A 57,671-nucleotide genomic window follows, 5' to 3' on the forward strand; every position below is an offset into this window, starting at 1 on the left:
GCCCAAATCATCGCGTCCATCGGCAATTTACGCCGTCTTAACGTCGCAACGCCCTGAGAGTCTAGGCAAGATTGAATTAACTCAGGTTCTAACACATCTGCTAAGCAGGTGAATTCGGTTAGGCGGGTAATATGAGTACGGGCGAGTGCTTCTGAGAGTTGCATAAAAAAATCCGATGACATGAGGTCATCGGATTTTGATCTTTTCAGCGAGATCGTCAAGCGATCTGTCTTAACTGATCGGCATTAGACATTGTCTGGCTTTTTTATTTCGATCTGCTGAATTTATTACCAAATTTTCACACGTTCATCTGGTGTTAAATACATTTTATCGCCTTCTTTCATATCGAAGGCCTTATAAAAGGCTTCCACGTTACGTGGCGTACCCATGGCACGATAATGGCTCGGTGAATGCGGATCTGTCAGCAAACGACGGCTCAGCTCTTCATCACGGTAATTACGGCGCCATACTTGCGACCAACCCACAAAGAAGCGTTGCTCGCCCGTTAAACCATCAAGCACAGGCGCTGGTTTGCCGTTAAGGCTCATCAAATACGAACGTGCCGCTACGGTTAAACCACCTAAGTCGCCGATGTTTTCCCCTAAGGTCAAATCACCGTTAACAAACTTGCCGGGCATTGCCTCATAACCTGAGTATTGGGCAGACAACTGCTTACCGCGTTTTTGGAACTCTTCTCTGTCTTTATCTGACCACCAATCACGCAGGTTGCCATCACCATCGTATTTAGCGCCTTGGTCATCAAAACCATGGCTAATTTCATGGCCGATCACTGCACCGATACCACCGTAGTTAACGGCATCATCGGCATCCATATTAAAGAATGGCGGTTGCAGAATCGCTGCAGGGAACACAATTTCGTTTTTCACTGGGCTGTAGTAAGCATTCACCGTTTGTGGTGTCATGCCCCATTCGGTACGATCGATTGGCTTGCCGAGCTTGTTGATCATGTCTTGATATTCAAACTGAGCGTAACGCATGTAGTTACCCACTAACTCGTCAGCCTTGATATCTAAACCTGAGTAATCTTTCCATTTATCTGGATAGCCAATTTTGTAGGTAAATTTAGCCAGTTTTTCTTGGGCGGCGACTTTGGTTTCTGGTGTCATCCACTCAAGTTCATTAATGCTGACTTCAAAACCTTTGATCAAGTTTTTGATCATGGTTTCCATGCGCGCTTTAGCTTCTGGCTTGAAGTATTGCTTAACATACTCTTCACCCACTAACTCACCAATCACTTGGTCGGCGCCATCAACTGCTTTTTTCCAGCGTGGCTGCTGCTCTTCGATACCCATTAAGGTTTTGCTCTTAAAGGCAAAGTTCAAATCAACAAAGTTTTTACTCAGTAACTCGGCGTAGCTATCCACTAAGTGGAACGCAAGATAATCCTGCCAAGCCAATACTGGGAATGTCTCGAAACTGGCGCCGAGTTTTTCAAAATAAGAGGGCTGACGCACGATCACTTCAGTCACTTTATCGCCTAAGCCCGCACTCGCAGCAAAGGCATTAAAATCGAATTGACCGGTTAACTTTTGCAGTTCAGCACGATCTAACTTGTTGTATGCCTTGTTGGCATCACGGGATTCGACTCGGCTCCACTGACTTTTAGCGATCATCATTTCGATGTCGGCGACGTTTTTAGCCGCGCGTTTAGCATCCTTGTAACCCGCCTCGGTCAGTATGTCTGTCACATACTTGGCCATGGCTTGGCGATTAGCGGTAAACTTAGGATCATCTTTTAGGTAATAATCGCGGTCAGGCAACGTAAGGCCCGACTGGCTTAAATACACCGCATACTGAGTTGAGTTTTTAGCGTCATTATTGACGTAAAAACCAAAAGGAATACCAGAACCCGTCGTCAGTAATTTACCCATCACAGCGGGTAAGTCAGCGTGCGTTTTTGCGGCAGCGATATCGGCCAGCAATGGCTTAAGCGGAGTAACACCTAATGTTTCAAGCAAATCGGTATTCATAAAGCTAGCATTGAAATCACCGATTTTCTGTTCATTAGAGCCTGCAGCAGGATTCTTTTTAGCGGCCGCTTCGTCGATAATTTTCTTCAATGCATCTTGGCTTTGGTCGTACAACACAGAAAACGCGCCATAGTTAGATTTGTCAGCTGGAATAGGCGTATTTGCCAACCATTTTCCATTAACGCTGTAATAGAAATCATCTTGATGGCGAACTGAGGCATCAAAGTTTTGCAATTCAATGCCAGACACCGCGACGGCTTCAGTTTTAGGCTCAGTACTACAAGCCGCTAAACCTAAACTCAAGGCGATACTCAGTGCCAGTGTGCTTATCTTCTTCATTGTTTTCCCCAGCTTCCGTTGAGAGTTATTATTTTTCCCGCAAAACCTTAGCATCTTGACACGCCTCACAGTAGTAAGATTTTGTAAAAGGATATGACACTTTAGCGACACTCTTAGCTATTTCGGCAAGGTAACTTCCATAGGGATGACGCTTATAGTTTTTCCATCGACCAAAAAGTAAGGGCACAACCTCAGTCATGCCCTTAAGTTCTTTACACAAATCTCAAACTAGAAGTTTTTACCCACAAATAAATAGAAGGACTTATCGCCAAGATCTGTGATCCCAAAACCAAGTGCTGCGGGTCCCATGGAAGTATCTGTACCGATATAAAGACTCGATGCATAAATCAGATCGGTCAGGGTGACGTCAGTGCGCTCGTCCCAGACATTTCCCGCCTCTAAGCTCCAACCTAGGTATAGAGGGTAATCTGTCATACCTAGCGCATCACGCCCGAGATCATATTGATAAATAAAGGCCCCAAACACTTTATGTGCGCCCATAATTGAGTCTTTATGGTAACCAGACAGGTTTAAGAATCCTCCCAGCTCAGATAAATGCAGCGTATTGACACCATCATTATTGTTAGTAGCAATTGATGCCTTACCAACAAAAGCGTGGTTACCGACACTCAAGGCACCTTTCCAGTCGGCCTCTATTTGCACGCTAAATTGGTTTTGATTATCGTCGATACTGTCATTGAAATCTTCATTGCGCACGTAAACGTTTAAGGTTACGCGATTACCTGATGTTGGAAAGCTAATGCTATCTAAGCTATCGTAACCGAACCTAAAGTAAGCACCATAGGAACTAAAATCTAAGTCCTGCGTTAGCCAAACATCATTGACTATCGACCCCTTCTCTGCGACTAAGCCTAACTCAATCATCCCTTGTAAGGTGTAGTTATAACCTATGCCTAATTCAATCGTATGGGTTTTCTTGTCGAAGGTTAAGATACGACTGTTATTATCGTATAAGTCCCAATCACGGGTATCGTATTGATAACGGGCACGGCTAAAGAACTGTTGGTCCCTGTCTAAAGGCTGATAGAACTCAGTTGCAAACAACTTTTCAATGCCGAGCTTCACCTCATTGCGCCACTCACCACCATTAAAGGTCAAATCGGTCATGGTATAAGCCATGTCAAAACTGATGGCAGATTCTGAATTAAAGTCATCCTCCCAATTAAAGCCCAGTTGGAAATAATTCGGCCCCCAAGACTTAGCCTTAGTGGTGACAGTGAGTATGCGGCCATCCTCACCTTCTACAAATTCAGCATCGACACGCTCAAATTTATTGAGGGAGTAAATACGCTTTAACGCCTCATTAAGCTCGTCTTTAGATACAGCTTGCCCAGGTTTAATATCCAAGGTTTCCGTCAAGAGATTCAAACTCACCTTAGATTGGTTTTCAAATACGATTTCATTAATGGGATGACGTACATCCGCCATTAATAATTTACCTTTGGCTTTTTTAGCCTCGACGTAGGCGGCATATTCCTCAGGGCTCACGCTCATACTGCTCAACTTATAAAGCTGACCATTAGCGGCTTCTTTTCCAAGGGTTAATGCCAGCGGCATAATAGTGAAATCAGTGGTGCTGAGGGCGTCAATCGCGGGTCGGATCAATACATCTTTATCTGTCAGTAATTGTTTTTGTTTTTCAGTGCTGGCATTGGTCAAAAAATTAGAGAGCTGATCGAGCACTGCGATAGTACTGTCTAATTTATCTTTTTTGACCAGAGGCGAGCCAATATCGACGGCGATAATAATATCGGCTCCCATGGCCTTAACCACATCGACGGGCATGTTATTAGCAATACCACCATCGACCAATAACTTGCCTTCAATTTGTGCTGGCTGAAGTGCACCAGGTACAGTTGCAGACGCTTGCATGGCTTTAACCATACTGCCATGACTAATCACCACAGGTAAGCTAGTTTCTAAGTCGGTTGCAACCGCTCGGTAGGGAATGGCTAAATCATCAAAATGACCAAATTGCTGTACCAGATCTGTCGACTGACGTAAAAGTTGTGACATAGTCTGACCACGTAGCAGACCACTTGGCGCCCTCACTTGGCCTTCGTTATAGCCAATGTTTAACGGAATATTGTAACGGTCGCGTAACTGTTTATCCCTGTAACTCAAAATATTGCGCGGTATGGTGTCCGAGTAGCCACTGTCCCAGTTGACCCCCATCATGATAGTTTCCACTTCACTCGCACTGTAACCCAGTGAATACATGCCAGCGACATAGGCACCTATGCTGGTGCCCGCGATATAATCGACTGGGATGTTATGTTCTTCTAATATTTTGAGCACGCCGACGTGAGCAGCGCCTTTAGCACCACCACCACTGAGTACGACACCAATTTTAAGGCGCTCTGCAGCCAAAGACGGGGTAACACACAAACACAAAATAATAGAAGCGAGTAGTTGACGCATCATGTGAGGCTACTTTTTATGGGATAAAAATCCGAGTTATATTAACAAACTTATCGATTTAACCGTCAGTCATATTTTATCTGGACCGACTAGTGATAAGTTTGTGTACTCTTTATACAAACAGATGAAGTTTAATTGAATAAACTGCTAAACAAAATATCCATCATCACTGAAGACGATAACGTTTACATCTCAAGCTCACTGGCTTATATCGTGCAGACGATTGCCCATCAGCTGTACAAATATTAAGTATTCGCGAGCCAATAATAGACTATGTTTCTAGCTTAATGATCAATAGAGACGATTTTGTTATCTGTCTCTAAATAGCGCTCAAAATCATCAACGCACATAGGTTTAGCAAAATAATACCCTTGAATAATATAACAGCCACGGCTAAAGACTTGCTCTAACTGCTCAACCGTCTCAATCCCTTCAGCAACCACATTTAATTTAAGGTTACGGGCTAATTCAATAATACTGCTCACAATCGCCTGATCTGCGGTATTAGTGGCGATATCAATCAAAAAGGAGCGATCAATTTTTAGAGTATTGACCTCAAAATTACGCAAATAAGCCAGTGAAGAATACCCAGTACCAAAGTCATCGATGGCAACCTCGATCCCCAAAGATTTCAATCGAGTCAGATGGTCTTTAGCGACATGCAACTCCTTCATCAATACGCCTTCGGTGATTTCTAATCCTAAAGATGCAGTTGGCATTTGGGTTTCTTGTAAAATTCTTTGGATATCTTCAATAAAATCTGGCTGCCTAAAATGCACCGCCGAAATATTAACCGACAACTTAAAGCCCGAGCCATAGCGCTTAGTCCAATTGGCTCCCTGCACACAGGCTTGTCTTAATACCCAGCGGTCAATATCAACAATTAAACCGCAGGCCTCGGCGACTTTGATGAAAATATCGGGGCGAATAAAGCCGTCCAGCGGATGTTTCCAGCGAATTAATGCTTCCATTCCTATGAGCTTATCATTACGCAAAATATCAATTTGCGGCTGGTAATAAAGCTCGAACTCTTGCCGCTCTATCGCTTTGCGTAAATCGGCCTCTAGCCGTAAATGATAGAGGGCTTGAGCATTACGCTCCGAGGAATAATATTGAAAATTCCCTCGCCCTTCTTCTTTGGCATGGTACATAGCAAGATCGGCATTCTTGATAAAAGCTTCTGGCTGCACCGCATCGTCGGGCCAAATGCTGATGCCTATGCTGGTCGAAATATAAAATTCCCGACCATACAACTTAAAAGGCGCGACAATTTGCTCCAACAGGCGCTCGGCGACATGGTTAATATCGTCAATGCTGTTTGCATTGCGGAGTAAAATCACAAATTCATCGCCACCAAAACGACAGAGTAAATGCTCGCTGGAAATACAAGATTGCAACCTGCTTGATGCTTCGACCAGCAGTGCATCGCCCATGCTATGACCATAGGAGTCATTAACATGCTTAAATCTATCGAGATCTAAAAACAGTAGCGCCAGTTTCTCACCTGTTTGCTGCGCAGCTTGAATCGACTGTAATAGACGGCTAGAAAATAAGGAGCGATTTGGCAACCCAGTAAGCACATCGTAATTAGCCAAACGGCGTAAATCGGCTTCAGTACGTTTACGCTCCGTGATATCCGAGAATACCACCACATAGTGGGTTACTTTCCCGTTAATGCTTTGCATCACAGACACGTTTAGCCACACAGGACAAAGTTGCTGATTGGCGCGGATTAACTCCCGCTCTCCGGTCCAAGACTGACTATCACGGAGAAGTTGCTTAATCTCCGATGCTAATCCGTCATTCATCTGTACGAATTGTGCAAATGGTTGCCCGACTAAGTCGTCAGAATCTATACCAATAATTTGTTGCGCAGCGTAATTCGCAACGCGAATACCGCCTTCGACATCTAAAATCAACACACCTTCAGAGGTATTGCCAAACGCTTTCGCCAATAAATTAATTTCATCTTCTAGCTGGCGTTGCACAGTAATATCGCTATAAATACCCGCGACCCGTTCAATTTCATTTGAGTGCTTATTGCGAGCAACTGGCCGCCCTCTAACCCTCAGCCATCCCCAATTACCGTCCTTACGCTGATAGCGATATTCGGCCTCGAATCGGTCAATCTCACCCGCCATCATGTTATCCCACTGAGCGAGAGCTTTCTCCCTATCCTGCGGATGCACAGGCAAATCCTCTAAGCTCACCACAATCTCATTGGCATGCGTACCAAGCACCGAACCGCGATTATCAAGGTGAAATGCCTGAGTATTTTTATGCCACTCCCAGAGATCTGAGTCACTGCCGCGCAAAGACTGCCTTAACCTGTCTTCACTCTCCGTTAATGCCAGATTCATCTGCTTAAATGTATTGATCTGTCGTTGTCGGTACCAAGCAAGACTTAAAGCAATAATTGAAAATAACAGCAGCAAAATACCTTTAAAACCTTGGGATAACCACCAATGCTGCTCAACATAAAAAGGATAAGAAAACGGCTTATCTGACCATATCCCATTAACTTGACTCAAAATATCTAAAACATAGCCACCCGCAGCTAATCCTGCGAGGTTGATCTGAGATTCCCCCTGCAACAAGACATAATGGCTATCTTCATCCTGATAACGTAATCGGTATTTAAATTGGATTGGCGAATCATCGAGATAATCTAAGTTAGTGATTTGAAAACTCACCATATTCGCATCGGGTTTGATGGTCATCAGGTTACGCGGCAACAAGGATACTTCTGTCGTGTTGTTATAGTACACAGAGACAGATTCAAGCATCACATGGTCATCGGTTATACGATTGACCAGCCTATTGACATCGAGTCGCATCACACCTTCAGGTGTTCCTAAGTAAAAGCCTGTTTTTGGCGAATAAAAATAAGCGCCCTCGTTCATTTCATCGGAAATCAAACCATCGAGTTGATTAAACATAGCGATATTGCCTGTTTGAATATCCTGACGAATCAAAGAATCAGCACAACCCACAAGATTTGACTTAGGGGTCTTTTGAATAAAAAACACTGAACTACAATTTAATTGCCATTCGGAAGTCAGTGAAACTAACGATTCCGCCTGCTGATGATATTCAAACAAACCTTTTTCATAGGAACCAAACCAGATAATTCCCGGGGACATTTCTTCAATATGGCTAATCGTTGGTTGTGCCGCAAAAGCATTAAATAAGTGCCGTTGATCATGAAACTCGTTTTGACTGTCTATGTAACCAAAGACTTTTTTACCGCCAACCCAAAGACGACCGTCAGAGGTACGATAAATTGTACGGATCACTGGCCGCTTGGGGCCATCAAATTCGTTCGATGACTTATCAATATCAAATGGCTGGGGCTCATAGAGTCCCATTTCCCAAAAATAGAGTCCCGTGGTAGTCGCAATCCAGACGCGTCCTTTCAGTTTGGGATCCCGATAAGTTTTATATATGAGCTTATTTTTAAAGTCATCCTGACCGTGAGTCCATTTAGAAAAACTGCTGCCTTGCAAGGTCTCTTTATCAATAACAAAAAGACCACTGGTTGTTGAGATCAGTAAATAATGGTCCTCAAACTCACTAATATCATAAATACTTTCGTGGGGATTAAACCCCTCAATCGGAATGTTAACCGCTTTTTTACTGCCCTTAGCAACAAAATCTAAACTAGAAGAACCGAGCCAAACCCCTTCATCACTGGCATGTACAGACCAAGTCATGGCATCGCTCAGCTGATAGGGTTCATCTGCCGCATAAGTATCAAGAATGAAATCAGGCGGTGACGCTAACAATGCCAATCCATCACCAGAGCCTCCAACCCACATCAAGCCTGCATCATCAAACAACATGGCTTTCAGCGTTTCCATGTTGGCCTCAGCCTTCAACTCTTGCTGATAATTCTCAATCAACCGCGTCTTAGGCGACCATTTTAACAAGCCAATACGACTGGCAAACCACAAATACCCTTTAGCATCTTCAATGATCGCTGTGCTCCAATCGGGTAATTCTGGCACAGGTGTAATTTGATGAGCGATTTGATCTAATTGATAAACACCACGCCCTGTCGCAATCCAGATCCTATGTTGAGTATCCTCCAACATATCGAGAATACTGCCCATAGATTCGGTCCAAGGGTATTGGAACAGCCGTTCGCCCTTGTTATCGAGAAGTTCTAGCTGCAACTGCCCCGCAACCAACATGTGTCCATTGGGCATAAGTAATAACTTGCGCCAAGGAAGGTCGCGATTAACAGCTAATTGGGTGATAAGGCGCAGTTCAGACTTTGAAGGGGAAAACTCATAGATCTGACCATTATCAATTAATAATCGCCATGTTTTGCTATTCTTGCGGGCTGCCGATATCAGCGCACCACCTGGAAACTGTGGGAATAGATAGGGAGAACCAAACGCGGTAAATTGATTTTGTACTATATCGTAAAGGTAAATCGCGGCATTGGTACTGACCAATAACTTGTCTCGGTCGATGTTCACCACTGTCGTTAAAAAGTCATCCGCAAGCCGTGATTCCGTGCCAATTTTATCAATGCGCCGCACCTTAGAATTACTGACCCGATACAAGCCCTGCTCAGTCGCTGCCCATACAAAACCATAGTCATCTAAGGCTAAACCTCGGATGCTGGTGACAGCTAAACCGTCTCTATCGGTAAAAACACGCTGCACGAAGCCGCCCGCCCAAGCCGAATGGACGCTAATCAGTGAAAGGATGAAACATGTCAGAATTGTTCTAATTATTTTTGTTTGCATGTGACAACTTACTTCATACATATACCCAAACCACCTCAAAATGCAAAATTCAGCGGGAATTTAACGCACTTTAGGCAAGACGGCTATTTGCAGGCCTAGTGGGCTAAGTCAAAAATAGCCTACACCGCATAAAGTGCGTTAAAACCCGCCGGGACGGAGCACCCAGGGCACTCCACTTCCGTGTTGCATCAATTCAAAAGGTGGCTACATTTTTTCATTGATGCGCCTTGAATTGAAGCACCCTGGGCGCTCTGAAACTCGTATTTTGAGGTCGCTTGGGTATAACTGTACTGTAGCAGCTCAATCCCTTCAATTCATCCGCTTGTTTACATAAAAGTTACAAAAAAATACAGGCAATAAAAAAGCGCTCAAGTGAGCGCTTTTTTAATCGACAGCTAAATTACTTTTTCTTTGCCTTTGGGTTTGGCAAATCAGTAATAGAACCTTCGTACATTTCAGCCGCTAAGCCTACTGATTCGTGCAGTGTTGGGTGAGCGTGAATGGTTAATGCTAAATCTTCAGCATCACAACCCATTTCAATCGCTAGACCGATTTCGCCCAACAACTCGCCGCCGTTAACACCCACAATAGCGCCACCGATCACGCGGTGAGTGTCTTTGTCGAAAATCAGCTTAGTCATGCCCTCAGAGCAATCAGACGCAATCGCACGACCACTTGCAGCCCATGGGAAAGTTGCGGTTTCGTAAGCAATACCTTGCTCTTTCGCTTCTTTCTCAGTCAAACCAACCCAAGCGACTTCAGGGTCAGTGTAAGCAATTGATGGGATGACTTTTGGATCGAAGTAGTGCTTCATGCCAGCGATAACTTCAGCCGCTACATGGCCTTCGTGCACGCCTTTGTGAGCCAACATTGGTTGACCAACGATGTCGCCGATAGCATAGATGTGCGGTACGTTAGTACGCAGTTGCTTATCAACCTTGATAAAGCCACGCTCATCAACGTTAACACCTGCTTTTTCAGCATCTAACGACTTGCCATTAGGTGCACGGCCAATAGCCACTAATACGGCATCGTAACGAACGGCTTCCGTTGGCGCGCTCTTACCTTCCATAGAAACATAGATACCGTCTTCACGGGCTTCGACCGCTGTGACTTTAGTTTCAAGGATCAGGTTGAATTTCTTCTTGATTTGCTTAGTAAATACGCGAACTACATCTTTATCAGCCGCTGGGATCACTTGGTCGAACATCTCAACCACGTCGATTTGGCTGCCTAAAGAAGCGTACACAGTACCCATTTCTAGACCGATAATACCGCCGCCCATCACTAACAACTTGCCTGGAACTTCTTTCAGTTCTAATGCGTCAGTCGAATCCCAAATACGTGGATCTTCATGCGGAATAAATGGCAGTTTGATTGGGCGAGAACCCGCTGCAATGATCGCTTGCTCGAAAGTCACTTTAGTCACAGTGCCATCTTCAGCAGTCACTTCTAGCGTGTTAGGGCCTGTGAATTTACCAAAACCGTTAACCACGTTAACTTTACGCATTTTGGACATGCCGCCCAATCCGCCAGTTAATTGGCCAATGACTTTTTCTTTAAAGCCACGTAACTTATCTAAATCGATAGTTGGCTCGCCGAAGACCACACCGTGAGCGGCAACCGCTTTGGCTTCTTCGATAACTTTAGCAACGTGCAGTAAGGCTTTAGATGGGATACAACCCACGTTAAGACACACGCCACCTAAAGTGCTAAAACGTTCAACTATGATGGTTTCCAGACCTAAGTCAGCAGCACGGAAAGCCGCAGAATAACCTGCAGGACCTGCACCTAATACCACTACCTGAGTTTTGATTTCGTTACTCATGTTTTCCTCTAATTCTCATTCAATCCGTTGGAGGAGCTATCCTGCCAACCGAAAATGCGCCAGCGCGTAAGGTGGGCGCATTTTAACCTGTGTTTGATACTGATCACAATAAACAAAAGGCTGCTCAAGATGAGCAGCCTTATATGCTTACAGAACCAAAGTACGAATATCGGACAGAATTCCTGACAGCGTCACACTAAAACGTGCAGCCATGGCACCATCGATCACGCGGTGATCGTATGACAGTGACAGCGGCAACATCAATTTAGGCTCGAACTCTTTACCATTCCACTTAGGCTTAATTTCAGATTTAGACACACCTAAAATCGCCACGTCTGGGTAGTTCACGATAGGCGTAAACGCCGTACCGCCAATACCACCTAAACTTGAAATGGTGAAACAGCTACCTTGCATATCAGCAGATTTCAGCTTGCCATCACGGGCACGGATAGAGATATCAGCCAGTTCACGAGATAACTCGATAATGCCTTTCTTATCCACGTCACGCACGACTGGCACAACCAAACCGTTTGGCGTATCAACCGCCACACCGATGTGGAAATACTTCTTCTGGATCAGTGATTCGCCATCAGAGCTTAAGCTCGAGTTGAACACAGGGAACTGTTGCAACGTTTTAGCCACAGCTTTCAGCATAAACACTAAAGGCGTGATCTTGTAATCGGCTTTTTTCTTCGCCGCTACATCGTTTTGCTGCTTGCGGAACTCTTCCATTTCAGTGATATCAGCTTCATCGAACTGAGTCACGTGAGGGATAGTCACCCAGTTGCGGTGTAAGTTAGGGCCAGAAATCTTCTGGATACGGCTTAATGGAATCTCTTCCACTTCACCAAACTTACTGAAATCAACTTTAGGTGCTGCAATCACTTGCAGACCGCCGCCATTACCTGAACCAACAGAAGTTGCCGCAGTCGCTTTCGGACGCGACAGTTCATATTTAACATACGCCTGTACGTCTTCTTTCATGATGCGACCTTTACGGCCAGAACCTGTCACTTGGGTCAAGTCGACACCAAATTCACGGGCTAAACGACGTACCGCAGGAGACGCATGTACCGCACCGGTAGACACAGGTGTACCTGCGCTTGGGTGGTGTGGTACTGGAGGACGGCTTGCTGGTGTTGGGGCTGCAACGGGCGCCGCGCTCACTGGAGCAGGAGCCGCCGCTTGTGCAGCAGGTGCTGGAGCACTTGCTGTTGCAACAGAAGTCGTCTCAATCGTCGCAATGACGCTACCTTGAGAAACCTTGTCACCCACTTTAACAGTCAAAGACAGCAGTTTACCGGCGAATGGCGCAGGCACTTCCATGGTGGCTTTGTCAGTTTCAAGCGTAATCAAACCTTGGTCGGCAGTGATTTCATCACCGACAGAGACGAGCACTTCGATCACATCGACATTGCTGGCATCGCCAATATCCGGCACTTGAATTTCTTTTACCGCAACCACACTTGCCGCTGGTGCAGCAGGTGCTGCGGCCACTGGCGCTACCGTAGCGGCAGGAGCAGCTTGGGCCACAGTTGCAGCTGCCGCGCTAACGCTTGGAGCCACAGCAGGTGCAGCACCGCCCACTTCAAGCATGATGACTAAAGAGCCTTGCGACACTTTATCGCCAACTGCAACTTTAACGTCTTTAACCACACCCGCGAAAGGTGATGGCACGTCCATCGTCGCTTTGTCTGTTTCTAGGGTAATTAAACCGCTATCAACTTCAATCGTGTCACCGACAGCAACCAATACTTCGATAACCGATACATCAGTGTCGCCACCGATATCTGGCACAGTGACTTCAACCACTTTGGTTGCGCCCGTCGCAGGAGCAGCAGCCACAGGGGCAGGAGCCGCTTGAACTGGTGCAGATGCTGGTGCCGCCTGAGCGGGTGCTGCAACTGGAGCCGGAGCGGCAACTGCCGCGCCCGCCGCTTGCATCATAGCAATCAATGTACCTTCAGATACTTTATCGCCCACAGCCACTTTCAATTCGGCTAAAACACCGGCGAAAGGCGCTGGAATATCCATAGTCGCCTTGTCGCTTTCGACGGTAAGAATCGATTCTTCTGCAGCTAAGGTATCACCCACAGCCACACAAATTTCGATCACTTGCACTTCATCGCCGCCGATATCAGGAACAAAAACTTCTTTTAATTCAGCCATTTTTATTGCCTCTTACGCGTACTGTGGATTGATCTTGTCAGCGTCGATACCATATTCTTTAATGGCTTTTGCTAACACATCGACAGGCAGCTCTTTGCGATCAACCAGTGATTTCAGCGCCGCAATAATGATGAACTTAGCATCCACTTCGAAGTGGTGACGCAGATTCTCGCGGCTGTCTGAACGACCGAAACCGTCAGTACCTAATACTTTGTAATCGGTAGGAATATAAGCACGTAACTGTTCGCCGTAAATCTTCATATAGTCAGTCGCGACGATTGCAGGTGCATCACTTGAAATCACTTGGCTGATATACGATTGTTTTGGCGTTTCGGTTGGGTGCAGCATGTTCCAACGCTCAGCGGCTTGACCATCGCGGGTCAATTCGTTAAAGCTGGTCACACTGAATACGTCGGCAGTAATACCAAAGTCTTTCGCCAGTGCTTGCGCCGCTTTACGAGTTTGTTCAAGGATAGTGCCACAGCTCATTAACTGAACTTTGCCTTTACCTGAACCCGCAACCGTTTCTAACTTGTAGATACCTTTTACTATGCCCACTTCCGCGCCTTCTGGCATGGCTGGTTGCTCATAGTTTTCGTTCATTGTGGTCAAGTAATAGAAGATATCTTCTTGATTTTCGCCGTACATACGACGGATACCATCTTGTACCACAACGGCGATTTCGTAGCCGTAGGTTGGATCGTAAGTAATACAGTTAGGGATAGTGTTCGCCAATACGTGGCTATGACCATCTTGATGCTGTAAACCTTCGCCGTTAAGCGTTGTACGACCTGAAGTGCCACCGACTAAGAAACCACGAGCACGCATATCACCCGCAGCCCAAGCCATGTCGCCAATACGTTGGAAACCGAACATTGAGTAGTAGATGTAGAACGGGATCATAGGTGTATCGTTGACTGAGTAGCTCGTCGCTGCTGATACCCATGAAGACATAGCGCCGAGTTCGTTAATCCCTTCTTGCAATACTTGACCGGTTTTGTCTTCACGGTAGTAAGCAACTTGGTCAGAATCCTGCGGAATATATTTTTGGCCTTCGTGAGCATAAATACCCACTTGACGGAACAAACCTTCCATACCGAAAGTACGAGCTTCGTCAGGAATAATTGGCACAATATTTTTGCCAATTTTCTTGTCTTTCAGCAGAGCTGTCAGAACACGAACGAATGCCATAGTCGATGAAATTTCACGGCCGTTAGAGCCCTGTAAAATCGAATCGAAAATCTTCAGTGACGGCACTTCCATCTCTTCGGTGAACTTTTGACGACGTTGTGGCACGCTACCATGCAGCGCTTCACGACGGCTCATCATGTACTTCACTTCTTCAGAATCTGGACCTGGGTGATAGAAAGGCAGATCTTCTAACTGGTCATCTGGGATCGGAATATTGAAACGATCGCGGAAGTAACGGATAGACTCGATACCCATTTTCTTCACGTTGTGAGCGATGTTTTTACCTTCACCCGCATCACCTAAGCCGTAACCTTTTACAGTCTTAGCTAAAATCACCGTTGGGCGACCTTTGGTTTTTTGTGCGTGATCTAAGGCAGCGTACACTTTCACAGGATCATGACCGCCACGGTTTAAGCGCCAAATGTCATCATCTGACATGTTAGCCACCATTTCGGCCGTTTCAGGGTACTTACCAAAGAAGTGTTCGCGTGTATAAGCGCCACCTTTGGCTTTACAGTTTTGGTATTCACCGTCAACGGTTTCTTCCATTAACTGCAGTAACTTACCGCTAGTGTCACGGGCCAATAATGGATCCCAGTAACGACCCCAAATCACTTTAACCACTTCCCAGCCTGCGCCGCGGAATTCGCCTTCAAGTTCTTGGATAATCTTACCGTTACCACGCACAGGGCCATCAAGACGCTGTAAGTTACAGTTAACGATGAAGACTAAGTTATCTAATTCTTCACGGGCCGCTAAACCAATCGCACCTAAGGCTTCTGGCTCGTCACACTCACCGTCACCTAAGAAACAGTAAACGGTTTGTGCTGAACAATCTTTCAGACCACGGTCAGTCAGATATTTCAGGAAACGCGCCTGATAAATAGCTTGGATAGGACCTAAGCCCATAGAAACCGTTGGGAATTGCCAGTAATCCGGCATCAGTTTTGGATGTGGGTATGAAGACAGACCCTTGCCATCCACTTCTTGACGGAAATTAGCCAGTTGGTCTTCGCTTAAACGACCTTCTAAGAATGAACGCGCATAAATACCAGGGGCGATATGGCCTTGGAAATACACTAAATCGCCACCGTCTTTTTCATTGGGTGCGCGGAAGAAGTGGTTAAAACATACGTCATAAATAGTCGCGCTTGAGGCGAAGCTTGAAATATGGCCGCCTAATTCTAAATCTTTCTTAGAACCACGAAGCACCATAGCTAAAGCGTTCCAACGGATGATGGCGCGAATGCGACGTTCCATCTCTTGGTTGCCAGGCATGTGCGGCTCTTGACCCGCAGGGATAGTGTTCAGGTAAGCCGTTGTGGCGTTATAAGGCAAGTGAGTGCCATTACGACGCGCTTTATCGATCAGCTTTTCTAGTAAAAAATGCGCGCGCTCTGGGCCTTCCTGTTCCAACACGGCTTGCAGGGCATCAACCCATTCCTGAGTCTCTAACGGATCTACGTCTTGTAGCATATCTTCAGACATGACACTGTCCTTCTCTATATACATGATAATGAATGGTGTTTGCGGCATATTCCGATTTAGCTGGCAGCTAAATCACAGAACTTAAGCGCCACTCTTTAAACGGCGCAAGCTTCGCTGCAACCGGCTATCTTCTTCCCGCACAGATAACATCACCTCTTCGATGTAACTTAAGTGTTCATTCGAGGCTTCTCTGGCGGCGTCGGGATCACGACGAACGATGGCAGCGAGCAAGGCCCGTCTGTGATCGTTAGCCATAGTAGAAGCTTCTTCGCGGCGGCTTAAAAGCTCCAGGTTTTGCGCCACATTTTGATGCAGCACAGGGGTTAAACTAAGAACGAGGTGTAACATAGCCACGTTATGTGACGCTTCCGCCACAGCACGATAAAAACGCACAATCGCAGCAGCTTTTTGTTCGATATCGGTGGCGGCTTCCACCTCGAGGATCATACGCTTGATATTTTGCATATCGGCGTCGGTACCACGCAGGGCCGCAAAATAGGCCATCATGCCTTCGGTGGCATGGCGGAACTCCAGTAAGTCGTACTGACTCTCTGGATCTGAATTCATCAGTTCAACAATAGGATCGGCAAGGGTCTGCCAGAGTTGTTCTTTGACATAAGTACCACCGCCTTGGCGGCGCATTAACAGTCCTTTTGCCTCAAGCTTTTGAATAGCTTCACGCAAAGAAGGTCGAGACACTTCAAACTGGATCGCCAGTTCGCGTTCAGGCGGTAACTTCTGACCGGGCTGTAAACTCCCCTCTAAGATCATTTGCTCTAATTGCGCCATGATCACGTCAGAAATTTTTGGCTGATTAATTTTACTATAGGCCATCAGGCGCTCAGCTCCGTTGTAAATTGGTCTTACCAATTTTTTTGAGTGAGCGCACTTTATCAAATCAGCGTTTTGATGTCCAGATTGAAGATCACTCCTTAAAAGCGATCTCGATCAAAAGCACTCACGAAGAGAGAGCATAGCGGAAAAAAATGTTTATGGGGTCAGACCATTTGACAAAAGCACGGGCTTCGCCCTACTAGGCGCTGCAAAAAGCGCAGCGGATAGATTCTAGGCTCTAGATTCTAGGCTCTAGATTCTAGACTAGAAGGAGCACTACGACGCCCTAGCAGCGAAGCGTTCTCGATTCTAACAGCGAAGCATCCTTCTTTTAGCTCACCAATCCGAAAATGGTCAGTAATGAAAGTATTGCAACAATAAGTGTAAAGTTACGTTTACTGAGCACTAATAATGCTAAGGTTGATTGTACACATATAGGTGCACTTGCGACCTCAGGTAAAGGTTGTGCCGCTAATGCCGTTTCAGCAACCACAGTGCGAGCGCTCACATTTAAGGTCAATCCATTACGGCGCCACGCCGCTAAACCTTCACTAAATTGACCACTTAAGGCATAACCAAAGGCGAAAATCCGGCTCGGTAACCAATCCAGTATCGTAATCACTTCGTTGACTAAGGGTAGCTCTAGAGATTTACGGGCATTCTCTTCGGCATAAAAACGTACCGTGCAATACAGTACCGCACCGACTGGACCTAAAAAAATGAAAAACAGCGCCACGGCACCATAATAACGATAGTTAATCCAAGCAACACTTTGCCCCACTTTGGCACCTAGGTCTTTCTCGGATACAGCATCTAAACACTCGCTACAATCGAGTTCAGCGGCATAATGGTAACAAGCTTGGACATCTGAGCGACAAGCCGCTTGCATATATTTTTTGAAAATATCACGCTGTTTCTGATGGTTAAAACAAACCACTGCCACAACAATCCATAGAGCTAAACTTAATAAGCCCCAAAACATTCCCGCCACTAACCAAGATAAAACATATACCAACAAGGCTGGTAGCACTAACGCCAACGCCATCATCACGCTTGTCAGTGATGCTTTATCACCAAAAAATGTTGCCTGATAGGATTGCAGTAAACGATCAAATTGCCATGATGAAGGAAGAAATTTAAGTCGCTCCACTAAAATGGCGACCAAGAGTGAAAATAATGCCATGGGTGTACCTCTATAATTTGTCCATAAATAGTCTAGGTTTATATGGAATACGTCTAAAATCCAAAAAGTTAAGTGATTAACTAAGAGCACAACGCCTAAATATATTCCTTTAACTTGCCTAAATATCCTTCCCAATTAAAACTTTGCCCAGGGTCCGTTTTCCGCATTGGCGCAATATCACAATGACCCACAATCCGTTCAATACTCAGCAATGGATATTCTACCAGTAGGGCTTGTGTTAACTCGATGAGTGACTGATATTGCTCAGGAGTGTAAGGCTCAGTATCTGTGCCTTCCAGTTCAATACCAATGGAAAAATCATTACAATTCTCTCTCTCACCATAACGAGACACCCCAGCATGCCAAGCCCTGTCATTACAGCTTACATATTGGACACGCTCGCCATTGCGGCGGATCAAAAAGTGCGCCGACACTTGTAAGCCCTTGAGCGGTGCAAAGCTGGAATCGGCATTAGTATCTAAACACCCTTGAAATAATTGATCAATGTAAGGTAATCCAAAGCAGCCTGCGGGCAGACTAATATTGTGGATCACTAACAAACTCACTTCATTCAAGGGACGTTGATTAAAATGTGGCGACTCACAACGCCTCGCACTATCACACCAACCCGAATCAAACCGCATGATGAGCTTATCCTCTATGCCACATATACAGGCTTACTCTAACAGTATTCCTCCAAGCAAAGAAGAAACCCTGCGCACGGAACTGACTGAGCTATCTTTTAACATTGAGATCATGGAGCAAACCATCCACTCTCAATTCAAATAAGGCAGCAGCTTACTCCTTTTGCTCAATCTTCCAACCTGTTCCGTGGGACCTAAGGCCGTGGTAATCTTAACCTAAAATGCAAGTAGGCCGTAATGCAAGGACCCCGCTCATGTTAGAAAACGATATTCGCCAGTCAGTAAAATCCGCCCTCAGTGAAGACTTAGGTGGCACCGAAATCAACGATCAAACCAAGGCCATTGCTTATGGTGATATCACAGCAATGTTGATCCCTGCAGATAAGTACGCTGAAGCCACCCTTATTACCCGTGAAGAAGGCGTTTTTTGTGGAAAAGCATGGGCAGAGCAGGTTTTTAATCAACTCGGTGGGGAAGTCGCACTGCACTGGCATGTGGATGATGGCGATCTGGTATTACCTAACCAGTTACTGTGTGAACTCTCAGGCACAGCACGCACGATTCTCACCGGCGAACGCACGGCAATGAATTTTATCCAAACCCTGTCTGGCGTTGCAACCTTAACTAAGCATTATGTCGATAAACTGGTGGGCACTCACACTCGCCTATTAGATACTCGCAAAACCATTCCAGGCCTGCGCACGGCACAAAAATATGCCGTCACCTGCGGCGGCGGCAAAAACCATCGCATTGGCTTATATGATGCATTTTTGATTAAAGAAAACCACATTATGGCCTGTGGTGGCATTCGCCAAGCCGTAGATACCGCCCGCAGCTTGTACCCGAACAAACCCGTTGAAGTCGAAGTGGAATCACTCGAAGAACTCGCCTTAGCACTCGACTCTGGCACAGATATCATCATGTTAGATAACTTCGATATCACTAAAATGGTCGAAGCGGTTGAAATGAACAATCAATATAAAGCGAAAGGCGCAGGCGCTAAGCTTGAAGTCTCCGGCAATGTCACCTTAGACACCTTAGCCGAATTCGCTAAAACCGGTGTCGACTATATCTCAGTTGGTGCACTCACTAAGCATGTTCGCGCCCTAGACTTATCGCTTAGATTGAAAGCTTAAAACACTTGCTCACTAGAGGGTGAAACGTTCGCTGAAAGCACCTCAGAACGTTTCACTTTCAACCTATTCTAGAGCCGATACATATCTTCTGAGTTCCAGAGGCTAGACCCTAAGTTATGCCTGTCACTATACATCCGCACCATCACCATCACCATCACCATCACCATCACCATCACCATCAAGCCTCCAACTCATCACACCAACATGCCAGCAATTTGACTAGGTCAGTTTAGGTGCCAGCCAAACTACCAATGTCAAAAAATTGTTATAACCTAACATACCACCAAGCCAGCTTCTTATACAAAAACGATACTTTATTAGTACTTTATACTTAATTTTTGTTTCCTTTATCTTAACTTTGTACTAACTTTTACACAGGCGAGATGGCCGTTTGGTCAACCTCACCTAAGGTCAGCACTGGAATGTCTGTCAAAAAACTCTAATTTGCGTTTTTGAGGAGCACATTTTGAGGGACATTAGCCTAAGGTGCGGTTACCGAAATGATTTATTCAAACAGACATTAGCTCAGTAAAGTGGCTTTGGATAAATCAGCATGAGTCATTACACATGGGTCATTCAAGATCATCGGTGTACTGTTAATGTTACATAGATCATATAAATGATTTTATTGACATAAATGAGTAATAAAGTTTGATGAGATAAAACAATTTATAGAGTAAAACAGCTTTTAGGTTTAACACTCTATTCAACCAAAGTAAGTCACTAAATAGTTAGCTGGAGAGAAAAATGAAGGCCATGAATTTAAACAAAGCATTAAATAAAAAAGCTCAGGGTTTTACTCTGATCGAACTAATGATCGTTGTAGCCATTATCGGTATTTTGGCAGCAGTAGCTTTACCAGCATACCGTGATTATGTTGCAGCGGCACATGGTGGAGCAGCAATGAAAGTTACAAGTGCATACACCTCAAAAGCATTAACATGTGTTCAAACAGGCGTTGCCTGTGATTCTATAGCTCAAGATGTTACCAATGTTACAAAGTTAACAATATCAGCTGGTGGTCCATTTGCAGAAAGCACTGGTGGAACCTTAGCGTATGATGAAGGCTCGTGTATTATTAGTGCAAAGATCGAAAATGATGGTCAAATTGCTTATACAGCCAAAGCGACTAACGCAACAGGCTCAGTAACTGATGCACAATGTAAAGATGGAGCTGGCATCAAGTAAAGTAAAGTAAAGTAAAGTAAAGTAAAGTAAAGTAAACAGTTTGCTATTATTTATTAAATCAGCCAAAGAAAAATATAGTTCTCTTTGGCTGGTTTAAATTCTTTAGTCTTTCTCGGATTTTTTATGCCTACAACTGGCCTTCACTTAGGGCTGTCGACCCTTTTTATCCGCAAAGGTCTGCTAAATGAAGAGCAGATGGCTAACGCTATCACTAAATCTCGGCAAAACAAACACGGCCTTGTAAGCACCTTAGTTCAAAGTAAGCTAATCTCTGCCCGTGCAATAGCTGAGCTTTGCTACGAAGAATATGGCACTCCACTGCTTGACCTTAATGAGTTTGATCTTGCCTCCATTCCTGAAGATTTTCTCAATAAAAAACTCATTGAAAAACACCGTTGTTTACCCTTGTTTAAACGCGGTAATCGCCTCTATATCGGCACATCCGACCCAACCAATATTGCAGCCCTCGAAGATTTCCAGTTTAGTGCAGGCCTGCACGCCGAAGCGATTCTAGTTGAGGAAGATAAGCTCGCTAAAGCGCTAGAGAAAATTCTCGAAGAAGATATCAGCGGTCTCGATTTAGGCGGCATGGACGAAGCAGCGCTGGCAGCGATAGAAATTACTGATACCGACAGACGTAGCGAAGAGTCTACTGGTGAGAGTAGTGACGATGCGCCTATTGTCATCTATATCAATAAAATTTTAACCGATGCGATTCGCAAAGGCGCGTCGGATTTACACTTCGAACCCTATGAAAAGCGCTACCGCATTCGTTTCCGTATAGATGGTATTCTGCACGAAGTCTCTGAACCGCCGATTAGTCTGGCTGGTCGTCTTTCTGCACGCCTAAAAGTGATGTCGAAACTCGATATCGCCGAACGGCGCGTGCCACAGGATGGTCGAATTAAGATGAAACTGTCCCGCACTAAGTCTATCGACTTTCGGGTTAGTACCTTGCCGACGCTCTGGGGTGAAAAGATTGTAATGCGGATTTTAGACTCATCCTCCGCACAATTAGGCATTGAAAAGCTCGGCTACGAGCCAGACCAAGAAAAGCTCTACCTTGAGATGCTAGCAAAACCACAAGGGATGATTCTAGTGACTGGTCCAACCGGTTCAGGTAAAACAGTCTCCCTCTATACAGGGTTAAATATTCTCAACACCGAAGAGCGTAATATTTCCACCGCTGAAGATCCGGTGGAGATTAACCTTGAAGGCGTGAACCAAGTTCACATTAATTTAAAGGCAGGGCTAACCTTCGCGTCCGCTTTACGTTCATTTCTACGTCAAGATCCTGATGTGGTGATGGTGGGGGAAATTCGCGATCTTGAAACTGCTGAGATTGCCATTAAAGCGGCACAAACGGGCCACTTAGTCTTATCGACCTTACACACTAACTCGGCTGCCGAAACCTTAACCCGTTTAATAAACATGGGTGTACCTGGCTACAATATCGCTAGTTCAGTAAACCTGATTATTGCCCAGCGCTTAGCGCGTCGCCTCTGCCCCGAATGTAAGCAAGCGGAAGTTATCCCCGAGCATGAATTACTGCGCCTTGGTTTTGCCCAAACACAAATTACTCAAGGCTTTACCACCTTTAAACCTCTTGGCTGCGAGCATTGCTCTGCAGGCTACAAGGGACGGGTTGGCATTTATGAAGTGATGAAAATGTCTGACGAAATAGCCCGCACTATCATGGAAGGGGGGAACTCTTTACAAATCGCCTCCCAAGCTAAAGCCCAAGGAATGCGAGATTTACGGCAATCAGGCTTATTGAAAGTGATCCACGGGGTCACTAGTATTGCAGAAGTCAATCGCGTAACCAGTTTTGGCTAAATCCAATCTTTATGTCTAAAGTTACGTCTAAAATTCAGGCAATAGTGCATTATTACTCGTATATTTGAATCTTAGAGTCCAAACTATTTCGCAAGCATAGCGTTCAGTTAACTAGAAATCTAGAACGATTTATTTACAGGGATAATTTATGGCTACGGCAACGACTACAAGAAAGTCTCGTACCAAGAAAACCGAGCAAAAGAGCCAACCAAAAATTTATACCTTTGAATGGAAAGGCCTAAATCGCGACGGTAAGAAAACTGCGGGAGAGCTAAGAGGTGCAACTGCCGCCGAAATCCGTAGTCAGTTAAAATCCCAAGGAGTGACCCCTAAGAGCGTTCGTAAGCAGTCCTCTGCGCTATTTAAGTTAGGCGATCCGAAAATCACTCCTATGGATATTGCCATGATGACTCGCCAAATCGCGACTATGCTAGCGGCGGGCGTACCTTTAGTGACCACTATTGAGCTACTCGGCCGTGGTCACGAAAAAGCTAAGATGAGGGAACTATTAGGAAATATCCTCAGCGAAATTCAATCGGGCATTCCTTTATCTGATGCAATGCGTCCCCATAGACGCTACTTCGATGAACTTTATGTTGACTTAGTTGCAGCTGGTGAACATTCAGGTTCACTAGACTTGGTTTTTGATCGCGTAGCGACCTACAGAGAAAAATCAGAAGCACTGAAATCAAAAATTAAGAAGGCTATGTTCTACCCTGCTGCAGTTGTCATAGTCGCAATCTTAGTCACCTCATTATTATTATTGTTTGTGGTGCCTCAATTTGAGGAGATTTTTAAGGGGTTCGGCGCTGAACTGCCCGCCTTTACCCAACTGGTGCTGCATATTTCCCGCGGCTTACAATCCTCTTGGTATATCTTTTTAGCCGCCATTATCGGCGGAGTATTTTTGTTTGTTCGGGCGCACCGAAACTCACAAATAGTAAGAGATAGAGTCGATGAAGCTGTACTTAAAATCCCAGCCATTGGGCCGATTTTACATAAAGGTGCCATGGCACGATTCGCCCGCACTTTAGCAACTACTTTCGCCGCGGGCGTGCCGTTAATTGATGGTCTAGAATCCGCCGCTGGCGCATCGGGTAATGCGGTATACCGCAAAGCCATTTTAAAAATCCGTCAAGAAGTGATGGCAGGGATGCAGATGAATGTGGCTATGCAAACCACAGGGCTTTTCCCCGACATGTTAGTGCAAATGGTGATGATAGGCGAAGAATCCGGCTCACTAGATAACATGCTCAATAAAGTATCAACTATCTACGAAATGCAAGTAGATGATGCGGTTGATGGCTTATCAAGCCTGATAGAACCGATTATGATGGTGGTCATCGGTACTGTAGTTGGTGGTCTAATTGTTGCTATGTACTTGCCTATCTTCCAAATGGGTAAAATTGTTAGCGGCTAGTATTATATCTAACCCTCAAATATAAATAAGAACATTAAATGTCAGAATTCATCTCCCTTTTGGGCCAGCACCCTTATATCTTTATTGCTCTAAGCTTTATTTTTGCCGCTACCATTGGTAGTTTTTTAAACGTGGTGATCCACAGATTTCCTGTGATGATGAAACGGGAGTGGCAGCAAGAATGTAATCAGTATTTGCAGGAATACCACGAAGACATAGTCAAAAAAATCGGTATAGAACAACTCAATAAACCTATTGATGACTTCCCTGAAAAGTATAATCTTGTTGTGCCGGGCTCAGCCTGCCCTAAATGTAAAACGTCGATTAAACCTTGGCATAATTTGCCGGTATTAGGCTGGTTAATGCTCAAAGGTAAATGCGCCGCCTGTCACGTCCCTATTTCTGCCCGCTACCCTATTATTGAATTCATCACAGGGCTACTTATCGCGACTTTAGCTTGGCATTTTGGTCCAAGCTGGCAGTTTGTTTTTGCGAGCATACTCACCTTTGTGCTTGTAGCACTGACAGGTATCGATCTTGATGAGATGTTGCTCCCCGACCAAATGACGTTACCGTTACTTTGGCTAGGCTTGATAATCAACCTAAATCATACCTTTGCGAGCCCAACCGATGCCATTATCGGTGCGGCGGCTGGCTATTTGAGTCTATGGTCCATATTCTGGTTGTTTAAAATTCTCACTGGCAAGGAAGGCATGGGCTATGGCGACTTTAAATTACTCGCCGTGTTCGGTGCTTGGCTTGGCTGGCAAATGCTGCCGCTGGTGATTTTACTTTCGTCCCTCGTTGGCGCAGTCGTTGGCATCACTATGATTGTTAGTAAACGCCTGAAACAAGGAAATCCAATCCCATTTGGCCCCTATATTGCCGCATCTGGCTGGATAGCCTTGCTATTTGGGCAACAGATTGTCGATTGGTATCTATCAACACTGTAAGAGCTAGCAAACTAAGCACTGAGCTATCCGGAGTATGTTATGTCAAAGTTTGTTGTTGGTCTTACTGGCGGTATCGGCAGCGGTAAAACGACTGTTGCCAATTTATTCGCCGCAGAAGGCATTACCTTAGTCGACGCCGATATCGTTGCCCGCGACGTTGTCGCTCAGGGTTCAAAAGGGCTTGAGGTCATCGTTAGCCATTTTGGCATTGAGATGTTAACGCCAGAAGGTGAACTCGATCGCGCCAAACTGCGGCAACGGATATTTAGCCACCCTGAAGAACGTGAATGGTTAAACCAACTATTACACCCCATGATCCGCCAAGAAATGCTAGCGCAGGTAGAAAAAGCAACCTCAGCCTATGTAATTATGGTCGTACCCTTGCTATTTGAGAACGGGTTAGATAGGTTAGTCAATCGGACTTTAGTGGTGGATATTTCGCCTGAGTTGCAAATCAGCCGCACCATAAAAAGGGACAATGTTGATGCATCTCAAGTAAATAACATCATTAACAGCCAATTGAGCCGCAGCGAAAAACTCGCCCGAGCCGACGACATTATTGATAATCAGGGAGAGATATCAACCTTAAAACGAGAGGTGCTAGCATTGCACCAACGCTATTTACAACTATCTGGTACTCATAACGCCCATGACTGAATTAGTTTACGAACAGCCCCTAAACGAGAAAATTCGCAGCTACTTGCGGCTCGAATACCTCGATAAACAGCTGCAAAGTAACCTAAGCAATGACCACCAACATAGATGTTTTTATCCGCTGTTTTCCCTCTGTGAATTGTCTGAACGCTGCGATTATCGCAATGAAGTATTAAAAGATATTGAGCGGCACTTGCTGCAACTGAACAAATGGCAAGAATTAGATCACGTCGACCACCAGCAAATCAATATCTATATCAACGCCCTCACCCAAGCCCGCGAACCGTTACAAAAGCCTGAACGCTTCGGCAGCCAATTAAAACAAGACAAATTTATTTCCGCACTACGACAACGCTTCGGCATGCCAGGTGCTTGCTGTAACTTCGACCTACCGCAACTGCATTATTGGCTATCTAAACCTTGGGAAGAAAAACAGCACGATTATCGCTCTTGGATAACGCATTTCGAACCTTTGCTCACCCCCATCACACTATTACTCCAACTCACCCGCAGTACAGCCCATTACGACAATGCCGTTGCCCATGCTGGCTTTTATCAAGGTGACAGTGCCCAAGCACTTGCTTTGGTAAGGGTTAAAGTCGATGCTTCCCACGGGTGTTATCCTACGATTAGCGGCCATAAAAACCGTTTCGCTATCCATTTTGTGCAGTTTGAACAACAACGCCACTCCGACCGTTCAATTGATTTCTTACTGGCTACCTGTGCATGAAGCCTTTACACTAATGGCCTGAAAGACATTAGTATTAGCGGCCGCTTTATCGCCGTTAACCAAGAGAACAATTATGCCATTGACCGTTAACTGCCCTATTTGCAAAGCCCCTGTCGAGTGGGTGCCACAATCTGCATTTAAACCTTTTTGCAGCGAGCGCTGTAAGTTGATCGACCTCGGTGATTGGGCGTCAGAAAAACACGTCATCCCAGTCAAAGCCGAGTTTGATCCAGAAGCATTTGATGAATTTGATCTCGATGAAGGCGATTTTTTTAAAGAGTAATTTGGGGTTTACACACGAATCACTCAGCTCAAGCCTTTAATGCACTTACTTTTTCCTACTCATTAATCGATAAATATTATGACTAAACGAATCCATGTTGCCGTCGGCATTATTACTAACTCGGCCGGTGAAATTCTGTTGGCAAAACGCCCAGATCATTTACATCAAGGTGGAAAATGGGAATTTCCTGGTGGTAAGGTTGAGACAGGCGAAACTGTCACTCAGGCATTGATCCGTGAACTCAAAGAGGAAGTCGCGCTCAATGTCACTGATAGTCAGCCATTTATGGCGTTGAGTTTCGACTATCCCGATAAACAAGTGCTACTCGATATCCATTCAGTCACAGAATTTAACGGCACAGCCCAAGGCCTTGAAGGTCAGCTTATCGCTTGGGTCACTAAAACCGACTTAACCAATTACGACTTCCCCGAAGCTAATAAGCCTATTCTTGAAAAAATTCTGGCTCAGTAATCAAGTAATTTACCTTATCCTCTCAATGTGTTCTGTCCCCGAATCACGATTCGGGGATGAAATTTTTCAATGCCTTAACTCCACAAACTAAGCAATTCTGTGATCGTTAAGCTTACATACCCAAACCACCTGAAGATGCAGGATTCAGCGGGAATTTAACGCACTTTAGGCAAGGCGGCTATTTGCAGACCTAGCGGGCTAAGTTAAAAATAACCAACACAGCATAAAGTGCGTTAAAACACGCCGAGACGGAGCGCCTAGGGCACTCCACTTCCGTGTTGCATCAATTCAAAAGGTGGCCGACATTCTGTCATTGATGCGCCTTGAATTGAAGCACCCTAGGCGCTCTGAAACTCTTATCTTCAGGTAGCTTGGGTATAGATATTAGCAATGCGTGATCTTGCTTGCAGCAAATCAATTAATCGCTTTAATCGCATCCAGAATAATGTTTGAATCGAATTTCATTCTTTCTCTTCGATTTCGAGGGCGCATCATGCACAATAACGTTAAGGCATTCCTAGCCACTACCGCCTTATTTTTTAGTTGTCAGGTACTAGCCAATGGTGGCTGTGGATTTGAAGAACAACAACAGGGTTTAATTGCGACCTGCAGTGAGGAGAAACAAGAAGTGATTTTAACTGGCATAGTAGAAGCACAAAATTTAGTCACAGATCTCAATGAGTTTGCTGAAGGGTATAAAACCTATCAAGTCGATACCACTGCAATCACCCCACTTAAAAGCATCACTAAACCTACAGAAATTGTAGTGATCATTGGTACTTGGTGCCCAGATTGTCACCGGGAAACACCGCGCTTTATCCGTATTATGGAAGAAGTCGCTAATCCCAATATTAAAGTGACCTATATTGGTGTCGACCGAACGAAAAAAGATCCCGAAGGCTTAGCCGCAAAATACGACTTTACCCGCATTCCAACCTTTATTGTACTGCAGCAAGGTAAAGAAGTTGGCCGCATCGTAGAGCGTCCAACGGTTTCCTTAGAAAAAGATCTCGCCGATTTATTGAAATAATCGCCACAGTACAAACAATAAAGGCCGCATCGCGGCCTTTGGTTTTTATCATGTTTTAATAAAATATTAGCTGACTTCGTCAATAATCCGCTGAGCTAACATCACTAAAACACCTTCACGTAACGCGCCGCCAGATAAGGCTAAATGCTCGATCCCCAGCAACTCAAACAAGGCCAATAAAATAGCGACACCCGCAGCAAAAGTCGGTGCTCGCTCACTGCAAAGCCCTGCAATCCCCATTAAGCTAATATCTTCTTGAGCGAGGATCTCAGCCTTCAACTGAGTAAGCACATCGAGTGTGATAGTTTCAGATAACCCTCGGTGAAGTAGCACTTCTACCACGGACTGTACAGCGCCGGAGGCACCAACGACACAATGCCAACCTAGATCACGTAGGGTTTGCCTATGCTCAGCTAATGTGGTTAGCACTTGCTGCTTAGCATCATCGAAATCTAACTGCTGCAGCGGCAAACTGCTGAAAAATTGGCGATTATAAGTCACGCTACCAAAGGGCAAACTGGTTTTGAACAGCACTTGATGCCCATCGCCAATGATAAACTCTGTACTCGCCCCACCGATATCAATAACCAAGCGACGGCCTTGACCACAAGTGGTCGCCACCATACCTTGATAGATAAGCTCTGCTTCACGCATACCAGAGATAATTTCGATCGGATGACCTAAGAGTGGCAATGCACGCTGATTAAACTCATCAGCATTGCTAATACTGCGAAGAGTTGCAGTTGCAATCACAGCAACATGGTTTGCTTCAATCTTATGTTGCACCAACATCTGGGCAAACATACTCAAACAGTCGAGGCCGCGCTGCATGACATCGGGGCTTAATTTGCCATCGTTGCCTATGCCTTCGGCGAGCCTCACCTTGCGTTTATATTTCGCAATAATATGCGGCTGACCACCACGCGTTTTGGCGATCAGCATATTAAAACTATTTGAGCCTAATGTTATAGCGGCATAAGCGGGTGTTGGCATTTACGAATGTCTACGTGTCCTATCATGACGAGGAGGGCGAGCACCACTGCGTTGAGCACCTGGGCGGCTTGCCCCTGAACGATCACGCAAGTTTCGAGTGCCGCTAGGGTGTTTACGGTGGATCTTCGCTGGCGTAGGAATATCGGCCAGTAAAGCTTCACTGTCGTAGTTACTTACTGGAATCGAATGATTGATATAGCTTTCGATTGCAGGCAAGTTCAATGCGTACTCTTCACAGGCAAAGCTTATCGACATGCCTTTGTTACCCGCACGACCCGTACGACCGATTCGGTGAACATAGTCTTCGCAATCATCAGGTAAATCATAGTTATACACGTGTGAAACGTCAGAAATATGTAGACCACGAGCCGCAACATCAGTAGCAACCAATATATCTAGCTGGCCACTGGTAAATTGCTCAAGGATACGAATACGCTTTTTCTGTGGCACATCACCCGTTAATAAACCCACACGATGTCCGTCACCTTCAAGCCAAGACCAAAGCGTTTCACAACTGTGCTTAGTGTTGGAGAAAACGATGGCTTTTTCTGGCCAATCTTCTTCAATCAAGGTCAACAGCAAACGCATCTTCTCTTCTTGGGAAGGATAGAAGATTTCTTCTTTGATGTTTTTGGAGGTTTTTTCTTCGGGGGCGATTTCGACTTTAACGGGCTCATTCATATGATCATAAGCCAGCTCTTGTACTTTCATGGACAAGGTTGCCGAAAATAGCATATTAAGACGTTGATTTGCCTCAGGCATACGTCTAAATAAGAAGCGGATATCTTTAATAAAACCAAGATCAAACATACGATCGGCTTCATCAAGTACCACAGCCTGAATTGAATTCAAGCCAATAATACCTTGGCGAACGTAGTCGATGATTCGACCCGTTGTACCAATCAAGATATCAACACCTTGATCTAATACTTTACGCTGCACATCGTAACTTTCACCGCCATAAACAATACCCACCTTTAAGTGTGTGTGCTTAGCGAGTAAAATCGCATCTTTGGCAATCTGAATCGCCAGTTCGCGGGTCGGGGCCATAATGATGGCGCGGGGCTGATTAATCAGTCGACCTTCAGGTATGGGAGTCGATAATAAATGATTAAACGTGGCGACCAAAAAGGCCATTGTCTTACCAGTGCCCGTTTGTGCTTGGCCTGCGATATCTTTTGATTGGAGTAATACAGGCAGTGATAACGCCTGGATCGGCGTACAAAATTCGAAGCCGTTCTCGGCAAGGGCCTGTTTAACCTCAGGATGTAGAGGTAGGTCGGCAAACCTTTGGGTAGATAGATGTGTTTCGCTCATAGCGCAAGCTTACCTGTTGAGGTTGCAATAAGATACTCGATCGTTTGAAATAGCCACATTGTAAAAAGGTAACTTGAAAAGCTATTTTTCAGCCCCAATATACATGGTAAGCCATTAACAAACCAGCAATGGCACCCAAACTGGAGAACATCATGAGCGATAAAATTATATACCTGAGTGACGACAGCTTCGAAAACGACGTATTAAAGTCTGATTTGCCAGTATTGGTAGACTTCTGGGCCGAGTGGTGTGGTCCTTGTAAAATGATCGCTCCAATTTTAGACGATGTGTCTGAAGAATATGCAGGTCGCTTGACTATCGCTAAATTAAACGTTGACCAAAACAATGTTTCTCCAGCGAAATATGGCGTTCGTGGCATCCCAACTTTACTGCTATTCAAGAACGGCGAATTAGCCGCGACTAAAGTTGGCGCACTCTCAAAAACGCAATTGAAAGAGTTTATCGACGCTCAAATCTAATTTGACGTCGTAATGAGTGACCTCCGGCACAAGCTATAAATTAATTGTGCCGGAATTTCCCTAAATTTCTGGACGCCCCGCTTTGTTAGTGCTACTTTAATAACCAGATTCTTTCTAATAACCTCTTCTCGCTCGTCAATCACTATCCTGAATTACATCCTTACTGATTGATCGCGGTAAGCTTTGTCGCGTAACACAAGACCCCCAAAATGAACTTAACTGAATTAAAAGACACGCCGATTTCTGACCTAGTCTCGCTAGCTGAAAATATGAAGCTCGAAAATATGGCCCGCGCTCGCAAGCAGGACATTATTTTCTCAATCCTTAAAGCCCACGCAAAAAGTGGAGAAGACATTTTCGGTGGTGGGGTATTAGAAATACTCCAAGACGGTTTCGGCTTCTTACGCAGCTCAGACGGTTCTTATTTAGCTGGTCCAGATGACATCTATGTCTCACCAAGCCAAATTCGCCGCTTCAACATGCGAACGGGTGATACCATTTTTGGTAAAATTCGCCCACCAAAAGAAGGCGAGCGTTATTTTGCTCTATTGAAAGTCAACGAAGTTAACTTCGATAAACCAGAAAACTCCCGTAATAAAATCCTCTTTGAAAACTTAACCCCACTCCACGCAGAAGAACGTATGCGTATGGAGCGCGGCAACGGCTCAACTGAAGATATTACCGCGCGTATTCTGGATTTATGCTCACCGATTGGTAAAGGTCAACGTGGTTTGATCGTTGCACCACCAAAAGCCGGTAAAACGCTATTACTTCAGGGTATTGCTCAAAGCATCAGCTACAACAACCCAGAAGTGGTGTTGATGGTATTGCTGATCGACGAACGCCCAGAAGAAGTAACAGAGATGCAGCGCCTCGTTAAAGGCGAAGTTATCGCATCAACCTTCGATGAGCCAGCCAGCCGTCACGTTCAAGTTGCCGAAATGGTGATTGAAAAAGCCAAACGTTTGGTTGAGCACAAGAAAGACGTCGTTATCTTACTCGATTCGATTACCCGTTTAGCCCGTGCTTATAACACTGTTATCCCATCATCGGGCAAAGTGTTAACTGGTGGTGTAGATGCCAACGCCCTGCACCGTCCAAAACGCTTCTTCGGTGCGGCACGTAACATCGAACACGGCGGCAGCTTGACCATTATCGCCACAGCCTTGGTAGATACCGGTTCTAAGATGGACGAAGTGATCTACGAAGAATTTAAAGGTACAGGTAACCAAGAGCTACATTTGTCACGTAAAGCGGCAGAAAAGCGTGTGTTCCCAGCCATTGACTTCAACCGCAGCGGTACCCGTCGTGAAGAAAAACTCACGACTCAAGAAGAACTGCAAAAAATGTGGATCCTGCGTAAGATCCTCAATCCTATGGATGAAGTCAGCGCAATGGAATTCTTAATCGATAAATTGGCGATGACCAAGACTAACGAAGAGTTCTTTACCGCCATGAAACGCACTAAGTCTTAAGCCATACAAGATTGCATGAATAATAAGGCCGCTCACTGAGCGGCCTTTTGTTTATGTATTAAAAAAAGCCGCGGGTGCGGCTAATCTTGATTCAAGTGACTTAATCAAGCACAGGTAAGTAACTGAGCACTAACTGATCTCGACTTAGCTGCCTATCAATGATCTCACCTACTGTGCCATTGTTTAACTTGATGGCAAGCGTGGGCTCCCCGGCTTGCGTCTTAAAGGTTTCCATCTCTTTAATTCGGTTAATCAGCGCGAGTGCTAAGGTGTTTTCTGCGGTTGCAGCGTACACTCGGCCATTTACCGTCACTTCTGCTTGAGTAGCCAATGCTGGGCCAGCTAAACGAATACCCACGTATTCACGCCATACCCTAGCTTTTTGCTCGCCTTGATAGTCACTGTCCACGGATGCAAGCACCACTTGACGTAATATCATCTGCAGTAAATTACTCTTACCTTTTGGCTGTCCGTTAACAGTATCGAATTGGAAGTAACGTGATACCGAACGGTCGTAATTAGGTAATGGCTCAATACTTTGTTGCGCAAAATCAGTGTAATAAGGCAGATAGCTATCGAGCTTACCACTCACATTACAGCTTTCGGTAAAGAGCGGCGTATTACCACGAGTAAGGCCAGGACCTTCGCCCATGGTCATCTTACACAGCATGTCTTGGAACACTGAACCCACATTAGGTAAATCAACCAATGCTTTATAACCAAGACTCGATGTACTACGTGGGGTGGTACGTGATACTAAGGCTCTCACGGCTAACAATTTATCTGGCCACACCCCCAAGACGTCGCGCTCATTCACATAGGGATGGTTAGGTGAGGATGCAGGCGTTTTAATACCGTTGAGTAAGCGACCCGAAAAGCTGACATCCGCCGTTAATAAATCCTGAAATTTAGGATTAATTTGCGATTTAATGATCAGCTCTTTCAAGGCTTCAGGAGAATCAGAGAACTGACTTATCACCTCACCTGGCTCAAACTTCGCCTTCATATCGCCGCTTTTAAAACGATATTGTTCAAGCACTTTGCCAAAATTGTACTGCTGTCTTAAGGCCACGCTGCCATCGGCTTGCTTGTATGTCACATCGAGGGTCGCATCATTTTCTCCCACCAGCTTAAGGAAGAAATCTGCCGACTGATTCATCGCCCGCTGATTCGCGCAATACCAAGCCTCGCTACCTGCCGCCGCCAATCGTTCGCATTCACCAGCGAAAAAGTTTTCAGATAGACCAAATAATTGCTCTAAAAAGCTTACATCTTCAATGAATTGACGTATTTCATCAAACTGAGCTTTACGATTAATGGCGTAACTTAGGCTATGATCTTCAAATAAAGATTGACGATTATGGCGTAGGTTCATGGCCTCGTAGCTATCAAAATACTTCTCGATATAGAACTGATTAATATCATCTAAGTTTTTACCTGCATCACCACGATTACAGTTACTGTTAAGGGACACATGTTCATCAGTGCAGTAAGAATACTGACGTAGACTATTATTTTGCTCAATGTTATAGAGCACACCAAATCGAGTATCTCCATTAACAACCCCTTTGGCGAGTTCGTCACGGCGTTTGACATCTTCCGCTTTGAGCGATACAAATTCGTTGGCCTTCGTTTCTACTTCACGGGCATAGCCAAAACGTAACGCAGCTAAGTCATAGGGTTCAAACGTGGTTGCAAACCGATTCACGTTGTAATCCATTTGGCTCGAAAACTCGGCATTAACAGTAATGTCTGGGTAACCTGCATCGCTAAAGGCGGCTTTTAACTCCGTCAGTTGTGCTTGGTTAAAGGTATTGTCGTGGTCGCGACTCCCTGCAAAGTTATGTCTTAAACCAAAGGTATGTCCTAACTCATGGGTTAAGGTGCCAGCAAATGCTTGTGCAGCTAGGGCTGTCGTTAAGGAGTCTTGTAAACTTATGGGCAGATCTTCAAATGCCGCTAACTTACCGCCCACTTTGCCATCAACCCACATTTCAGCTTTTTTCCAGTCAATTTCATGACCTTTGATGCCGCGAGGTAATTCACGATCACTACCACCCGTAGCAAACACGGTATCCACATGCATCATTGAGTTTTCAGACCAAAACGCTTGTGTTTTTTCATCAAAATCCGCTAAAGCATCGAAACTATTATCCTTGGGCGTTAATAACATCGATTTGGGTGCAGCGATAAGTTGCTGAGTGGGTTGCTCAAATGCAGCCGCCTCAACTGGCGCGGTGTCTAGGCTGACATCTGGCTTGTCCAAACGAGCGACATATGGCTCGCCCGTTAACGACGTCACTGAATTCGCGTCCAATTTGCCTCTGTTATAATCTAAACGCACTTGGCGATAGTAACGTACTGCGCCTTGTTTTAGATTCGAGCTGTATTGATTGACTCGCGCACTCACAATTTCACCTGTTAGCGGGTTTGCCGCTGATGGACCATAACCCGCCAAACCATTATCCAAAGGCTCATCGAATAAAGTGATGTTGCTATAACGTAGGTCGCCATGGCGTTTATCGTTGGCTTGCTCAAGTTTTATCTGTGGAAAACCGGTTTTATACAGCTTGTTTTGAATGTTAATTGCCGTAACAGACTCAATGGCAGCATCCCAAAAGGGTTTATTTTTCGCATCGTAGAAATTATTACTCAGGTAATAAGTAAGTTCTGATTTGGCCGGATTAAAGCGATTCAAGTAGGTACGCACATACCCGTCAACGCCCTCTGAGTCAGTCGCATCACGATAGGTATGGGAGGAGGTAAAGAAGCCAAATGCACCCTTTTCATTTTCGGCATAGGGAATCGCTTGATAGTCTTTACTGGCTAACTGATCCACCGCCACAATCGAAATAAACTCGGTGGTCGTAAAGGATAGGTTGTCGAGGTTGCCACCGTAAAATTGGTTAAAGCAACTTGGTGAAGCTTGATAGGTATGCTCAATTTCAAAGTTAACCACGCCCTTAGCTAAATCCATCTCATAGCCTTTTTGGCCTTGAGTATTCACTAGACGCGGGGCTTCTGTTTCAGTAACGCATTCTCCAAAGGTGAAAATGTCATTAATGCCCAGCTCGGCAATTTTGGCTTTGGCAAAATCGGGGACAAAGTAGCGCTTATCCTGCCATGTTAAATTAGCATCTGTATTAACTTGCTCAACGTTAACGCACTCACGCCATTTATCTTCGGTACATTTAAAGTCGATATATTCGCCAGGAATGGTTAACACTGGCGCTTGGTTATACTCATTAGGATAACGACTGTCATGACCTAGTCCGATATTATCTCGGTCAATTTGACGTACTTGGATACCATTCTCAGTTTTATGCAAGGTCACCAACTTAGGATCACCTTGGGTAAAACCTCGCACCTCGGCAGCATAACGCGGAGCCTTACCCACGCTGCGAATGTAGAGATATTGCCGCTCAGTTGCTTTATCGATGTCGGCAGTGGTGACTTGCTTTTCATCTTTCGGGAGTTCTTTATAAGGCTCATCGCCGGCACCACACCCCACAAGGGTCAGTGCGCTGGTGATCGCCAGACATACCATGGACTTCTTCATAGATTCCTCTTAACTACTGTTTTTATAGATATTTAGTAATTGACAAATAAAAGGTTGAACTCTTTTTGTCATAAATCTCAAATCCCTGAGATGTCCCCACTTCTGGGTTATAGAAACGACCACTATTGTTGTGACCAACAGCCAACACCCAATCAGACTTAAACGACCAACCGAGTTCTTGGGCAAAGGTAAATTGATCATCGAGTCGACGACCGTAATAGTTTTTGGAAATCCGATAACGACCACTCATATCCAAATACCAATTGGCCGTTATTTGCCAATAAGCATCGAGTAATCCATCGAGTTGCTGTTCAACTAACACGCGCTCACCAGCGGTTTTGTATTGGTAAGCGTTGTAGCGATAGCGCGGTGAAAAATAAAAACTTAGGTTATCTAGCGGGCTCCAAAATAAGTACGCGGCAATGCGCGGCGCATATTGCAACCTATCTAGTTTTGATTCACGTTCTGCGGGTAAATACACACCTAAACTGCCTTTCAATGAGACGGTATCGGTTAAGGCATACAGTGGCGTGCGGTACTCCAGCAAAGGATCATAAAAACTGGACTCTTTGCCATGTAGTGTTTGCTTTTCACCCCCAAGGGTAAACAACACATTGCCCCAATTTGCCTTGTAATCGATACGGCTATCGATGTTGTAGGCTTGATAGGCGTAATAACTTTCCGAGTCATAAATGTTTCGCGTAAAACCCACATTAACGTAGCCAGACCATTTTGCTGCTTGTGCATCCGTTGCTAGCTCAAATTCATTGACGGCCAATGCTTGGCCGACAAAGGAGAAACTGGCCAGCATCACCTGCACGCAGAAAAGCACAGACCATTTATTTCGTCGACGAGGAATCGACGAATAATATTGATTACTCGTTGGTTGCATAATAAAACCTTGATTTATATTTTTAATGAAAAATCTTGATAGTGAGCATGCGCTCTATTTAACGCTAGGATGTACTTGCTTGAATTGATTTCATCCAATTAAGTAAAACTGAATAATAGTTTTCTATATTAGTAATATAACTACGTATAAATATGGTTAAGACGAAATAAATAAAACCCAAAAAAACGAAAAAAGACGCTCCCCAAAATATGCTTTCAAAATCCGTTTGGGCAAACCCAGCCCAAAGGGGAGCGCTATATTCACCAACTATTACTATTGACTGATGGCTAACAGGTTCACAGTGAAATGCCAACACCGAAGCCATTGATAAATAATTATTTTTAATAACACAAGAATCAGACAACGCGGCAATATTCACAGGTAAACTCACCCATAATATTCCAAATATCAGCCACTCACCCACAGCGAAAAGAAAACGCTTTGGTATTTTTGGATATTTTTTTGTGGCTAATTTCGTTAACATTGCTCGTCAATACGTCATGCTATAAATAATCTCCACTGCGACATCACAGCCAAAGATACAAAAAGATACATTTGTTGCATCATACGCACGAACAAAAAATATTTACAACTCACACAAGAGCTAACTCATATTAAATTAAAATAAATATGAGTTAGATCAGAAAAATCCAGCAAAATTAAACATAAAAAACACAATGAGAAACAACTAAGCCCACCCAACAAAACAATTTAGAAAACTTTATTTATAAATAAATAACAACATGCAGTGCGCTTATTTACATATACCACCATAATGCAATTGCTTAAGGGTGTTGTGGGAGAATATGACGAGCCGCCAACTGCATTTGCAGCTCCTTACAACGTTGGCGTAACATTTCGCGAAGCAGTAACACCACGGGAGTGACATGTTCACGTCCTGGGCACACTAAGTACAAATCGACGGGCTCCCCCTGATACTCAGGCAACAAACGTACTAATCGCCCTGAGATTAAGTCATCGGCCAGATCTAGACTCGACTTAAATACCAACCCTTTGCCAGCCACAGCCCAACGGCGGGCAATCTCGGCATCATTAGCACTACGATTGCCCGTGACACGCACTTTGAATTCTTGACCATCACGCCTAAATAGCCATTGATCGTGGGTGCGATCATCCAACTTATAAAACAAGCAATTATGCTCGACTAGTTGTTCTAATGAATCAAGCGCACCAAACTTAGCGAGATATTCAGGTGAGGCGCACAAGACACGATCAACACTGCAGATAGGGAAAGCCACTTGGTTAGAATCCTGCGGTTTTCCATAGCGCACGGCGACATCAATTTTATCGTGATAAAAACTGCTGATATTGTCGCCAAGGTGCAAGCGAACTTGCAGTTGAGGGAAATCGAGCAAAAACTCGTCGAGCCAAGGCACAAAAAGATTACGGCCAAAGTCTGAAGAAACCGACAGGCTTAAGGTGCCGGATATTTTACCTTTATCACTGGCGATAGCTTGTTCGCCAAGCGCTAAATCGCTTAGCGCACGTCGGCAATGAATAAGATAACGTTCACCTTGCACAGTCAAACGTAAGCTGCGTGTCGTGCGGATAAATAAGCTAGTATCGAGCTGTTTTTCAAGCCGTTTTATTGCCGCGCTGGCAGAAGCGGCGGAGATATCCATCTCGGCTGCTGCGGCAGATATATTGCCGCAATCAGCGACTCGCACGAACAAAGCTAAATCATTAATTAGCATGATTATCAAAAATCCTTTGAAAAAATTACAAACTTTATCCTGTTTATCTCTTGGCTAATATTCCACACAATGGCTACACGATACAAGTACACTCAAATAAGTCGACTCCAGCAAGTACACCCAGAGGAATAAACATGAAAGCCATTGGTTACCAGACAGCAAGTGCAATCACAGCGCCAAATGCATTAGAAAACATCACGCTAGCCGAGCCAACTGCGACAGGTTTTGACCTTTTAGTGGAAATCAAAGCCATTTCTGTCAATCCGGTTGATACAAAAATCCGTGCATCTAGCTCTGCACCTGCAGGCGAATACAAAATTATCGGCTGGGATGCGGTCGGTGTCGTCAAAGCCATTGGTGAGAAAGTCAGTCTTTTCAACGTTGGCGATGAAGTGTGGTATGCGGGTGATATCAGTCGCAGCGGAAGTTATGCAGAATATCAATTGGTTGATGAGCGAATTGTCGGCCATAAACCTAAAAGTTTAACCTATACCCAAGCCGCGGCATTACCTTTAACGGGGATTACGGCATGGGAGATTTTATTCGACCGTTTAGCTTTACCCCAAGATGGTTCGGCAACTGACGCCCGTATTTTAATTATCGGTGCGGCCGGCGGAGTGGGTTCAATCATCACTCAGCTTGCAGTAAAACTCACAGGTGCAGAAGTCATAGGCACTGCATCTCGTCCTGAATCCGCCGCATGGGTGCACAAACTTGGTGCCGATGCTGTTATCGACCACACCAAGCCACTTTCACAGGAACTTGCCAATATTGGCATTACTGATGTGACCCATGTGATTAGCTTAACCCAAACCGATCAGCATTTTGATGAAATAGTACAAGTGCTTAAGCCACAAGGAAAACTAGCATTAATCGATGATCCTAAAGGGCCATTAGATGTGATGAAACTTAAGCGTAAAAGCTTATCCTTACACTGGGAACTGATGTTTACCCGCAGCCTTTATCAGACCGAGGATATGATTGCACAACATCACTTACTCAACCGCTTAAGCGCCCTTATCGATACAGGCGAGTTACAGAGTACGTTCGGTGAGCACTACGGCACCATTAATGCCCAAAACTTAATCAAAGCTCACGCTCTGATAGAGTCTGGCAAAGCAATAGGTAAAATTGTTTTAGAAGGTTTTAACCAATGAAAATAACAGTATTTGCCCAAATCATAGCGAATCAAGGCCAAAGCGATACGCTATTTAAGATACTCAAGCAACTCGTGACAGACACTCATACCGAGGCTGGCTGCATCGAATATAAACTGCATCACTCATTAGATGATGAAAATATCTTCTGGATGTACGAAATTTGGCAATCCCAAGCCGCACTGGATGAACATATGGCGAGTACGCACTTTCAAGCATTCGTCGCTCAAACCGCAGACATAATCAATCGAGCTGACATTCACAAAAGCTACGCCTGCTAATCAACAAAAAAGCGCCAAACACGTTGGCGCTTTTCATCATTTATCACTTATCGAATCAAAGTCATGGCCATCTTGCGGCGTAAATACGCGATTTGCTGCATGTGTGGCAAATCCTTAGGACAGTTGTCTTGGCAGCCGAGTAAAGTCATACAACCAAATACGCCATCCTGATTGCCAATCACATGGTAAAAATCCTCGGCAGTACGAGCGTCACGGCTGTCCATCTCAAAACGAGCTATTTTCATCATGCCCACAGCGCCGACAAAAGTTTCACGCATTTGTTTCGTCGCACAGGCGGAAACACATACACCACATTCAACGCAGCGCTCTAGCTCATACAAACGCGCAGCTTCATCTGGATCCATAGGATCTTCAAGCCGATGCACGCTTATATCATTGGCCTTAGGGTGTAACCACAGCTTTAAGCGTTCGGCCAGTTCCCGCATAAACTTACCAGTGTTAACCGAGAGATCACCAATCAACTCAAAACCTGGCAGCGGCATTAAGGTGATTTCGCCCTTAGGGTATTTGGCCGTTAAGGTGCGGCAAGCTAGCGTCGGGAAACCGTTGATCACCATAGCGCAGCTACCACAGATACCAGCACGACAGACAAAGTCGAACTGCAATGAAGTGTCTTGTTCTTCCCTGAGTTTATTAAGGGCGATAAATACCGTCATCCCCGGCGTTTCGGTAAGCTGATAACGCACTATTTTCGGCTTATCATTTGGCTCCTGCGGATCATAACGAAAGATATTAAAGGTTAACTGGCGACCTTGGCTCATTATGATTTTTCTCCTAACGCATTGGCAGATGGACTTTTTAAAGTATCACTTAAACGTTCATTATTGGGTTGTAAGCTCTCGGGTAATTCAAAGGGCATAAGAGCCCGCTGCCTTTGATAACGGTCAGCATCATCACCTAGCTCAGCTAAAATCTCGGCAATTTGCTGTTCACGCTTTTCGGTATCGGGATGCACTATGGCGTTGTTGATGCCATAACCACGATAACCCGGCGGGAGTTCCATCTTCATCACATCGAGTGCTTCGTAGTTAAGCACAGGTTCGAGTGCCTCGGGATCCGGCCAGCTGGCCAAGGTGCGATTCAGCCAGTCTCGATCATTTCGCTGTGGATAATCCTCGCGAGCATGGGCACCACGACTCTCTGTTCGCGCTGCGGCGCCGCAGGCTACGGTTAGCGCCACTTTTAGCATACGCTTGACCCGCAGGGCTTCAACTAACTCGGGATTGGCGTGACGCTTTTTACACTTAAGCCCGAGTTTACGCGAACGCTCGAGCAACACTTTTAGTTCGGCAACCGCTTTTTCAAGCTCGGGGCCATTACGGAAAATCCCCACATAATCCATCATGATGCGCTGCATTTCGCGCTTGAGCTCAAAGGCGCTCTCGTGACCATCACCCTCGACCAGCATATCGATTTCACTCTGCACCTGCTGCATAAACCGTTCAGCAAGCTGAGTGTCGATCTCAAGGCTATTGTTCTCACAAAAATCGGCGACATATTTACCAATAATCATACCGCCAACCACGGTTTCGGCCAACGAATTACCGCCTAAACGGTTAAAGCCGTGCATGTCCCAACAGGCCGCCTCTCCTACGCTAAATAAGCCTTTAAGCTGCGGACTTTCACCTGTGGCATTAGTCCGAATACCGCCCATAGAATAATGCTGAGTTGGGCGTACAGGGATCCAATCTTTAGCGGGATCGATGCCAAGGAAATTCTCACAAATTTCCTGCACTTCCCTAAGATTCGTTTCAATATGCTTGCGACCTAAAAGGGTTATATCTAGCCACAAATGCGGGCCATAAGGGCTATCGACGCCCTTACCTTTACGTATATGTTCGGTCATGCGACGCGATACGACATCCCGCGATGCCAACTCCTTTTTATCGGGCTCATAGTCAGGCATAAAGCGATAACCGTCTTTATCGCGCAATAAGCCGCCATCACCACGGCACCCTTCCGTTGTTAAAATGCCCACGGGAACAATGGCAGTGGGATGAAATTGTACCGCCTCCATATTGCCAAGCCTTGCCACGCCCGTTTCCAATGCCAACGCTTGGCCAATACCTTCGCAGATGATCGCATTGGTCGACACTTCATAAATTCGGCCATAACCACCAGTGGCTATCGTAGTGGACTTAGCCACATAGGCTCTAAGTTCACCCGTAATCAAACAACGAGCAATCACGCCATGGCAACGCTTACCATCGTGAATAAGTGCCAAGGCTTCGATACGTTCATGGACGGGAATATCCATGGAAATCGCTTTGTTATCCATAGCGTATAACAGCGAATGACCTGTACCGTCGGCGGTATAACAAGTGCGCCATTTTTTAGTCCCGCCAAAATCACGGGCGTTGATAAGACCATGGGCTTCTTGGGCCTCATGTAGCGTGACTTTTTGCGCATTGACTATCACTTCTCTCGGGCCAGCAGTCACCCGAGACCAAGGCACGCCCCAATTGGCCAGCTCACGTACTGCCTTAGGTGCACAATGGGCAAACATCCGTGCGACATCTTGATCGCAGCCCCAGTCGGAACCTTTTACCGTATCTTGAAAATGCACATCCTCATCATCGCCCATTCCCTTAACGGCATTGCCTAAACTCGCCTGCATACCCCCTTGAGCGGCAGCAGAGTGGGAACGTTTTGCAGGAATGAGTGACAGAACTAAAGTGTCAAGCCCACGCTCTTTCGAAGCGATAGCGACCCTTAAGCCCGCGAGCCCAGCTCCTACCACCAATGAATCGGTATAAATCAGTTTCACGCCTGCTCCTTAATGGGGTCTATTGTTTTGTGCTGTTTTTTTTATGTTCGACATTCTATTCACTGATTAACTTAATCATTGATTAAAAGCGGAATTAACTCGCGTAGGGTAAAAATGCCAAAAGTGAGGCAACACCAACAGAGACAAATAGCATGCTCACTATGGTCTTGATCTTACGTAATCGACTGCGGTTGTTGAGATCCCGCGCCGCGCCCCATTTCAAAGCCACACGGTAAATGCCAATTGCTGCATGTAACTCCACAGTGAGCAGTAAAGGCAGATACACCATCCAGACACCTTGATTCCAAATACGATCGGCGCTTCCCTGAGGGCCAATGGTTTCGGGAGCCGAGCCAATAAGCCACAAATGCACAGGCAACAGCAGTAGAATCACTACACCGGTAATGGCTTGCCAGCGCCACAAGCGAGTATCGCTGTGGTTGATCACTTGCATTTGTTGGCGTAGAGCCCTTTGCTGACGCAGACTCATGGGTAATTTTTGCAATGCCACTAACACGTGCACTAACGCCAAAATGGCAATACCAATGGCAATACAAGTCACTACCCAAGGATAACCGTGTCCATCAGCGGACAGAAAACTCAGCTCCATAGTGCGAGCAACCCAACTCATGGCATCCGCACCCAATAAAATCGATGACACTAACACTAAGTGGGTCCACAAAAAGACTGCGAGTATTACCCCTGACAAACTCTGGCTTAAATCCAGCCAAGCACTCCATTTTTTAATATTTAATTTGATCGCCATCCTATCGCCTCACGCCGTTGACCTTATCGAGCCAATCTCATTAAGTCTTATCGCAAACTAATATCGCTCACACATCCACACGAAAACGTGAGCCAGATCAATTGAGTGCTGAATAATTAACCTAATGCTTAATAATAGCAGTGAAACAAAATCCTGCTGCTAGCTTAAAGCCTACTCAGGTACGAAGGGCTGCACAGGAATATCGAGCTCGCTACCGATAAATAGATATGAAACAAGGCTCGCAGTACCAAGGCATAGCAAATAAATAATCAGCACCTTAGCGAGTTTTCGCAGGCCTGAGCGCTGAGTGGTTATGCCCCACTTTACCGCCACGCGATAGAGACCAATCATGGCGTGTACCACTACAGCGGGAAGTAACAGCGCATACAGCAACCAAGCATTATCGTGATAAACCCGCTCAGCTGATAAATGCGGGCCAATTTCGGGATTCAAAATCATAGTGAAGAGGTGAACAGGAACGAGGAAAAATAAGATAAAGCCGGTGATCAGTTGCCAAAACCACGCATGGGTATCCTTATGCTTGATATTCCCCATGTGCGAACGCAGGGCTCGCCATTGCCCTAGCTGCGCCGGAAAACGCCGTAGCGCCACCGCGGCATGTACTATCACCACCAATAGCATAAGCACTGAAAACACTTTAGTGACTATAGGAAAACCATGTCCTGTGCTGCTAAACATTCCACCTTCAAGCAACTGAACGACCCGATAAAAAGCCTCTTTACCCAGCAAAATACTCGATTCAAAATGCATGTGTAATAGTAAAAAGCTGCCAAGCATAATCCCAGTCGCACTCTGCAGCCTATCAGCCTTAGCCGACCAAGGATGACCTAGCGGTGTACTCACCCTATTGTGAACTCGAGTTATGCTTGTCATCTTGAATTAACCTATGTCGTTTATCGTTGGCACCTCTTGGCAAACTACACCATAGCAGCAACTCAAATCAGGCTTCAGTGTCACAGATTTAAAGCGTGAGCCAACTCACCTGACGGAGTTAAACTCTTAGAAGATGATCACAAAAAACGTATCAAAACCAAACAAAGGTAAAACCAATTAACCAATATATTTCATAGTGTTATATCAAATAATAAAACTGACAATTCGTTTTTTAACACTAATCCATACCCGCCAGCTAACCCCTTGTCTGTATAGACAAAAGCGCAGTACCAGGATAGCCAGTCGTCGAACCTAAACCCTAGTGATAACCAAACGACCTTACCTAAAGTGCTTTAAATTCCCGCTACATCCTGCATTTTGGGATAGTTTGGGTATACAATACCGCGATATTTTGAACCCTTAGTTTATGAACACTCAGTCACAGGATGCCCCCATGCCTTGGATCCAACTCCGTATAAACACCAATAGCGATGATGCTGAAACCATCAGCGACTTGCTCATGGAAGAAGGTTCAGTCTCTATCACCTTCGAAGACGGTAAAGATACCCCTATTTTTGAACCTAAATTGGGCGAAACCCCACTGTGGCGCGATACCGTGGTAGTGGCCTTATTCGATGCAGAAACCGATCTGACACCAACCATCGCCATGCTGAAAACCTTGCCTTTCCTCGGTGAGAACTTCAGCCATAAAGTCGAACAAATTGAAGATAAAGACTGGGTACGCGAATGGATGGATAACTTCCACCCCATCCAATTTGGTACACGCTTATGGATCTGCCCAAGCTGGCGCGAAATCCCTGATCCAACCGCGGTTAATGTGATCTTAGATCCGGGTCTTGCCTTCGGTACTGGCACTCATCCCACGACAGCACTGTGTTTAGAGTGGCTAGACAGCTTAGATTTAAGCGATGAAGAAGTGATCGATTTTGGCTGTGGTTCAGGCATCTTAGCCGTAGCCGCACTGAAACTGGGCGCGAAAAAAGTCACAGGTATCGATATCGACTATCAAGCCATCGACGCTTCCCGTGCCAACGCCGAGCGCAATGATGTCGCTGACAAGCTGGCGTTGTACTTACCAGAAGACCAACCCGCCGATCTCAAAGCCGACGTACTGGTCGCTAACATTCTTGCAGGCCCTCTGCGTGAATTAGCGCCTTTGATCGCAGAACGCGTAAAAACCGGTGGCAAACTTGCCCTTTCCGGCCTCCTCAAAGAACAAGCCCAAGAAATCTCTGACTTTTATAGCCAATGGTTCGATATGGACGCAGCGGCTCACAAAGAAGATTGGAGCCGCTTGACAGGTAAGCGTAAATAGCGCTAAAGGGTGGCGCAACATGCGCCACCGCTGGCTTCCAACAATTTAGCCTCTGACTTCTCGTCAATTAAAAGTCAAGAAAAAAAATTACCTCTAGGTCATTTATTGACCTTTTCACGGCCAACAAAAAGGGCTACTATAGCGCCCCTTTGAAGAGCTAAGGTGAAACATAAAATGCAGATTGGACCCTATCAACTGAACAATCAGCTGATCGTGGCACCAATGGCAGGTGTCACCGATCAAGCCTTCCGCAATCTTTGTCTTCGTTATGGCGCAGCCTTAGCGGTTTCCGAGATGCTTTCATCCAATCCCGAGGTTTGGGATACAGATAAAAGCCGCCAGCGCATGACGCATTCTGGCGAGGAAGGCATCCGCTCAGTGCAAATTGCAGGGGCTGATCCTGATTTAATGGCGCAAGCCGCCTTGTTCAATGTCGAACAAGGTGCTCACATCATTGATATCAACATGGGTTGCCCGGCGAAAAAAGTGAATAAAAAGCTGGCAGGCTCGGCGCTAATGCAAAATCCACCGCTGGTAAAAGAGATTTTACAAGCCGTGGTCGCCGCAGTGAACGTGCCTGTCACGTTAAAGATTCGCACCGGCTGGGAGCCAGAGCACAAGAATGGTGTTCAAATCGCCCAGATTGCAGAGGATTGTGGCATAGCCTCGCTCGCCGTTCACGGCCGCACGAGACAATGTATGTACAGAGGCGACGCTGAGTACGACACTATCAAAGCAATTAAACAGAATGTCTCGATTCCTGTTGTCGCCAATGGGGACATCGACAGTCCGGAGAAAGCCCGCTTTGTGCTGGAATACACCGGTGCCGATGCCTTGATGATAGGACGGGGTGCTCAAGGACGGCCTTGGATTTTCAGAGAAATCCAGCACTACTTGGAAACGGGTAATAAGCTAGCGCCCATTGAGGTTGCCGAACAGCGTCAAGTGATGCTGGAACACCTCACCAAACTGTATGACTTATATGGTGAATACAAGGGTATCCGCTTCGCCAGAAAACATATGGGATGGTACCTAGACCAAGAAGCTCAGCGCCAATTTAGGGCTGACTTTAATCGGCTGGAAACCGCTGCAGAACAGTATTCCCTCGTGGAATGTTATTTTGATGAATTAGTACAGAATTAATAAAGAGCAGAATAGAATGTTTGATCAGACAACTAACACAGAAGTTCACCAGCTTACCGTTGGCAAAATCGAAACCGCAAACGGCACTATCAAGCCCCAGTTATTACGTGACGCCGTCAAGCGTGCCGTAACTAACTTCTTCGCACAGTTGGACGGTCAGGAAGCACAAGAAGTTTATGAAATGGTGCTAAGCGAAGTTGAAGCGCCCCTGCTTGACATCATCATGCAACACACTCGTGGCAACCAAACCCGCGCAGCAAACATGCTAGGTATCAACCGTGGTACTCTGCGTAAAAAATTGAAAAAATACGGCATGAATTAATCCGCAAGGATTAAGCTGTTGTATTAAAAAGGGTTAATCAGAAATGATTAACCCTTTTTACATTTTGAACCCACTCCTGAACCCACAGTTAGTGATCTACTCGTATTAGAATTTATCTTACTTGCCCAGTACTCGTAATCTTTATAGAGTGCATTTATCAAAGGCTGCTGTGTATGTTCATGGGGGAAGAACTATTATTCAACGCAATGAACAAACAACTTGAGCTATATCGAAATTCGTATCCCACCTTCACACTTGAATAGGGTGATTTTATGGACTTGTTAGATAAGTATCAGCTTAAGGAATGGTGGCTTCAAGCTCTAACTGCAAGTCAAAGAAACCAAGTTGCTAACGACTATCGTCCTATGGGCTTACCAATTGGCGAAACTCCCTACCTATACCAAGATTTAGATAAAACTGACTCTAACAATGGATTCGGTAAACTAAGTCTTTTACTTACTCTTTCTTACATTGCTGGTGATGAAGCAAAGCATATTCTCCAAACCAAAGTAGAAAACGAGTTACTCCAGTGTTATACGGCACCTGATAGTAACCTGATTGATGTGCACCTAGCCCTTGCATCACTTATCAAGCATCACTACTCATTGAGAACAGCCCCAGAACATTATGAAAAAGCCAAAGAATTCTGCTTAATGCAAATATCTATCTCTAGTAAGTTGGTCAAAAAATTTCGTCATATCGAAAAACCTAAAGAACTAAAAAAACTACAGAACATAACGGGAATTAAAGATCCTTATTATGATGAACTTCAAATGCTGCCCTCCCATACAGGCTACAAACAGTTAGCAATTATTCTTGAGAAAGAAGGCAATATTGAAGGTGCATTAAAGCTCTCTAAACAAGCTCTAAAGCAAGGCTGGACGGATAATTATGAAAAACGAATAGATAAACTTAACCAAAAATTAGCGAAGCAAAAGAAGAACTAGACCACTGAAGTTAACAATGAATAAAACTGCTGAGCATGCTAACGCAACTGGCCTAACACTTAATATTTGCCGATGGAAGGTGGTTACGTATAAGAGCATCAGCGCTTTGATTAGGGATGTTGATAGCATCGTATCTCCCTTGTTAAAACAGTAAGCCTTATCCCTTTCTAGTGAAAATTAATCTAAGGTTGCTCGTTAAGTTGTGTTTCGTTAATGATGAAAATTGAAGCAAATTCAAGGCTCATACTGGACTTTAGTTATGGCAGTAAGGCTTAGTCTACCCAGTGTTTGGCCGCCCAAGAATATCTCAGGAGAACACTCATCCCTCGAACCATTAGCAGTTGATTATAATGATATGCTGTTCAGCCAACTACGGGGTCTGCAACACTTCACTGAGTCCAAAAAATAATAATAAACAAAACCCTCACATCGCTCTAACCATTCCAGCAGCAATATCAACTCATATTAATAATCCCGAGTGTAAATTTGCTACATCCAAACTAAGTCAGCTCTTCCTACTCCTTAAGAGATATTTCGCTCAACTAACTGTGACATCATCGGCAAATCCTGACTATTTTAGTCAGGATTAGTTGCCACAAAATAAAGCTGTAAATAATATGAATGTAATTTTATTGCTGCTCTGGAGCTACTTATGTCTGCTACTTCTGTCTCAAAAGATGCACAACTCCCACCCCATGGGTTTAATTCTCAACACAATCATTGGCTAGAACGAAAAATAGGTGAACTAGTGGCAGAAGACTTTCGCCGCGCACATGTGTTTAGTCAATTTGGTATCGATTTTTGTTGTGGCGGGGGTAAATCACTGGCGGTCGCCTGTGAGCGTGCAGATGTAGATCCCGCAAAAGTGGTTGCTGCGCTGAATGCCGCAACACTTACTGGTGGCAAAGAAGATGAATTAAATCAATTACCCTTAGATCAACTTATCGAATATATAGAATCAACGCACCATCAATACGTGCGCGAAAAAGCCCCTTTATTGGTCGAATATTCCGAGAAAATGATTCGCGCTCACGGTGAGCACTATGCCGAAATCGTTCCCTTTGCGGGTTGGGTACGAGCCTTAGTTGAAGACTTAATGCCACATTTAATAAAGGAAGAAAAAATACTGTTTCCGGCGATCCGCGCCATGAGTCATGGAGAGCAGGTTGAGGCTTGCTTTGGCCATATTGGCAACCCTATCAATGCGATGCAACATGAGCATGAAGAAGTCGGTTTGATTTTGCAAAAATTACACGAGCTCACTAACGACTTCACACCACCTGAATATGCGTGCACTACATGGCGTGTATGTTATGCCACTCTGGCAGAATTTGAGGCGGACTTACATCAGCATATTCACTTAGAAAACAATATTCTATTTCCTAAGGCATTGGATCTCACTCAATAATTGATTAAATGTTTATCCCATAGCGGCTCCAAATTACGGATTATCCGCTTAACCTTAAGGCCAGACCTAAGTCTGGCCTTTCAATTGTTGACGTGCTACAACAAGTCATGTGTCGCTGACGGATAAGCTGCCATGACATTTCAATCATTTGCACTCGATGATATTGCCAATTTGCACGAATCGGCCCAAGTAGAATTTAAACTCGCAGGTGGCCGCGATGGCCAAGGTCAATTACCCGAAGACATTTGGGCGACTTATAGCTCTTTTGCCAACACTTTGGGTGGCGAGATCATCCTAGGTGTGCGGGAAGAGCGTGGCCATTTCAGTATTGAAGGCATTCCCAACCCCCTTCCCGTCTTGCAAGAATTTTGGGAAATCCTCGATGACCCGAGTCGCACGAGTCACAATCTTTTAGCGATCTCGGATGTACAGATTATTGAAATTATGAACAAAACACTCATTCGTATCCGCGTACCGCTGGCGCCTGAGCAGCTAAAACCTATCTACGTAGGCAGCGATCCTTACACTGGGAGTTATTTTAGGGTAGGAGATGCCGACATGCATGCAAGCCGTCGACAAGTCAATCTACTGCTACGCCGCGCCCATCTTTGCATGAAGCAACTCAAGGCGCGTTAATCCAGTAAATCTAACGTCCTGTTATTACTTTAAAAACCTGCTAATAGATAGCCGCCCATGGCCGCAATCGCCACGCCAGTAACGCGCATTAAATTGCGTTGCCCTGTCATCCGCTGCATTCCAAGGCCTATCATTACGCCGCCTAAATGGATGACTGCTGTACCAAATAAAAATCCTAGGGCATACAGGACTGGGCTGGCCAATTCAGGCATTTCTGCGCCGTGGGCATGCCCGTGGAAAATCGCGAATACGCCCACAAAGGCCATGGCGAATAGCAATGGGATTTGGCGATCAAAAGCGATGGCAAGGCCGAGCAACAATACAGAAAGGGCGATACCAATTTCAACGAAGGGAACGGCAATGGCGTATAAGCCTAAAATCCCGCCCACTAACATAAAGGTGACAAATGCTAAGGGGACAGTCCAAATCGCGCGGCCACCGAGCTGGGTGCTCAACATGCCCACACTCAACATAGCCAGCAAGTGATCGAAGCCCAATACGGGATGATTAAAACCCGACATGAAACCGCCACCTGAATGGATCTCATGGGCCGATACCGGCGCGATCCAACATAAAGAGAGCAGTAATAACAACCCGATACGCGCCATAAAATAGCCTTAGTCAGTGACTTTAGTGATATAAAACTTAACTTTAGTGCAAATTTGGCTGGCAAACCTTGATCTCAATCACCCAAAGATACAGATTAAAAATGCACGCTAAGTTAGTTTTCGTCGATAGCCAATACTTTTGTCAAAGCATCGAGGGAGGCTATTTCTAAATGGGGCAACAAGGCGGCGATCGGTAAGGAATCGACTCGACCAAAACTGGGATTTAGCCACACAGACTGGCACCCCGCCAACCGAGCACCACGAACGTCTGCATTCATGCTATCACCAACATGCAGTAAGTGTTGCGGTGCAATCTTTAACCGCGAGCAAGCTAATGCGAACATGTCTTTAGCGGGTTTCATATGCACGCCATTACCTGGATGCAACACAAACTCGAAAGTTTCCCCTAAACCAATCCGCTCTGCGTCCACATTGCCATTGGTGATGCCGACTAATCTAAAATGCTGCGATAAGCGCTTGAGTAATAAGAGCACTTCGTCAGACACTTGGAAATGACTGCGGTAAAAATAAAAGCATGCTAATCCTTGCTCGGCGCCGCGTTCGGCTTCAGTCGCCGAATACCCTAATTGTATTAGACCTTGGCGAAGCGTAGCTAAACGGGCTGCGCTAGTGTCGTGGGCGAGCTCACGATTTTGCTGCAAAAGTTGCAGTTTTAGCCTGCGCCAATCATGGGGTTGCCACGCCTGCGATAATGGATAAGTCTGCAACAGAAACGTCGCCAGCTCTGCCTCGGCATTTAAAATATGCGGCAGATTGTCGTACAGGGTATCGTCGAGATCGAAACTGATCGCTTGAATATGTTGAGGTCTAAGATAGCAACGCATTATTTATCCTGTGTTTTTTTCGCTCTAGGATGGGCGTTATCATATACCTTAGCTAAGTGTTGGAAATCCAAACTGGTATAAATTTGTGTGGTCGCTAGGTTCGCATGACCCAATAATTCTTGCACCGCCCGCAAGTCGGCGCTCGCTTCTAACATGTGAGTGGCAAAGGAATGACGCAGCTTATGGGGATGTACTCGCACCGATAATGCCTGCTCTTGACCCCATTTAGCCATGCGCGCCTGAATACTGCGATGGGAAAGTCGCTTGCCTTTTTCAGTCACAAATAAGGCGTTATCTTCACAGGGGATCTGCTTTCGGCAATAGAGCCAATTTTGCAGCGCAGTAATCGCTAAACGACCGACAGGGACGATACGCTCCTTATTACCTTTACCTAAGACTCGCACTTCTTTCAAATCATATTGCACACTGGATAAATTAAGCGCGGCAAGTTCCGCTAAACGTAAGCCACTGGAATAAAACAATTCCATCATGGCTTTATCACGCAGACTCAGCGGATCTGTACCTTCAATGTCCAGCAAGTGACTGATGGCATCGACATCGATATTCTTCGGCAGAGGTTTGGTCTGTTTGGGGGCACTTAAGCCTTTGGCGGGATTAAGCTCAATCACGCCTTCGCGCAGCAAAAATTCACCCCATTGTTTTACCGCCGATAAACACAGAGAAAGCGATCGCGGGCTTAAACCTTTGCGGTGCAATTTGGCTAACACTTGCTGCCAATGCTCGCGGCTCACATTGAGTAAATGCACGCCTTCGGGCAAGAGATCGCTACCGCGATTAAGCTCGTAAAGGTAATTCCGTACTGTATGGGCAGACAACTGTCGCTCGGTACTCAGATAACGTTCAAAGGTGTGTAACCATTGAGTATTTAATGCCGACACTTCGCCTGTTTGCGTACTCATATCGGTTTCCTCGTGGGTTTTGCCAAGCCTTGGGTGAGCAAAATCGCTCAACGGCTGTTACAGCTTAGCAAGCATATGCGCCAGTAAACGCCGCAGTTGTTCCAGCAGCATGTTATCCATATCAGGATGAAAATGGGTGACATCTTGGCTAGCAATGGCAAAAATCACCGGGTTGTCTTCCGACAATTTAGTCAGTGCCACCGACCCCACTTCGCTACCAAATAGGCGTTTGGCTTCTTGTTGCGTTAGCCGACCAAAATAGTGACCTTTATGCAGCCTTTGATCCCATATTGCCTTCATATCGGCATCGAGAACGCTGATCAAACGCACATGACTGAAATTAAACTGTAATTTTAAACTGTCGGCTAAGATTTCTTTGAGTGACACTAGATCGGCACAATTCAGTAGCTGGAAGGATAACTCAGTATTGAATTGGTAAATTTTCTCGTTGCGCGCCGCCATCGTTAACAGACTGGTGATCTCTTCTTCCAACTGGCTGACTCGCTGGCGCAGCATTTCTTGACGACGTTCCACCAAAGAGATGGCGCCGCGCTCCATGTGGGGTAGACGCATTGCCAGCAATAGTTCGGGATAGCGATTGAAAAAATCAGGATTATCCAGCAGATACTCGCGAATAATCAACTCATCAAAGGGCACATTCGTCTGCGGCATCAAAGGCTCTGTCATAACTGAATTTGTCCATCGTAAACATGCTGCGCTGGGCCCGTCATCCACAAAGGTTTCCCCTCGCCTTCCCAGTTGATGGTTAAAGTACCGCCGGGTAAATCCACCCGCACTTGCTGGCCGAGCTTCCCTTGCACTTGACCTACAACCACGGCCGCACACGCGCCAGTGCCACAGGCCAAAGTTTCGGCAGCACCACGTTCATACACCCGCAGCTTAATGTGGCCCGAATCCACCACTTGCATAAATCCCACATTCACACCACGGGGAAAGCGCTCATGCTTAGTGAGCATGGCACCAATTTCAGCAACAGCGGCGCTCGCCACATCTTCAACGTCGAGCACACAATGGGGATTGCCCATAGAAGCCGCGCCACATAAAAACGTTTGCAGTGGTGTTTGCAGTAAATAGGTTTTTTCGGCTTTCTTGGCTTTAAAGGGGATCAGACTTGGTTCAAGAATAGGCACGCCCATATTCACGGTAACTGTGCCATCTCGCTCTAAACGCAGAGTCATCTTACCTGATGAAGTGCTAACACGGATTTTACTCTTATTGGTCAATCCTTTATTGCGCACAAAACGGGCAAAACAGCGGGCGCCATTACCGCATTGTTCGACTTCAGTACCATCGGCATTGAAGATGCGATAATGAAAATCTAAATCGGGATCATAGGGCGGCTCAACCAACAGTAATTGATCGAAACCTATGCCAAAGTTACGGTCGGCTAAACGGCGGATCTGCTCAGGCGAAAAGAACACGTTCTGCGTGACCCCATCGACCACCATAAAATCGTTACCCAGTCCGTGCATCTTAGTGAATTGGATCAAGATACTTATCCTTTAAGCCGAGGCGCCGCTCATTAAGTATGAAACCAAGCGCCTGAATCAATATAATTTTTCTAGTTTACGGCAGGAGTTGCTCACCTTGCCAGAGCTGAGACAATTTTTCTCGCTCACGCACTAAGAAAGCGTGCTCACCATCGACCATGACTTCGGCCGCACGAGGACGCGTGTTGTAGTTAGAGGCCATCGCAAAACCATAGGCACCACTCGAACGCACAGCAAGTAAATCCCCAGCCACTAAAGCCAGCTTGCGATCTTTACCTAAAAAGTCACCGGTTTCGCACACTGGACCAACAATATCAAACTCATAGGCCTCAGAGTCCCTTGGCACTACTGGGATAATATTTTGCCATGCACTGTAAAGTGCTGGGCGAATTAAGTCATTCATCGCGCCATCGACAATCGCAAAACGCTTGTCGCTGTTTTCTTTCAGATACAGCACCTGAGTAACAAAAATCCCCGCATTAGCGGCAATCGCACGGCCCGGTTCGAAGATCAGCTTCAGTTGACGGTCGCCCATACGCGCTAATATGGCGGCGGCATACACATCAGGATGCGGCGGAATTTCAGCATCATAGGTCACACCTAAACCGCCACCCACATCAAAATGCTCAATGACAATACCTTGTTCAGCCAGACGATCGATCAACGCTAGCATACGATCCATTGCATCGAGGAAAGGTTGAATTTCGGTTAATTGCGAACCGATATGGCAATCGACACCTTTCACTTTTAAATGTGGCAAAGCATGGGCACGGGCGAAGATGGTTTCGGCCTCATCCATAGCGATACCGAATTTATTTTCTTTAAGGCCAGTCGAAATATAGGGATGAGTACCCGCATCCACATCGGGATTGACTCGCAAGGAAACTGGCGCCACTTTACCTAAACGACCTGCGACCAAATTTAACTGCTCAAGCTCGGCGCTCGACTCGACGTTAAAGCAATAAATGCCCAGATTAAGTGCCTGTTCCATTTCGGTCGCAGTTTTACCCACGCCAGAGAACACCACTTTAGCGGGATCGCCGCCCGCTTCAATCACTCTTGCTAACTCACCACCCGAAACGATATCAAAACCACTGCCTAAACGTGCCAGCACATTCAGTACGGCCAAGTTCGAATTAGCTTTAACCGCGTAACAAATCAAATGTGGATGATCTGCCACGGCGTTATTAAAGGCATGCCAATGGCGCTCTAGCGTGGCGCGGGAATAGATATACAGCGGCGTACCATAGGTTTGAGCTAAGTCGGCGACCTGGCAGCCTTCGGCGTGCAGGGCATTTTGTTGGTAGAGAAAGTGATCCAATGTCTGATTCCTTACTGCGCTTTATCGCTGCGATAGTGATGATAGTTATAGCTGCTATTATTGTTGTGTTTTTTGTACTTCGATGGCTCGAATTTCGGTTTTAATCTCTTCTACTTCAGGCTCAGATTTAGACGCCTCAACCTTTTTAGGCTGATTCACCTCTGTGGCCGGAGATCGATAGAGGGGGCCCTTCTGGCCGCATGCAGTAATGAATAGGCTACCAAGCAATAACAATAAAAACAGTCTCATTTTTCTCAACATCTGTGCATCTGGTGACTAATGGCCTTATAATCGCACCCATCTTGACGAAAGCAAAGGACAGAAATGCATGGCCATGACAGATACAGAATTTCACCAGCTCGCCGATGACATGTTCCAAGCCATAGAAAATGCGATTGAAACTGCGATTGATGAGCAAGATGCCGATCTTGATATCGATGCCAGTGGCAACGTATTGCAATTAGAATTTGTTGATGGCTCTAAGATAGTGATCAACAAGCAAGAACCTTTGCATGAGATTTGGGTCGCCACACGCTTTGGTGGATATCACTTTGGTTTTGTTGAAGGTAAATGGATGGACGGACGAAATGGCGGCGAGTTTATGCCATTCGTGCAAGAGTCTATCGAGCGCCAAGGCGGCATTAAGCTTAGCTTCTAATCTAAGCCTGTCGTAGTGCAAAACAATAATGGGAGCCTTGGCTCCCATTATTTATGTTAAAAACCAGCTAAAACTCAGTGTCTTGATCGCTAACATCGATACCGAAAGGCGCCACCGTTAGCTCTCCGGCTACCCGCACTAAATGGAAAAATTGCGGAATATTAAACCGCGCCCGTGAAGCATAATGCTCATCGAACACATAGTGATGGCTCACTTTATTTACCAACTCGGCCATGTTTGATCCCGCCTGCACGTAATGGCTTAGTTGATTTTCCTCATCGAGGATAAATACATCCAAGTTATCGACCCGTTGGCGTAGAAAATACTGAATCGCGCCTTTAGCCGCATAGTTTTGCACCACTTTCGGCATACTCGAAAAGGGATCGTCACCTAATTCAGGCCGCGGCAATAGTACAAGATGACTGCGGGATAACTGTTGATAAAATGACTTGGCATCGCTCAAGTCCTGATAAGCCATACCTAAAGGATTAAAAAAGATCCCATAGCGAGTACGACTTATCTGCAGTGGCTGCACTAAGGTGCTGGATTGCTGCACTTGTTGGCACAAACGCATGGTTTGTTTTAGTAGATTTTTCACTGCTAATTTAAGCTGTGGGCGTAACTTCTGTGAACAGCTGATCACATCCATATCCACAGGTAAACTGGCCCGTCTTAGCCCCGGCGTTACAAAGGCTAAAGCTTGCAATACCGCGGTATCGCCTTCGAAGCGATGACACTGCCATTCACCCCAACTATTCAAGCAAATCGCATCTAACGCACCAAGCATATTGGCTTTTTTACGCCCGAGTGAGAACACGTTCGCATTCATCACATCGACCATCATTTCCTGTCCTTGCCATTCAATGGTGGGATCGCAATCCAGATTGAGCACAAAAATCAGCTTCCGAAAATGCCATGGCTGGCATAAGTCACGTTTAGATACACGCCAATCGTGGTCGATAAAATTCAGTAACCGCTTAGAAGCTTCGGTAAGCCGTTTCGACTTTGCCTTACTCTGACCATATTCATGCCATTGAGTACTCGGCGTCGAGATCCCATTTAAACATGCCCAAATCATTAAAGCTGAAGGGGTTTTTCCCTTACATATTGCCGACTCGCCTAACAAATTTTGT

At 45.5% G+C, this 57,671-nt stretch carries 49 protein-coding genes (1 of these 49 running past the window's edge); 21 read left to right on the top strand and 28 right to left on the bottom strand.

All coding sequences use genetic code 11. The annotated features are described in order from the left end of the window. The 10 genes from L5L98_RS19295 to ampD all read right to left on the bottom strand — a co-directional run. A partial coding sequence (locus tag L5L98_RS19295; RefSeq protein ID WP_263140309.1) for a transposase domain-containing protein occupies window positions 1–182 on the bottom strand: 182 nt, incomplete at its 3' end. 105 nt (window positions 183–287) lie between these two features. Further along, the gene (locus L5L98_RS19300) at window positions 288–2,330 is read right to left on the bottom strand and encodes a M13 family metallopeptidase (RefSeq protein ID WP_263142908.1); all 2,043 of its coding nucleotides are present in this window, start codon (window positions 2,328–2,330) and stop codon (window positions 288–290) included. Window positions 2,331–2,558: 228 nt separating this feature from the next. After that, window positions 2,559–4,775 carry a patatin-like phospholipase family protein gene (locus L5L98_RS19305; protein WP_263142910.1) on the bottom strand — a complete coding sequence of 739 codons (2,217 nt, stop codon included), beginning with the start codon at window positions 4,773–4,775 and terminating at the stop codon, window positions 2,559–2,561. A 281-nt stretch (window positions 4,776–5,056) separates the two neighbouring features. Then, entirely contained in the window at window positions 5,057–9,550 is a 4,494-nt protein-coding gene (locus L5L98_RS19310) for an EAL domain-containing protein (protein WP_263142911.1), read from the bottom strand. A 379-nt stretch (window positions 9,551–9,929) separates the two neighbouring features. Beyond that, window positions 9,930–11,357 carry a dihydrolipoyl dehydrogenase gene (gene lpdA, locus L5L98_RS19315; RefSeq protein ID WP_105250398.1) on the bottom strand — a complete coding sequence of 476 codons (1,428 nt, stop codon included), beginning with the start codon at window positions 11,355–11,357 and terminating at the stop codon, window positions 9,930–9,932. A gap of 147 nt (window positions 11,358–11,504) precedes the next feature. Continuing rightward, complete coding sequence (aceF, locus tag L5L98_RS19320; protein ID WP_263142912.1) at window positions 11,505–13,526, bottom strand: dihydrolipoyllysine-residue acetyltransferase; 2,022 nt, start codon at window positions 13,524–13,526, stop codon at window positions 11,505–11,507. A gap of 12 nt (window positions 13,527–13,538) precedes the next feature. Continuing rightward, window positions 13,539–16,205 carry a pyruvate dehydrogenase (acetyl-transferring), homodimeric type gene (gene aceE / locus L5L98_RS19325; RefSeq protein WP_263142914.1) on the bottom strand — a complete coding sequence of 889 codons (2,667 nt, stop codon included), beginning with the start codon at window positions 16,203–16,205 and terminating at the stop codon, window positions 13,539–13,541. Window positions 16,206–16,286: 81 nt separating this feature from the next. Beyond that, entirely contained in the window at window positions 16,287–17,039 is a 753-nt protein-coding gene (gene pdhR, locus L5L98_RS19330) for a pyruvate dehydrogenase complex transcriptional repressor PdhR (RefSeq protein ID WP_105250401.1), read from the bottom strand. 331 nt (window positions 17,040–17,370) lie between these two features. After that, window positions 17,371–18,222 carry a beta-lactamase regulator AmpE gene (ampE, locus tag L5L98_RS19335; protein ID WP_263142917.1) on the bottom strand — a complete coding sequence of 284 codons (852 nt, stop codon included), beginning with the start codon at window positions 18,220–18,222 and terminating at the stop codon, window positions 17,371–17,373. A 95-nt stretch (window positions 18,223–18,317) separates the two neighbouring features. Continuing rightward, a complete protein-coding gene (gene ampD / locus L5L98_RS19340; protein WP_263142920.1) occupies window positions 18,318–18,866 on the bottom strand; it encodes a 1,6-anhydro-N-acetylmuramyl-L-alanine amidase AmpD in 549 nt (182 codons plus the stop codon). 254 nt (window positions 18,867–19,120) lie between these two features. Here ampD and nadC point away from each other — a divergent pair, with 254 nt between their 5' ends. The 10 genes from nadC to L5L98_RS19390 all read left to right on the top strand — a co-directional run bounded on the left by nadC (window position 19,121) and on the right by L5L98_RS19390 (window position 28,567). Then, window positions 19,121–20,002, top strand: coding sequence for a carboxylating nicotinate-nucleotide diphosphorylase (gene nadC, locus L5L98_RS19345; RefSeq protein ID WP_263142923.1), 882 nt, complete (start codon window positions 19,121–19,123; stop codon window positions 20,000–20,002). 747 nt (window positions 20,003–20,749) lie between these two features. Then, the gene (locus L5L98_RS19350) at window positions 20,750–21,190 is read left to right on the top strand and encodes a prepilin-type N-terminal cleavage/methylation domain-containing protein (protein WP_317633967.1); all 441 of its coding nucleotides are present in this window, start codon (window positions 20,750–20,752) and stop codon (window positions 21,188–21,190) included. A gap of 123 nt (window positions 21,191–21,313) precedes the next feature. Continuing rightward, the gene (gene pilB / locus L5L98_RS19355) at window positions 21,314–23,026 is read left to right on the top strand and encodes a type IV-A pilus assembly ATPase PilB (protein WP_263142925.1); all 1,713 of its coding nucleotides are present in this window, start codon (window positions 21,314–21,316) and stop codon (window positions 23,024–23,026) included. 148 nt (window positions 23,027–23,174) lie between these two features. Then, window positions 23,175–24,446, top strand: coding sequence for a type II secretion system F family protein (locus L5L98_RS19360; RefSeq protein WP_263142927.1), 1,272 nt, complete (start codon window positions 23,175–23,177; stop codon window positions 24,444–24,446). 38 nt (window positions 24,447–24,484) lie between these two features. After that, a complete protein-coding gene (locus tag L5L98_RS19365) occupies window positions 24,485–25,399 on the top strand; it encodes a prepilin peptidase (protein ID WP_263142928.1) in 915 nt (304 codons plus the stop codon). Between the two features lie 39 nt (window positions 25,400–25,438). Next, on the top strand, window positions 25,439–26,056 hold the full coding sequence (gene coaE / locus L5L98_RS19370; protein ID WP_263142930.1) for a dephospho-CoA kinase: 618 nt from the start codon (window positions 25,439–25,441) through the stop codon (window positions 26,054–26,056). Further along, entirely contained in the window at window positions 26,049–26,783 is a 735-nt protein-coding gene (zapD, locus tag L5L98_RS19375) for a cell division protein ZapD (RefSeq protein ID WP_263142932.1), read from the top strand. Before coaE ends, zapD begins: the two co-directional genes overlap by 8 nt. Before the next feature lie 73 nt (window positions 26,784–26,856). Beyond that, on the top strand, window positions 26,857–27,066 hold the full coding sequence (gene yacG, locus L5L98_RS19380) for a DNA gyrase inhibitor YacG (RefSeq protein WP_006083355.1): 210 nt from the start codon (window positions 26,857–26,859) through the stop codon (window positions 27,064–27,066). A gap of 78 nt (window positions 27,067–27,144) precedes the next feature. Continuing rightward, complete coding sequence (gene mutT / locus L5L98_RS19385; RefSeq protein WP_131523409.1) at window positions 27,145–27,537, top strand: 8-oxo-dGTP diphosphatase MutT; 393 nt, start codon at window positions 27,145–27,147, stop codon at window positions 27,535–27,537. A 493-nt stretch (window positions 27,538–28,030) separates the two neighbouring features. Beyond that, window positions 28,031–28,567, top strand: coding sequence for a thioredoxin family protein (locus L5L98_RS19390; RefSeq protein ID WP_263142934.1), 537 nt, complete (start codon window positions 28,031–28,033; stop codon window positions 28,565–28,567). A gap of 66 nt (window positions 28,568–28,633) precedes the next feature. On the opposite strand, the gene L5L98_RS19395 is transcribed toward L5L98_RS19390, so the two are convergent. Both L5L98_RS19395 and rhlB read right to left on the bottom strand, forming a co-directional pair. Beyond that, the gene (locus L5L98_RS19395) at window positions 28,634–29,560 is read right to left on the bottom strand and encodes an exopolyphosphatase (RefSeq protein ID WP_263142937.1); all 927 of its coding nucleotides are present in this window, start codon (window positions 29,558–29,560) and stop codon (window positions 28,634–28,636) included. Next, the gene (rhlB, locus tag L5L98_RS19400) at window positions 29,561–30,877 is read right to left on the bottom strand and encodes an ATP-dependent RNA helicase RhlB (RefSeq protein WP_063884693.1); all 1,317 of its coding nucleotides are present in this window, start codon (window positions 30,875–30,877) and stop codon (window positions 29,561–29,563) included. A 152-nt stretch (window positions 30,878–31,029) separates the two neighbouring features. Between rhlB and trxA the strand changes: the two genes are divergently transcribed. Together trxA and rho are read left to right on the top strand one after the other, a co-directional pair. Further along, window positions 31,030–31,356: a thioredoxin TrxA gene (gene trxA, locus L5L98_RS19405; protein ID WP_105250415.1), complete on the top strand. Its 327-nt coding sequence runs from the start codon at window positions 31,030–31,032 to the stop codon at window positions 31,354–31,356. Window positions 31,357–31,565: 209 nt separating this feature from the next. Then, window positions 31,566–32,831 carry a transcription termination factor Rho gene (gene rho, locus L5L98_RS19410; protein ID WP_011787892.1) on the top strand — a complete coding sequence of 422 codons (1,266 nt, stop codon included), beginning with the start codon at window positions 31,566–31,568 and terminating at the stop codon, window positions 32,829–32,831. Between the two features lie 100 nt (window positions 32,832–32,931). Here rho and L5L98_RS19415 read toward each other — a convergent pair whose 3' ends face one another. The 4 genes from L5L98_RS19415 to L5L98_RS19430 all read right to left on the bottom strand — a co-directional run bounded on the left by L5L98_RS19415 (window position 32,932) and on the right by L5L98_RS19430 (window position 38,997). After that, entirely contained in the window at window positions 32,932–36,390 is a 3,459-nt protein-coding gene (locus L5L98_RS19415) for a zinc-dependent metalloprotease (RefSeq protein ID WP_263142940.1), read from the bottom strand. Between the two features lie 22 nt (window positions 36,391–36,412). Continuing rightward, window positions 36,413–37,282, bottom strand: coding sequence for a hypothetical protein (locus L5L98_RS19420; RefSeq protein ID WP_263142942.1), 870 nt, complete (start codon window positions 37,280–37,282; stop codon window positions 36,413–36,415). A 64-nt stretch (window positions 37,283–37,346) separates the two neighbouring features. Next, a complete protein-coding gene (locus L5L98_RS19425; protein ID WP_263142944.1) occupies window positions 37,347–37,766 on the bottom strand; it encodes a hypothetical protein in 420 nt (139 codons plus the stop codon). 301 nt (window positions 37,767–38,067) lie between these two features. Beyond that, the gene (locus L5L98_RS19430) at window positions 38,068–38,997 is read right to left on the bottom strand and encodes a LysR family transcriptional regulator (protein ID WP_263142947.1); all 930 of its coding nucleotides are present in this window, start codon (window positions 38,995–38,997) and stop codon (window positions 38,068–38,070) included. 134 nt (window positions 38,998–39,131) lie between these two features. Here L5L98_RS19430 and L5L98_RS19435 point away from each other — a divergent pair, with 134 nt between their 5' ends. Both L5L98_RS19435 and L5L98_RS19440 read left to right on the top strand, forming a co-directional pair. Further along, a complete protein-coding gene (locus L5L98_RS19435) occupies window positions 39,132–40,154 on the top strand; it encodes a zinc-binding alcohol dehydrogenase family protein (protein WP_263142950.1) in 1,023 nt (340 codons plus the stop codon). Further along, window positions 40,151–40,435 (top strand): putative quinol monooxygenase, encoded by a 285-nt coding sequence (locus tag L5L98_RS19440; RefSeq protein WP_168825853.1) that lies wholly within the window; start codon window positions 40,151–40,153, stop codon window positions 40,433–40,435. The genes L5L98_RS19435 and L5L98_RS19440 overlap by 4 nt, the downstream gene beginning before the upstream one ends. Window positions 40,436–40,482: 47 nt before the next feature. Here L5L98_RS19440 and L5L98_RS19445 read toward each other — a convergent pair whose 3' ends face one another. From L5L98_RS19445 to L5L98_RS19460, 4 genes are all read right to left on the bottom strand, one after another. Further along, window positions 40,483–41,217, bottom strand: coding sequence for a fumarate reductase iron-sulfur subunit (locus L5L98_RS19445; protein ID WP_263142954.1), 735 nt, complete (start codon window positions 41,215–41,217; stop codon window positions 40,483–40,485). After that, the gene (locus L5L98_RS19450) at window positions 41,217–43,223 is read right to left on the bottom strand and encodes a fumarate reductase flavoprotein subunit (RefSeq protein ID WP_219251925.1); all 2,007 of its coding nucleotides are present in this window, start codon (window positions 43,221–43,223) and stop codon (window positions 41,217–41,219) included. Before L5L98_RS19450 ends, L5L98_RS19445 begins: the two co-directional genes overlap by 1 nt. A 94-nt stretch (window positions 43,224–43,317) precedes the next feature. Beyond that, window positions 43,318–43,989: a fumarate reductase cytochrome b subunit gene (locus tag L5L98_RS19455; RefSeq protein WP_263142957.1), complete on the bottom strand. Its 672-nt coding sequence runs from the start codon at window positions 43,987–43,989 to the stop codon at window positions 43,318–43,320. 171 nt (window positions 43,990–44,160) lie between these two features. Further along, entirely contained in the window at window positions 44,161–44,883 is a 723-nt protein-coding gene (locus L5L98_RS19460) for a fumarate reductase cytochrome b subunit (protein WP_263142959.1), read from the bottom strand. Window positions 44,884–45,337: 454 nt separating this feature from the next. Between L5L98_RS19460 and prmA the strand changes: the two genes are divergently transcribed. From prmA to L5L98_RS19490, 6 genes are all read left to right on the top strand, one after another. Next, the gene (gene prmA, locus L5L98_RS19465; protein ID WP_105250427.1) at window positions 45,338–46,219 is read left to right on the top strand and encodes a 50S ribosomal protein L11 methyltransferase; all 882 of its coding nucleotides are present in this window, start codon (window positions 45,338–45,340) and stop codon (window positions 46,217–46,219) included. Window positions 46,220–46,393: 174 nt separating this feature from the next. Next, window positions 46,394–47,362 (top strand): tRNA dihydrouridine synthase DusB, encoded by a 969-nt coding sequence (gene dusB / locus L5L98_RS19470; RefSeq protein ID WP_106649201.1) that lies wholly within the window; start codon window positions 46,394–46,396, stop codon window positions 47,360–47,362. Between the two features lie 16 nt (window positions 47,363–47,378). Further along, the gene (fis, locus tag L5L98_RS19475) at window positions 47,379–47,684 is read left to right on the top strand and encodes a DNA-binding transcriptional regulator Fis (protein ID WP_006083371.1); all 306 of its coding nucleotides are present in this window, start codon (window positions 47,379–47,381) and stop codon (window positions 47,682–47,684) included. 272 nt (window positions 47,685–47,956) lie between these two features. Continuing rightward, window positions 47,957–48,631, top strand: coding sequence for a hypothetical protein (locus L5L98_RS19480; protein ID WP_263142962.1), 675 nt, complete (start codon window positions 47,957–47,959; stop codon window positions 48,629–48,631). A gap of 652 nt (window positions 48,632–49,283) precedes the next feature. Then, window positions 49,284–50,039 carry an iron-sulfur cluster repair di-iron protein gene (ric, locus tag L5L98_RS19485; RefSeq protein ID WP_263142963.1) on the top strand — a complete coding sequence of 252 codons (756 nt, stop codon included), beginning with the start codon at window positions 49,284–49,286 and terminating at the stop codon, window positions 50,037–50,039. Window positions 50,040–50,171: 132 nt separating this feature from the next. Beyond that, window positions 50,172–50,675 carry a helix-turn-helix domain-containing protein gene (locus tag L5L98_RS19490; protein ID WP_263142964.1) on the top strand — a complete coding sequence of 168 codons (504 nt, stop codon included), beginning with the start codon at window positions 50,172–50,174 and terminating at the stop codon, window positions 50,673–50,675. A 29-nt stretch (window positions 50,676–50,704) separates the two neighbouring features. Here L5L98_RS19490 and L5L98_RS19495 read toward each other — a convergent pair whose 3' ends face one another. The 7 genes from L5L98_RS19495 to lptM form a co-directional block, all read right to left on the bottom strand. Then, window positions 50,705–51,283, bottom strand: coding sequence for a HupE/UreJ family protein (locus tag L5L98_RS19495; protein ID WP_113940843.1), 579 nt, complete (start codon window positions 51,281–51,283; stop codon window positions 50,705–50,707). A gap of 113 nt (window positions 51,284–51,396) precedes the next feature. Then, window positions 51,397–52,128, bottom strand: a complete 732-nt coding sequence (locus L5L98_RS19500; RefSeq protein WP_263142966.1) for an HAD-IA family hydrolase — start codon at window positions 52,126–52,128, stop codon at window positions 51,397–51,399. Next, window positions 52,128–53,048 carry a tyrosine recombinase XerC gene (xerC, locus tag L5L98_RS19505; protein WP_263142967.1) on the bottom strand — a complete coding sequence of 307 codons (921 nt, stop codon included), beginning with the start codon at window positions 53,046–53,048 and terminating at the stop codon, window positions 52,128–52,130. The genes L5L98_RS19500 and xerC overlap by 1 nt, the downstream gene beginning before the upstream one ends. Window positions 53,049–53,105: 57 nt before the next feature. Next, window positions 53,106–53,735: a DUF484 family protein gene (locus L5L98_RS19510; protein WP_263142969.1), complete on the bottom strand. Its 630-nt coding sequence runs from the start codon at window positions 53,733–53,735 to the stop codon at window positions 53,106–53,108. Next, complete coding sequence (gene dapF / locus L5L98_RS19515) at window positions 53,732–54,559, bottom strand: diaminopimelate epimerase (RefSeq protein ID WP_105250436.1); 828 nt, start codon at window positions 54,557–54,559, stop codon at window positions 53,732–53,734. The genes L5L98_RS19510 and dapF overlap by 4 nt, the downstream gene beginning before the upstream one ends. Before the next feature lie 76 nt (window positions 54,560–54,635). Next, window positions 54,636–55,880, bottom strand: coding sequence for a diaminopimelate decarboxylase (gene lysA, locus L5L98_RS19520; RefSeq protein ID WP_263142971.1), 1,245 nt, complete (start codon window positions 55,878–55,880; stop codon window positions 54,636–54,638). Window positions 55,881–55,937: 57 nt separating this feature from the next. Beyond that, entirely contained in the window at window positions 55,938–56,129 is a 192-nt protein-coding gene (gene lptM / locus L5L98_RS19525; RefSeq protein WP_263142972.1) for an LPS translocon maturation chaperone LptM, read from the bottom strand. 79 nt (window positions 56,130–56,208) lie between these two features. Here lptM and cyaY point away from each other — a divergent pair, with 79 nt between their 5' ends. Continuing rightward, window positions 56,209–56,538, top strand: coding sequence for an iron donor protein CyaY (cyaY, locus tag L5L98_RS19530; protein WP_105250439.1), 330 nt, complete (start codon window positions 56,209–56,211; stop codon window positions 56,536–56,538). A 67-nt stretch (window positions 56,539–56,605) separates the two neighbouring features. On the opposite strand, the gene L5L98_RS19535 is transcribed toward cyaY, so the two are convergent. Continuing rightward, window positions 56,606–57,671: the 3' end of a class I adenylate cyclase gene (locus tag L5L98_RS19535; protein ID WP_263142973.1), read on the bottom strand. 1,346 nt of this gene lie beyond the right edge of the window; 1,066 of the gene's 2,412 nt are visible here — the last part of the coding sequence; its start codon lies off the right edge, out of view; its stop codon occupies window positions 56,606–56,608.

It is taken from the genome of Shewanella sp. SM23 (genome assembly GCF_025654295.1).
GTDB classification, from domain to species: domain Bacteria; phylum Pseudomonadota; class Gammaproteobacteria; order Enterobacterales; family Shewanellaceae; genus Shewanella; species Shewanella oncorhynchi.

Coding starts and splice junctions, on each gene's coding strand:
- L5L98_RS19300 (WP_263142908.1), bottom strand. CDS start 2,330: ATGAAGAAGATAAGCACACTGGCACTGAGTATCGCCTTGAGTTTAGGT.
- L5L98_RS19305 (WP_263142910.1), bottom strand. CDS start 4,775: ATGATGCGTCAACTACTCGCTTCTATTATTTTGTGTTTGTGTGTTACC.
- L5L98_RS19310 (WP_263142911.1), bottom strand. CDS start 9,550: ATGTATGAAGTAAGTTGTCACATGCAAACAAAAATAATTAGAACAATT.
- lpdA (WP_105250398.1), bottom strand. CDS start 11,357: ATGAGTAACGAAATCAAAACTCAGGTAGTGGTATTAGGTGCAGGTCCT.
- aceF (WP_263142912.1), bottom strand. CDS start 13,526: ATGGCTGAATTAAAAGAAGTTTTTGTTCCTGATATCGGCGGCGATGAA.
- aceE (WP_263142914.1), bottom strand. CDS start 16,205: ATGTCTGAAGATATGCTACAAGACGTAGATCCGTTAGAGACTCAGGAA.
- pdhR (WP_105250401.1), bottom strand. CDS start 17,039: ATGGCCTATAGTAAAATTAATCAGCCAAAAATTTCTGACGTGATCATG.
- ampE (WP_263142917.1), bottom strand. CDS start 18,222: ATGGCATTATTTTCACTCTTGGTCGCCATTTTAGTGGAGCGACTTAAA.
- ampD (WP_263142920.1), bottom strand. CDS start 18,866: ATGCGGTTTGATTCGGGTTGGTGTGATAGTGCGAGGCGTTGTGAGTCG.
- nadC (WP_263142923.1), top strand. CDS start 19,121: ATGTTAGAAAACGATATTCGCCAGTCAGTAAAATCCGCCCTCAGTGAA.
- L5L98_RS19350 (WP_317633967.1), top strand. CDS start 20,750: ATGAAGGCCATGAATTTAAACAAAGCATTAAATAAAAAAGCTCAGGGT.
- pilB (WP_263142925.1), top strand. CDS start 21,314: ATGCCTACAACTGGCCTTCACTTAGGGCTGTCGACCCTTTTTATCCGC.
- L5L98_RS19360 (WP_263142927.1), top strand. CDS start 23,175: ATGGCTACGGCAACGACTACAAGAAAGTCTCGTACCAAGAAAACCGAG.
- L5L98_RS19365 (WP_263142928.1), top strand. CDS start 24,485: ATGTCAGAATTCATCTCCCTTTTGGGCCAGCACCCTTATATCTTTATT.
- coaE (WP_263142930.1), top strand. CDS start 25,439: ATGTCAAAGTTTGTTGTTGGTCTTACTGGCGGTATCGGCAGCGGTAAA.
- zapD (WP_263142932.1), top strand. CDS start 26,049: ATGACTGAATTAGTTTACGAACAGCCCCTAAACGAGAAAATTCGCAGC.
- yacG (WP_006083355.1), top strand. CDS start 26,857: ATGCCATTGACCGTTAACTGCCCTATTTGCAAAGCCCCTGTCGAGTGG.
- mutT (WP_131523409.1), top strand. CDS start 27,145: ATGACTAAACGAATCCATGTTGCCGTCGGCATTATTACTAACTCGGCC.
- L5L98_RS19390 (WP_263142934.1), top strand. CDS start 28,031: ATGCACAATAACGTTAAGGCATTCCTAGCCACTACCGCCTTATTTTTT.
- L5L98_RS19395 (WP_263142937.1), bottom strand. CDS start 29,560: ATGCCAACACCCGCTTATGCCGCTATAACATTAGGCTCAAATAGTTTT.
- rhlB (WP_063884693.1), bottom strand. CDS start 30,877: ATGAGCGAAACACATCTATCTACCCAAAGGTTTGCCGACCTACCTCTA.
- trxA (WP_105250415.1), top strand. CDS start 31,030: ATGAGCGATAAAATTATATACCTGAGTGACGACAGCTTCGAAAACGAC.
- rho (WP_011787892.1), top strand. CDS start 31,566: ATGAACTTAACTGAATTAAAAGACACGCCGATTTCTGACCTAGTCTCG.
- L5L98_RS19415 (WP_263142940.1), bottom strand. CDS start 36,390: ATGAAGAAGTCCATGGTATGTCTGGCGATCACCAGCGCACTGACCCTT.
- L5L98_RS19420 (WP_263142942.1), bottom strand. CDS start 37,282: ATGCAACCAACGAGTAATCAATATTATTCGTCGATTCCTCGTCGACGA.
- L5L98_RS19425 (WP_263142944.1), bottom strand. CDS start 37,766: ATGTTAACGAAATTAGCCACAAAAAAATATCCAAAAATACCAAAGCGT.
- L5L98_RS19430 (WP_263142947.1), bottom strand. CDS start 38,997: ATGCTAATTAATGATTTAGCTTTGTTCGTGCGAGTCGCTGATTGCGGC.
- L5L98_RS19435 (WP_263142950.1), top strand. CDS start 39,132: ATGAAAGCCATTGGTTACCAGACAGCAAGTGCAATCACAGCGCCAAAT.
- L5L98_RS19440 (WP_168825853.1), top strand. CDS start 40,151: ATGAAAATAACAGTATTTGCCCAAATCATAGCGAATCAAGGCCAAAGC.
- L5L98_RS19445 (WP_263142954.1), bottom strand. CDS start 41,217: ATGAGCCAAGGTCGCCAGTTAACCTTTAATATCTTTCGTTATGATCCG.
- L5L98_RS19455 (WP_263142957.1), bottom strand. CDS start 43,989: ATGGCGATCAAATTAAATATTAAAAAATGGAGTGCTTGGCTGGATTTA.
- L5L98_RS19460 (WP_263142959.1), bottom strand. CDS start 44,883: ATGACAAGCATAACTCGAGTTCACAATAGGGTGAGTACACCGCTAGGT.
- prmA (WP_105250427.1), top strand. CDS start 45,338: ATGCCTTGGATCCAACTCCGTATAAACACCAATAGCGATGATGCTGAA.
- dusB (WP_106649201.1), top strand. CDS start 46,394: ATGCAGATTGGACCCTATCAACTGAACAATCAGCTGATCGTGGCACCA.
- fis (WP_006083371.1), top strand. CDS start 47,379: ATGTTTGATCAGACAACTAACACAGAAGTTCACCAGCTTACCGTTGGC.
- L5L98_RS19480 (WP_263142962.1), top strand. CDS start 47,957: ATGGACTTGTTAGATAAGTATCAGCTTAAGGAATGGTGGCTTCAAGCT.
- ric (WP_263142963.1), top strand. CDS start 49,284: ATGTCTGCTACTTCTGTCTCAAAAGATGCACAACTCCCACCCCATGGG.
- L5L98_RS19490 (WP_263142964.1), top strand. CDS start 50,172: ATGACATTTCAATCATTTGCACTCGATGATATTGCCAATTTGCACGAA.
- L5L98_RS19495 (WP_113940843.1), bottom strand. CDS start 51,283: ATGGCGCGTATCGGGTTGTTATTACTGCTCTCTTTATGTTGGATCGCG.
- L5L98_RS19500 (WP_263142966.1), bottom strand. CDS start 52,128: ATGCGTTGCTATCTTAGACCTCAACATATTCAAGCGATCAGTTTCGAT.
- xerC (WP_263142967.1), bottom strand. CDS start 53,048: ATGAGTACGCAAACAGGCGAAGTGTCGGCATTAAATACTCAATGGTTA.
- L5L98_RS19510 (WP_263142969.1), bottom strand. CDS start 53,735: ATGACAGAGCCTTTGATGCCGCAGACGAATGTGCCCTTTGATGAGTTG.
- lptM (WP_263142972.1), bottom strand. CDS start 56,129: ATGAGACTGTTTTTATTGTTATTGCTTGGTAGCCTATTCATTACTGCA.
- cyaY (WP_105250439.1), top strand. CDS start 56,209: ATGGCCATGACAGATACAGAATTTCACCAGCTCGCCGATGACATGTTC.